Raw genomic sequence first — 50,678 nt, 5'->3', positions numbered from 1 at the left:
GTTGATACTTTTAATAACTTGTACTTTTACTTTAACAGGCTGTAGAAATCAAACAACAGATAGTGGTTTTAAAGGGAATGTAGAAATTGCTTGGGATGATGTAAAAGATGATTTTGATCAGATAGATCAAGATGTTGAAAATGATACCTCTAAACAAGATGTTAAAGCTTTAACACAAACAATTTTAGATGGTTATGATAAAATCAAAGAAGGAATTACTCAAGACAATCAAGAGGAAGCTAAAAAAGTTTATGAAGCTGCAAGTCGATTAGAGTATATAGAAAAAAATACAGATCAAAAGTTATCAAGTGAAGAAAAAGAAATTTTAGAATTAGGAAAGAAAACGAAAACATTGATGATGCATTATTATGGAAATGGGGAAGGTGTTTTTCAAGATGCTGTAGATGATGTAGAAAATGGGATTGATCGCGTAAAAAATTTTACTGAAGAAAAATGGAATGATTTTAAAGATAAATTAGAGTAGGGAATACTCTTTTTTTATTTTTTGCTTGTTTTATAATAAAGGTCTTGTTATAATAATAAGGCACACAAGCCCGAATGGCGAAATTGGTAGACGCAGCGGATTCAAAATCCGCCGCTAGCGATAGTGTGTGGGTTCGAGTCCCACCTTTGGCACCATCAGTTTTCCCCTTCTCAAAAAAATTCACCAAAATTTTTCAACAAAAATTCTTGAATTTCTGTTTTTGTATTTTTAATTTCGAGTTTCTAAAAAAAGCTTATCGCAATTTAACTGCTTGAATTTAAATATGTTTTACTTATGACAATAGTAATATTATCTTGTGTTTTCCCGCTTTCCTACTAAAAATAAAGCCCAGTTTACCTACTGAGCTTCATGAAAAAACACTAAATTTTTTAGCGTATTAAATAAACAATTAAAGCAAAAATAGCAATTACAACCACTGCTGTTAATGATATCGTCTTAATTTGGGTTTTCTTGGCTTTTGCCCTTAATTCAGCAATTCTTTGAGTAATATAAGCTGATCTTTTTTCCATACCTTCTTGTGTTTCCGCATCTTTGCCAAGAGGGATATTAAGATCCTGAGCTCTCTTTAATTCGCTGGCAAAAACCTGTGGCAGCATCATTTCATCAAACTTTTTTAAATTCTTAAGCTCGGTTTTATAGTTAACCGGATCAGGCGAAGATAACATCTTCGCGATTTCGTCATAATAATTGACCATATAAAAAACCTTTAAAAATTAAAAACAAAATAATATTTTACAAATCACTATGCATTAAACTTTACGTCTTAACAAAACTATAGCTAAAAACATAAAAGCTAAAGTAGGTAAACTCGCTCCTAAAATAGGAGGAATTCCATAAACTAAAGCAAACGGTGCACCAATCTGATTTGCCAAATAGAAACCGAAACCTAAAGCAATTCCAGCTAACACTCGAGCCCCCATAGTCATGGAACGCAATGGTCCGAATACCGTTGAAGCAGCCAAAAGCAGCATAACTATCATGGTAAGCGGAGACATAAACTTGTTATAAAGTTCTAAACGATAACTTGAAGCATCCTGATTATTCTCTTCAAGATAATTTATATAGTCAATAAGACCTCTTGCAGTCAAATTGTATCCTTTAACGCCAACTACCTCGACACGCTCGGGCGTTAAATTCAAACTCCATTTTTCCTCTGCTAAATTAGTTCTTATCACTTTGTTTTCAGTATATTCAGTTTTCCTTACGCCTCTCATTATCCATTTGCCATCCGAATAGACTCCGCTTTTAGCTCTTGAAAAAGCTTTAAGATTTTTTCCTTCCACTTCATAACGGACAATATCTAAAAGCGAGCCGTCTGACATGGTATATCTAATACCGATAAAACTTTGACCTTCTCTTAACCACAATCCGTCGTTGGTAACAGATAAATTTCCGTTTGACGAGGCAAAATTCAATCGATTTTCAGCATATTGCTCAACACGTGGAACAACAAACTCACCCAAACAAACTATCACTAAAATAAGCGGTATAACTGTTTTAAGAGCACTTAGAACAATACCGGTTCTGGAAATGCCGATAGACTGCATCACGATAAGCTCTGAGGTTCTTGCTAAATTACCAAGAGCAATAACACCGCCCAAAAGCACGGCTACAGGAAAGAACAGCACAACAATACCGGGGACTTCAAGTGCAACGTGAGATACCAAAAACAAAAAGTCTACACTGCCGCGACCAATATAGCGCATCTGATCGACAAACGTAATTAAAGTTGTCAGTAAAGTTAAACAAAATGTTACTAACAAAATGGTAAAAAACACATTTTTACCGATATATCTGTCAAGGATGCCGAATTTCATTATTTGGCCTCCTTTTTAGCACGCAAAAGTTTCCAAAAATTACGCGGTAAATTTAAAGGAAGACCGACAAACAAGAAAAATACTACCGGTACAACAAATAATCCCGGATATAAAGGCAGCGATCCGGAATTAATCATATTTCTGCAGGACAGTAAAAACATGTAATAAGACGCATAAATCAAAATTGCCGGCATTAAACGTGCAAATCTTCCCTGACGCGGATTAACCATAGATAAAGGAATTGCGACAAAAGTTAAGATAAACACGGCAAAAATCGGAGATAAACGCCACTGGGCTTCAACCACTGCTCGTGTTTCACCTGAATGCAAGAGCTCAAAAGTGTCTCTGCTTGAAATTGAATCATCTTCCTGCAATTCAGAATCACTTCCTGCAACCGGTGTCCTAAATTTATCAAAAATAGCTTTATTTGATGTTCCGTCTTCAGTCATAACTTCATAGCGACTGCCTTTATCAAGCTCAAGCCATAAAACGCCGTTTTCATCATGCACGAGATAGCCTTTGTCAGCTATTGTCATAGAATTTCCGACATTGGCAAACGGAGCTTCCATCACGAAGACATGAGCGATATTTTTTTCTCCGTCACTTTTTTCTTCAACGTTTTCTATGTAAATATTGTAGCCGCCCATTGAAGAAAACTTCCCGCTTTCAATAGGTAAAAACTGCGGATTGTTTTCCGTTTGCTTCATTAATGTCTCTTTGGCGCTTGATGCCCACGGGACAAGGTAAATACAATTAAATGCAGTAACTATTGAAGTAAAAAAGGCCAAAATCATGGCAATAGTCATCACGTTTGCCGGAGAAAAACCGATTGAACGCATGACAACCATTTCAGAATCTGAACAAATACGCCCAAGCGTTATAAGACAGGCTAAGAATAAAGTCAAAGGCAGCATAATCATAGCAATTTCAGGAACTGCGTACGCTGCAAGATTTGTAATGATATCAACGGGGACGCTGCCGACGGCGGCACGTGATATCAGTCTTATCATGCTCTGACTTAAAAAAACCACCAGCAAAACAATCAAAGTAATGATCTGGGTTTTTAAAATCTCTTTAAATATATATTTATATAAAATCAACTTACAACCTACTCTTTTAAAGCTCTAATCCAAGATCTGATAAGAGCTTTAGGTGCTCTTGGCGGAATTAAAGGATTCTCAGATTTTATATAGCGTAAATCATCCAAAGCCAAAAACAAATGATCTGCGCTTAATTGCGCTAATTTTTCACCATGAAAAATATTAATAAGCGGTAATTCGTCTTTATTAATATGCGCCTTATATTTTAAAACCTCACAGACCAATTCATACAAAATATTTCCCTGAGTTAAAGGATCAAGCGACAATAATGAATCTATTGCTCTTTCTTCGTTTTGTTGTCCGTTTAATGCGTCAATTAATTCCTTTAGCATATGGGAAATCTTAATGTCATCATCACTTTGAATCAACTTCAACGCACCGTAAGGTTTATATCCTGATAAAGCCAAAGCTATCTGTGCACGAGCATCCTCTGCAGAACACTGCCTTTTTATAAAATCAAGAGACTCAGGCAAAGAGGCCTTAGGCAAAACAATTTTATAAGCTCTTGACAAAATTGTCGGCAATAACGATTCAAGAGAACGGGCCGTCATAATAATCAAAGTATTCTGCGGCGGCTCTTCGAAGGTTTTTAAAATAGCATTTGCAGCCCCTTCGGGCATGGTATGCGCATCTGCAATTACGGCAACTTTTTTATTTCCGGCGCCTGCAGACTCTACCGCCCAAGAAGAAAGCTTGCGCATACTGTCAATACGTACACTTTTTCTTAACGCACTATCCTCTTCAACAGCTAAAAGAATCTTAGGATCCCGCTGCATATCAAGCCCGTTATCAGCTTCATCCTTTGTCGATCCTATAACAGCTATAAAATCAGGATGTGTTCCAGCATCGAACATACTGCAAGACTTGCAATGCCCACAAGGATGTCCGTTTTGCGGAGAAGAACATAAAAAAAGCTTAGCACTTTCACATGCTACATAATTAACACCGGACTCCCGATCTCCGGCAAACAGTACGGAACCGGGTAATCTTCCGCTTAAATATGCGTTTGAAAAATTTAAAAACGGCTTATTTAAAAAACTTTCTAAAATCACAACAAAGCCTCAAGTGCCGATATGGCATCTGCCCTTACTTCTTCAACGGTTTTGGACGCATCAATGACTTTAATATAAGGAAGATGCTTTGCTGCTTCCAAATAAGTATTACGAACTCTCTCAAAAAAAGACAGCTGCTCAAGCTCAAAGCGATCAAGAGCTCCACGGCTTCTGGCTCTTTGCATGCCAAGTTTAGGATCGATATCTAAAAGCAAGGTCAAATCAGGTCTGAATTTACCTAAGGCTACATTACGAACGGAATCTATTTCATCCATCGGTAAACCGCGGCCTCCGCCCTGATACGCCACCGTAGACAAATCATGACGGTCACAAATTACGCATTTACCTTCGGCAAGGGATGGCTTTATTAAAGTCTCGACAAGCTGAGCCCTTGCGGCATACATTAAAAGCAATTCACTTTTATCGCACAATTTTTCTTCAGGACACGGAGTTTTTAAAATTGCACGCATTTTCTCTGCAAGGACGGTTCCACCCGGCTCCCTTACGGACACAAAATCAATTCCTTTTTGTGTAAGCCACTTTTCAATTTCTTTTATCAACGTACTTTTTCCTGCACCCTCAGTGCCTTCAAAAGTAATAAATAAACCGCGCATTTTATTTATCCTGCAAAAATTCACGATACTCTTTTACCTTTTTACGATATTGAGAGACCGCTTTATTATGTTCTTGTAAAGAATTACTGAAAATATGTCCGTCTTTAGGATCATGGCTTTTTGCCACAAAATACAGTGCATCGCTTTTTTCCGGGTGCAACGCCGCTTGAATTGATTCGGCTCCCGGCATGGAAATCGGGGTCGGAGTAAGTCCTGTTCTGGTGTAAGTATTATAAGGAGTATCTTTTCTTAATTGAGAACGGGTAAGCGGACCTTTAAAATCAGGACTTACGCCATACATTACCGCCGGATCTGTCTGAAGCATCATTCCCCGCTTCAAACGGTTATAAAACACTGCTGCAATTTTATTGCGTTCAGCGCCGATAGAACTCTCTCTTTCAATAATAGAAGCTAAAATCAAAGCATCATACGGATCTTTTACCAAAATAGTCTTATCACGTTTCGGCCACTCTTTTTCCATATAAGACGCCATATGTTTAAGCGCTTTTTTTATCATGCTCAAATCCGTGTCTTTTTCAAAATAAGGATAAGTTGCCGGAAACAGCAAGCCCTCTAAAGAATCATGAATACCGCCAATCGCTTCAAGTTCTTTATCAGTTAAAGTATCGGCTAAAAACTTTTTAGGATCAGATATTTTCTTTTCAAACTCCGCGTCTGCAGGAAGATCTTCAACGCTTTCTACCCTCTTTAAAAAGGCACTTAAAGTCATTCCTTCAACTAAAGTTATAACAGGAGTCTTAGGCATAAAGACTTCACCTTTTTGCATGGAATGCAGAAAATCAGTTAAAGATTTACTGCCGTCTGCATAGTATTTTCCTTTCTGGATCCCGGAAAAATTCCTGCCGTAAACCGTACTCCATAATGAAAGCATGAAATCAGGGTAATCATCTTTTAGAAGATCTATAACAGTCTGCTTAACTGTTGCCCCGCCTTTTAACTCATATACCTTACCCTCAACGTAAATTTTATGATTGGAAATATCTTGAAAATATTTGTTTCCAATAAATACGGCAAAAGATCCCAAAACCGCAACAACAATAAATAAATATATATAGAATTTAACTCTTAATCCTTTTTTATTACCGGACTGTTTTACATTACTTTTCACAGTGCGTTTAGCCGTTGTTTTTGCCATTGACATACTCTTTAATTTGTATCACTCGGTAAAAGCAGAAACTAAATCCTTTCTAATTCATACTATTATAGCTAATTTCCCAACTTTACACTTTCTAAAAAACAATGACTCTGCCTTGCTTTGGATCCTTTGATTTTTTCGCGTGACTTCACAAAGACAAAAAGCTAAAATTGACATTTATTTTTAAGCAAGATTCACACTATTTTTAAGGCCTTGAATAATGGAAATGGACAAAACTTATCAACCTGAAAAATTCGAAAGTGAAATTTATACCAAATGGGAAAATAACGGCCTTTTCAAACCGTCAGGAAATACTGCGGCAAAAGCCTATTCCATCGCTTTACCGCCGCCGAACGTAACCGGCTCTTTACATATGGGACATGCCTTCCAGCAAACCATCATGGACAGTCTCATCCGTTTCCATCGCATGAAGGGAGATAATACCCTGTGGCAATGCGGTACCGATCATGCCGGCATCGCCACTCAGATGGTGGTAGAACGCAAGCTTGCAAAAGAAGAAAACCTTACCCGTCACGATTTGGGTCGCGAGAAATTCATTGAAAGAATTTGGAAATGGCGCCAAGAATCAGGCGGTACCATTACCCGTCAAATGCGCCGCTTGGGTGACTCCGTTGACTGGAGCCGCGAGCGCTTTACCATGGATGAAGGCTTATCAAATGCTGTTAAAGAAGTTTTCGTCCGCTTATATGATGAAGATTTAATTTATCGCGGCAAACGTCTTGTTAACTGGGATCCGAAACTTCGTACCGCAATTTCCGATTTGGAAGTTGAAAACAAAGAGGTTAAAGGCTACATGTGGTATATCCGTTATAAATTAGCTGACGGGCTTACCACCAATGAAGGCAAAGACTACCTTTTAATCGCCACTACACGTCCTGAGACACTGCTTGGTGATACCGCCGTTGCCGTAAACCCCAAGGACGAGCGTTTTAAAAACTTAGTCGGAAAAGATTTGATTCTGCCTTTAGTCAACCGCCGTATTCCAATCGTAGCCGATGAACATGCCGACATGGAAACCGGTACCGGATGTGTGAAGATTACTCCTGCTCATGACTTTAACGACTACGCCGTAGGCAAGCGTCACAAACTTGCCATGATTAACATCATGACCGAAGATGCCTGCATCCGTGAAGAAGGAGAAGTATTCAATACCGACGGCATGCCGTCTGATGAAGTATCAGGCTTCATCCCGGAAGCTTACAGAGGGCTTGATCGCTTCAAAGCCCGCGACCTGATTTTAGAAGATTTAAAAGCAGAAGGTCTCTTTGATCACACTGAAGATCATACCCTGTCCCAGCCTTTTGGTGATCGCGGCGGCGTTCCTATTGAACCTATGCTTACCGATCAATGGTATGTTCGTGCGTCAGTACTTGGAAAACCTGCTCTTGAAGCTGTTGAAGACGGCAGAATTAAATTCGTTCCAGCTCAATATACCAATATGTACTATTCTTGGATGCGCGATCTTCAAGATTGGTGTATTTCCCGTCAATTATGGTGGGGTCACCGCATTCCTGCATGGTACGATGAAAAAGGCAACATATATGTTGCAAGAAGCGAAGACGAAGTCCGCAGCAAATATAATCTTGATAAAGATTTAGTATTGACTCAAGATCCCGATGTCCTTGATACTTGGTTCTCGTCAGCTTTGTGGACATTCTCTACTTTAGGTTGGCCTGATAACACCAAAGAGCTTGAGACATTCCATCCTACATCGGTTCTTGTTACCGGCTTTGACATTATCTTCTTCTGGGTTGCCCGCATGATCATGATGACCATGCACTTTATGAAAAATCCTGACGGAACACCGCAAGTGCCTTTCCATACCGTATACGTCACCGGATTAATTCGCGACGAAGAAGGACAGAAGATGTCCAAATCCAAAGGTAACGTTCTCGATCCTTTGGATATGATTGACGGTATTGATATCGAAACACTCGTCAAAAAGCGTACTGCCAATATGATGCAGCCGCAAATTGCCGAAAAGATTGCAAAACGTACCCGTAAGCAATTCCCCGACGGCATTTCAGCTCATGGCACCGATGCTTTGCGCTTTACTCTCTGTGCTTTGGCCTCAAACGGTCGTGACATCAACTGGGATATGAAGCGCCTTGAAGGCTATCGTAATTTCTGCAACAAGATTTGGAACGCCAGCCGCTTTGTTCTAATGAATATCGACGGCATGACTTTATCTAAACCGCAGGCTTCAGATTTGTCTTTGGCTGATCGTTTTATTTACTCTAAGCTTGCTACCGCCATTAAAGACATCCGCGAATCTCTTGATTCCTACCGCTTTGATCAGGTTGCAACCATCCTTTATGAGTTTATTTGGAACGAATACTGTGACTGGTATCTGGAATTCACCAAGGCTATTTTAAAAGACGATACTTTAAGTGCCGCGCAGCATAACGCTACTGCATATACTTTGGTTGACGTTCTTGAAACCGTTTTAAGAATGGCTCATCCGGTGATTCCGTTTATTACCGAGACCATTTGGCAGCAATGTGCTCCTTTGCTAAATCGCATGAATAATGAGAAAACCATTATGGTTGCTCCTTATCCTAAAGCAGAGGATTATATTTTTGACGCTGAAGCCGAAAAAGATATTCTTTGGATTAAAGACTTCGTTACAGCCGTCCGCAATCTGCGTGCAGAAATGAAAGCAGGTCCTGCAGTTAAGCTTGCCCCGATTGTCCGCGGTGCTTCTGCAGACGAGCAGCGCTGTGCCAAAGAAAACAGCCGTTGCTTAACACTTGTAGCCAACATTGAGCCGATTGTCTTTGCAGGCAGTGATGAAAAACTTCCGCCTTGCGCATCTAAGCCTTTCGGCACTGCTGAAGTTCTTATTCCGATGAAAGATCTTATAAATAAAGATGCCGAGATTAAGCGCCTAAGCGATATGGCTAACAAGCTTAAAGGTTTAATCAAAGGCGGAGAAGCCAAGCTTAATAACGAAGCATTTACTTCAAAAGCTCCGGCTAAGATCATCGAAGGAGCAAAAGCCCAACTTGAACTTAATAAAGCTCAGTTAAGCAAGATTGAAAGTCAGATTGAAGAACTATCAAAACTTTAATCTTCTCTAAATTAAGAAAGGGCTTCAAAAGGAAGTCCTTTCTTTTCTAAAGATGTGCACCATCTTGTAGCTTCTTTAATAAAAAATGCACTATTTTAGTTACGTGTTTTGTTAAATGTTGCACAGAATGTATTAGAATCATAAGATTTGCTGAATCAAATTTTTAAAAAGAGAATGTTTTCCAATGGCTAATTTTCAATTAGATATAGCTAAATTCGGCGGCACTTCAGTTGCCGATTTTAAAGCAATGACCAGCAGTGTTCAGGTTTCAGCAAGTAATCCCAACACTCGTTTAGTAGTAGTCAGCGCCTGTGCAGGCGTTACCAATATTTTGGTAGAGTTAGCTTCAGGAGCCTGCTCCCGCGATAAAATCGAAGAACTTATCAAAAAGCTGTACGATATTCACTACGAAATCGCCTCTAAAGTCGCCACTACTGACATATGCCTTAAATTTATCAAAGAGCATTTAAATGAGATCCGCGATTTAGCCAATGAAGCCGCAATGGAGCGTTCCGATGCTCTGACCGATCGCATCGTTTCTCACGGCGAGCTGATGTCATCATTTTTAATCGTAGAAGTGTTCAAGCTTCACGGTTACAACGCCAAATGGTTTGACGTTCGCCAGGTTATGCGTACTGATTCTTGCTTCGGTCACGCTCAACCCTTAGTTGAAGTTGTAGAAAGTTTATGTAAAACCCATCTTGCTCCTTTACTGCAAGACGGAACTATTGTCGTAACCCAAGGGTTCATCGCCTCAAACAGCGAAGGAATGACCACTACCTTAGGTCGCGGCGGTTCAGACTACACTGCAGCCTTATTAGGTGAAGCATTAGCCGCTTCCACTATTTCAATCTGGACTGACGTTCCCGGTGTTTATACCACCGATCCGCGTTTGGTTCCTCACGCAAAACCGATTGATGAGTTAACCTATCTTGAAGCTGCCGAGATGGCAACATTCGGTGCCAAGATTTTGCACCCGTCAACCTTAATTCCGGCGGTTCGCCGCGGGATCCCGGTTTATGTCGGTTCAAGCAAAGAGCCGGAAAAAGGCGGCACCTGGGTAAAACCCGAAACCACAAGCCATCCTGCTTTTAGAGCTGTAGCATTACGTAAAAACCAGACTCTTATCGTCTTAGCCAGCCCTAAAATGGTAGGTGCATCAGGATTCTTAGCCAAAGTATTCAGCGTTTTTGCAAAATACAATCAATCAATTGATTTGGTATCAACATCAGAAGTATCAATTGCCGTTACTTTAGATGCAGGCAGCAATACCTCAGGTATTAATGAACTTAACGAAAATATGCTCAATGAGTTAAGACAATTCTGCCATGTTAAAGTTGAACACAAATTGTCATTAGTTGCCGTCATCGGCAATGAAATGTCTTCTATACCTGGAACTGCAACTCGTGCCTTTGACGCTATCGAAAATTATGCCGTCCGCATGATTTGCTACGGTGCATCAAATCACAATTTGTGCTTCCTAGTCGAGGAAGATAAAGCAGTTGAAGCATTAACGGCTTTACATAAACATTTACTTGAAGACTAATTCTTAGTTTTGTACTAGGACACGCCGCATTTAAATCGCGGCGTGTTTTTTATGCGCAAAAAATAACGGAGCTTAAGGCTCCGTTATTTTTTGAAATCGAATTTAAATTAAAGAGAATCGTAAGAGCCGAGTTCCTTAAAGGCCTCGATAACACGATTAACGATGCTCTCTTCACACTTACGCAACCATACACGCGGATCATAATACTTCTTATTAGGAGCATCAGGTCCGGTCGGATTACCAAGCTGAGCCTGAAGATATGCTTCATTGGCCTTATAGTAATCCATAATGCCCTTCCAGCCTGCCCACTGTGTATCGGTATCAATATTCATCTTAATGACACCATATGAAACAGCTTCGGCAATTTCCGCAGGAGAAGAGCCTGAACCGCCGTGGAATACGAGATTCATAGGCTTAGGACCGGTATGGAATTTTTCTTCAACAAACTTCTGAGAATCACGCAGAATAGTCGGCTTCAATTTAACGTTGCCGGGCTTGTAAACGCCGTGAACATTACCGAAAGAGGCTGCGATAGTGAAATTCGGGGAAATCTTCATGAGGCGCTCATAAGCATAAGCAACATCCTGCGGCTGGGTGTAAAGAGCTGACTCATCCTTACCTGAATTATCAACGCCGTCTTCCTCACCGCCGGTGCATCCGAGCTCAAGCTCAAGAGTCATACCCATCTTGGCCATACGCTCTAAATACTTGCTGCAAATATCAATATTCTCTTCAAGAGACTCTTCTGAAAGATCAAGCATGTGGGAAGAGAACAAAGGCTTGCCGTTTTTGGCAAAATACTCTTCACCGGCATCAAGCAAGCCGTCAACCCAAGGGATTAACTTCTTAGCGCAATGATCGGTATGAAGAATTACCGGTACGCCATATTCTTTGGCAACATTGTGAACGTGCAAAGCACCGGAAATAGCGCCGAGAATTGAATTGCCCTGAGGACGATCAACTTTAAGACCTTTTCCGGCAACGAATGCTGCACCGCCGTTTGAGAACTGTACGATAACGGCAGAACGAGCCTTAGCGGCAGCCTCTAAAACAGCGTTAATGGTATTCGTACCGACGCAGTTTACGGCAGGAAGCGCATAACCGTTTTCTTTAGCTACGGCAAATACTTTCTGAACGTCCTCTCCGACGAGAACTCCGGGTTTAACAACATCTAAAATTTTAGTCATTTTGGTGCCTTTATATAAATAAGGTGCCCTTTACGGGCACCGGTTAAATTATCTTACTTATTCAGCTGCTCTTTTTTCCAAAATTTCAACAGCAGGGAGCTTCTTGCCTTCTACGAACTCAAGGAAAGCACCGCCACCGGTTGAAATGTAAGAAATCTTGGAAGTTACACCGAACTTCTGAATAGCTGCGATAGTATCACCGCCGCCTGCTACTGAGAAAGCATCAGAATCAGCGATTGCATTTGCTAAAGCTTTAGAACCTTCAGCAAACTGATCGAACTCGAATACACCTACAGGACCGTTCCACAAAATAGTCTTGGCATTCTTGATAACTTCTTCGATATTAGCCATTGATTTAGGACCGAGGTCAAAAATCATATCGTCGTCTGCAACATCAGCAAGATCTTTGGTAACGGCAGGAGTGGTCTCAGAAAATTCTTTGCCGACAACAACATCAACAAACTCAGGAATATGAGTCTTCTCGGCCAACTCCTTAGCAGTCGGGATCAAATCTTCTTCACATAATGACTTACCGACTTTGTGACCTTCAGCAGCCATAAAGGTATTGGCAATACCGCCGCCGACAATTAACTGATCTGCAACTTTAAGCAGGCTATTTAAAACCGGCAGCTTGGTAGAAACTTTAGAACCGCCGACGATAGCAACCATCGGACGAGCAGGATTATCCATAGCCTTACCTAAAGCTTCGAGCTCAGCGGCAAGCAAAGGACCTGCACAGGCAACAGGAGCAAACTCGGCAACACCGTAAGTGGTAGCCTGAGCACGGTGAGCGGTACCGAAAGCGTCCATTACGAAAACATCGCACAAAGCGGCATATTTACGGGACAATTCTTCGTTATTCTTCTTTTCGCCTTTGTTGAAGCGGCAGTTTTCAAGAACAACTACCTCATTATCGTTTACTTCTACACCGTCAAGATAATCTTTAACTAAACGAACCGGGCACGGAAGCTTAGTTGCCATATAATCAGCAACCGGCTGTAAAGAGAATTCGTCACTATAGACGCCTTCCTCAGGACGGCCCAAGTGGGAGATAACCATAACCTTGGCGCCTTTTTCAAGTGCAAGCTTAATAGTCGGAAGGGTAGCCATAATACGCTTGTCTGATGCTACTTTACCGTCTTTAATAGGAACGTTTAAATCAGCACGAATCAAAACACGCTTGCCTTTAAGGTCGAGGTCGGCCATTTTCTTAATTGCCATAGTGAATTTTTCCTCTAAAAAAATCTGGTCTTAACTAGACTAATTATAGAGCCATAACAAGCTCTCTAATCACTCATTTTAACTAAATAACCTGCAAAATTCCATAGCGTAATTTTGCAAGTTTCAATAGCTTAATCTTTATTTAATCCAAATTAGGATTATGTAAAAAATAAGTAAAAAACTGCCACAAAAAACCCCCGATTGCACATCGAGGGTTCAAAGTTAAATCAAATTAAAATCGCATCCTATAAAACGGATTTTGCAACTTTAACAAGATTATCAACGGTAAAGCCGAACTTCTCAAACAGTAAACCTGCAGGAGCAGACTCACCGTAATGATCAAGTCCTAAAACCTTGCCGTCAAGACCTACATACTTGTACCAACCCTGAGTGCAGCCTGCTTCAACGGCAACGCGAGCGCGGCAGGCACAAGGCAGAACAGCTTCTTTATAAGCTGCATCCTGACGATCAAAGACTTCACAGCACGGCATTGAAACAACGCGAACTTTACGGCCTTCTTTTTCCAACTCTTCAGCGGCATGGAAAGCAAGAGCTACTTCGGAGCCTGTGGCAATAATGATAAGCTCGGGAGCGCCGTCACAATCACGAAGGATATAGCCGCCCTTGGCGATATCGGCAACCTGCTTATCATCACGCGGCATCTGCTCTAAATTCTGACGGGTTAAAACAATGTCAGAAGGACCGTCCTTACGCTCAATCATATGATCCCAGGCAACTGCGGTCTCAACCGGATCGCAAGGGCGCCAGGTATCAAGATTCGGAACCATGCGCAATGAAGCAGTCTGCTCAATAGGCTGATGAGTAGGACCGTCCTCACCGACGCCGATGGAATCATGGGTAAAGACATAAAGAGTAGGAATGCCCATCAATGCGGACATACGAATAGCATTACGTGCATACTCGGAGAAGATGAGGAAAGTACCGCCGTAAGGACGGAAGCCGCCGTGAAGCAGCATACCGTTCATGGCAACTGCCATAGCGAACTCGCGAACACCCCAATGGATATAATTACCCTTAATCATATGAGGAGCAACTGACTTAGAAGACTTAGTCATAGTCAGATTGGACGGAGCCAAGTCTGCAGAGCCGCCGACAAGTTCCGGCATGTTTGCAGCAAAGAAATCAAGAGCAATTTGGCTTGCTTTACGAGTTGCAATCTTCTGAGGATTTGCCTGCAATGATTTAATCCACTCTTGAGCTTTGGCATGCAAATCACATGGCAAATCGCCTTTCATGCGACGTTCAAACTCTGCTGCAAGCTCAGGATACGCTGCTTTGTATTTTGCAAAAAGCTCATTCCACTTAGCTTCATACTTAGCGCCTGACTCAACTGCGCTCCATTTATTGTAGATTTCCTCAGGGATCTCAAAAGGACCGTAGTTCCAGCCTAACTGCTTACGGGTCAAAGCAATTTCTTCATCACCTAAAGGTGCTCCGTGGCAAGATTCTTTACCGCCCTTATTCGGAGAGCCGAAACCGATGGTGGTATGGCAAACGATAAGAGACGGATGCTCTTTATCAGCCTGAGCCTCAGCTATGGCCTTACGAATTGCCTCGCCGTCATGACCGTCTACCTCAAGAACCTGCCAATGATAAGCGGCAAAACGCTGTTTGGTATCATCACCGAACCAGCCTTTTACTTCACCGTCAATGGAAATACCGTTTGAATCATATAAAGCAATAAGCTTGCCAAGTCCTAAAGTACCTGCTAAGGAGCATACTTCATGAGAAATACCTTCCATCAAGCAGCCGTCGCCCAAGAAAGCATAAGTATAGTGATCAACGATATCAAAGCCGTCACGATTGAACTCGCTTGCAAGCATTGCCTCAGCAAGAGCCATGCCAACGGCATTACCGATACCCTGACCTAAAGGACCGGTGGTGGTCTCAACACCGGGAACGATTCCGTATTCAGGATGACCCGGAGTCTTTGAATCCAACTGTCTGAACTGCTTTAAATCATCAATAGAAAGATCATAACCGGTTAAATGCAGCAATGAATAAAGCATCATTGAGGCATGGCCGTTTGACAATACGAAACGATCGCGATTAGGCCACTTCGGATTTTTAGGATTGTGACGTAAAAATCCGCGCCATAAAGCCTCTGCCATATCTGCCATACCCATAGGAGCACCAGGGTGGCCTGATTTAGCTTTCTGCACGCCATCCATACTTAAGGCACGAATAGCATTTGCCAACTCCCTATATTCAGACATGTTAAACTCCTTTCTTATTCAAAATTAAAACCTTTTCCCGTTTACCGTCATCCTTCCTGAAGAAAAAACGATTTTGCTATAAAAAGCATTATCTTTAGTGACGAAAAACGGTTTAAAAACTACGGACAACAATGCGTCATTAGGCATTTTATCGAGTTTAAACTCAAAATCGCCCTGACTTTTATCAATATCATCAAGATTAAAAACCATACTGCCCTTACCGTTAAGAACAGCAAAAGAATTCTTTTCTTGTGACGCATTATCAGGATCGCCGGTATCCATAACTACAGACAATCCGTCCAAAACTAAATTTAGTTTATTATCACAAAGGATTTTATAAAAATCCTCGATCGTTTGAGCATCTTGAAGAAAATTAAGCTTTAAAAGATCAACTTTTCCCAAAGAGCCGTGCATGCTTACATTTGATAACGGATAAGACAGCTTATCTGCTTCAAATTTATAGCTCACGTCTGCCTGTTTTTTATTGTCAGGCGCTCCTAATGTCATATCTAAGCTTATATTCTTGGCATAAATCAATTCTGCGTAATCAAAATCTTCTATAGCCCCGGAAAAAACGGCAGTGTTTTTGTACGCAAGAGGCTGTCTTGAAAACGAATTAAAGTACATATGACCGATTCGTTCACCATCTTTAGTCTCATAATTTTTAGCGTCAAAAGAAAAACTGGCCCTATCAAACATGTTAAGGCGAGCTGAGAAAAATAAAGAAAACGGATTTTCTTTTGGAGTGTAAGAATAACTTCCGCCAAGCTGTACTTTTAAATCATATACCTGCGGAAATACCGAATACTTAAAAGAAAACAAACTGCTTTCCAACGTAAAATCCGGTCTGAAATCAGCTGATAAAGACTTTTTTACCTTATCGGTAAGAAATACTTGAGCTTTTGCATTTAAAAAACCGTAATTGATAATAACCGGAAGTTTTTCAACGACAGTGGAAGCATTATTTAATAACAGCAACTCACCTTTTTCCGAAAAAAAGCTTCTGTCTTTGCGTTTATAACTTAAATAAGCAAAATTTTTATCTAGTACGGGGATTTCAGGATTTAATGAAGAAGAGAGCTGCTTATTTAGAATTGATACAGCCTCATCGATTTTAGTTGAAGCTAAAGTCGCAGTAATAAACGTCCCGCCTGCCCAAACGACAAACACAAAAGCGGCACCAATTACCCCGGCTTTAAGCAGTTTCATGAAATTTAAGCCATGAAAAAGCCGATCCCTTTACGGTATCGGCTTTTGCTTTAAAATTAACCGAAGACTTTCTTATAGTCAGCCTGGAATTTCTCAATACCCTGATCGGTAAGCGGGTGCTTGGTCATCTGCTCGATTACTTTATACGGAACAGTAGCGATATCGGCACCGGCCATAGCGCAATCGATTACATGAATCGGGTTGCGTACTGAAGCGCAAATGATCTGAGCATCGATATCACCAACCATAAACATATCGGAAATCTGACGAATCAAATCAATGCCGGGCATGGAGATATCATCAAGACGGCCAAGGAACGGAGAAACATAAGTTGCACCGGCGCGGGCAGCAAGCAAAGCCTGGTTTGCGGAGAAAATCAAAGTAAGATTGGTCTTAATGCCTTCAACCTTACACATATGGCAAGCTTTAAGACCCTCAACAGTCATAGGGATCTTAACTACCATGTTCTCGTGAATAGCTGCAATTTCACGGGCTTCTTTCATCATGGTCTCAGCATCTAAAGTAGTAGGCTTAACTTCACCGCTGATAGGGCCATCAACAATAGAAGTGATCTCTTTAATTACTTCTTTAAAATCACGACCTTCTTTGGCAATCAAAGTCGGGTTGGTAGTAACACCGCAAATTACGCCCATGTCATTGGCTTTACGAATATCCTCAACATTAGCGGTATCTAAGAAGAAACGCATGATAACTCCTAAATTTCATAACTGCTGTCTTGCAGTTTTTAGTTAATTTATAAACGAGTTTGCACCCTCAAATATTAATAGTACTTGATTTACGTGTTTTTTTATATCAAATCTCAAATTTATGTGACAAAAGTCTAAAATTGGATCTTTAAAAAACACACAACTTTGTACAAAAGAGCGCAAACAACAAAAAGCTCATTAGCTTAAATATAGCTTAAACAATGCTTGCGTACCCAAATCACCGTCACCTTGCTCAATAAGTTTTTCATAAAGCTTTAAGGCAAGTTCAAGTCCGGGCAATTTTAAATTGCACTCTTTTGCTACATCTATAGCTATCTTCATATCCTTAACAAAATGCTTAACATAAAAGCCGGGATTAAAATCACCTTTTAAAATACGCGGGCCATAACTTGACAAAGAAAAAGATCCTGCCGCACCGCCGGATAAAGTCTTAAGCACTAATTCTTCATCAAGACCGGTCTTACGTGCGGTAATAAGGGCCTCGCAAACTGACATCATTCCCGCGGCAATTGCGATTTGATTACATATTTTGGCGTATTGTCCGGATCCGCTCTCACCAAAGCGTACATAATTCTTGCCCATGGCTTTAAACACAGGTTCAAGATCTAAAAAAGCTTTGGCACTGCCGCCGAACAAAATAGTTAAAGTACCGTTTCTAGCTCCGACATCTCCGCCTGTTACCGGAGCATCGCATATGGTAACGCCGCGTTTTAATCCCTCCTTAGTCATTTCTTTTGCTAATGACGGGGTTGAGGTCGTCATATCAATGCCGATTGAACCTTGCTTCATTGACTGTAAAGCACCGTTCTCTCCAAGCCAGACTTCTTTAACATCCTGAGGATAACCGACAATGGAAATCACAAGATCAACATCATCTGCAGCTTCTTTTGGGGACGCTGCCCATACAGCTCCTTTATCAAGCAGACTTAACGCCTTTTCCTTAGTACGGTTATAGACCTTAAGCTTAAAACCGGCATCAATAAGATGTCCTGCCATAGAGCGTCCCATAACGCCGGTTCCGATAAATCCGATAGTTTTAATTTCCATAAAAATATCCTCATACAAAACTGTTTATATTTTGCCTTTAAACCGCACTAAAAACAAAATCGCCGCAAAATTTACTCACAAAAGCAAAAATGCGGCGATTTTTATTAGCTTTTTGTTAGGCTTTATGCCTGAGCTGCCTCAAGAGCCTGACGTAAATCATCAATAATGTCATCAACATTTTCAAGGCCTACTGACAGACGAATAAGGCCTGGAGTAATACCTGCTTCTTCAAGCTGATGATCGCTTAACTGACGATGGGTTGAACTGGCAGGATGCAGCACGCAGGTACGGATATCAGCGACATGCACTTCAAGAGAAATCATCTTAAGGCTATCAATAAACTTTGCACCCGCTTCACGTCCGCCTTTTATTTCAAAAGAAATCACGCCGCTACAGCCTTTCTTTAAATATTTCTTGGCCAGTTCATAATTTTTAGAACCTTCAAGTCCCGGATAGCGAACTTCAACAACGTTATTCTGACAGGCAAGGAACTTTGACACCTTCATGGCATTTTCACAATGTCTCTGCATACGTAAAGGCAAAGTCTCAATACCTAAATTGATATAAAAAGCACCTTGTGCCGTCTGACAGCAGCCTAAATCACGCATCATCTGCGCACGTGCTTTAACAATGTAAGCAGCCTTGCCGAAGGCTTTGGTATAAATAAGTCCGTGATAAGAATCATCAGGTGTCGTAAACTCGCTAAAGCGAGGAGATGCTTCCCAATTAAAATTACCGCTGTCAACAATCACGCCACCCACTTGCAAAGCGTGACCGTCAAGATATTTAGTAGTTGAGTGAACTACAATATCGGCACCGAAATCAAAAGGACGGCATAAGTACGGAGTGGCAAAAGTATTGTCAACGATTAGAGGCACACCGACTTTATGTGCAAGATTTGCCATTCTTTCGATATCAAGAACATCCATTGACGGGTTGGCTACAGTCTCACCGAAAAATGCTTTGGTATTGGAGCGCACCGATTTTAAAATCTCTTCATCACTGGCATTTTCATCGATAAAGGTAACTTCAATGCCCATGCGCTTTAAAGTAACGGCAAATAAATTAAAAGTTCCGCCGTAAATACTTGAAGCGCTGACCACATGATCACCTGCTTTTGCCAAAGTCAAAATAGAAATTAATGATGCAGCCTGACCTGAAGACGTACACATGGCACCTACACCGCCCTCTAATGCGGCTATTTTCTGCTCAACTGCATCAACTGTAGGATTTCCAAGACGTGAATAGAAAAAGCCCGGAACTTCAAGGTCAAAAAGCTTTGCTACATCGCGTGTCGTGTCATAAGTAAAAGTCGTGCTCTGACAGATGGGAAGAACTCGCGGCTCTCCGTTTTTGGGAGTATAACCGGCATGCAAACATAAAGTCTCTAATTTCATTTTACTACCCTTGCTGTTTTTATCGTAATTTCATATTTTCCTGAAACACAGAAAATGTTCTTAGTATGCTTCACAAAGAGCTAAAAAGAAACTCAATTAAAACGCAAACATTCTTTTTTTCACCAAATAAGTGCGTTTTTCACAAATATTCCACACCCCTCAGAGTTTTAAACATAGTTTCATGAAAAAATGAAAGGAAGCAATAAAGGTTTTTATGAACAAAATAACAGCTTTAGAACTTCACACTATCTTGGTGTTATATCAAACCCGTAGTTTTACTTTGTCAGGAAAAGTTCTGCACAAAGTGCCTACTGCCGTCAGTTATACTTTAAACACACTCGAAAAAAGACTGCAGATAAAATTATTTAACAAAAACAACAAAAAGCTTATTCCCACCATTGCGGGAAAATATCTTGCCGGTAAAGCTGCCCAAATACTTGATGAAATGGAAACGACTCTGCAAAACACAATCAGTCTTGCAGAAGATTTTGAGCCTGATTTAAAAATTGCAGTAAATAATATTATTTCACTTAAACCATTATATGACTTATGTAAATTAAGCACGAAACTATTCCCTAATACGCAAATCAACCTTTCCATAGAAGTTTATAACGGTGTGTGGGAATCATTATTTTCCGATCGTGCCGATATTGCCATCGGAGCCCCTCATTCTGCAGATTTAAACTCCGATCTTGAGACTTTTCGCCTCGGTGTTTGCAATTGGCTTTTCTGCGTAAGTCCAAAGCATCCATTAACTATGGAAATTTTGCCTTTATCAAATGATACCCTGCGACATTTCGCGGCTATTTGCGTTAAAGATACATCATCTATCCTTCCGGCAAAAAATGCATGGCTTTTAAAAGGACAGCAAGCAATCTTCGTCCCGGACTATTATTCTAAAATACGTATGCATGAAAACGGAGCCGGCATAGGATTTTTACCAGAGTATTTTGCAAAACCTTTTCTTGATTCTCAAAAACTCGTTGAGCTTCCCGTTAAAAATCCTAAAAAACCGACAACTTTATGGATTGCAGTAAAAGACAGACAAAATCGCGGTCCGGCTTTTAACTGGTGGATTGAACAATTAAATCTTGAAAATACTAAAAAAGCCATGCTCTCAAGCTTATGGTAAAAGCATCAGAAAAATAGTAATAATGGAGACAGACATGAAATCCGTCTCCATTAACGCTCTGAATTATTCTTAATAATTTACTTTTCGTCCTCACACACCGGTGCCCAAGACAACGGCTTTTCCTTTGCTTCTTTTATTGCCATAAGAATAAAAACGACTGCACTTACTGCATAACCGAAACTTACAGTCGGAGAGGCATTTATAGCCAAAGAAGTTCCATGAATAAAACCGAAGAACGATAAAGCGCATCCGGCTACAGCATAAACGGCAGCCCAATGAAAAGCTCTTTCAATAATAAACACGGCAATAGCAGCTAATATCATACCGGCTAAAATTCCGCCTCCGCCTGCAGTTACGATACCGTGATACAACACGCCTCCGGAATTCATACCTGCAATAACTTCTTCAGGAATGGCTACGGTATTTACCGATGCCGCGCTTAACGCGCCGTCAACCTGAGTTTTAAGCCACTCAGCTATATTCGGGATCAATGCCAAAATAATTGCAGGCGCATGACGTTTTGGAGATACCTGGAATGCCTGAGCACCGATAACCAAACCGATAAACAGCAAGATCGGAATAATAGCAACAAGAGGAATTACCGACAACAATAACGAGGTAAGGCCAAAGAAACACAGAATTGCCATTACAATTCCGGTAACCATTGAATAGCCTATTCGACCTCCCATTGCTTTCCATCCGGGATGACCGATATAAACGGCAGGAGGGAAGGGAGAGCCTAAGAAACCTCCCAAAATTGCACCAATACCGTCTGCTGCCATAATAAAACGCAAATTGTATTTATCTCCCGCTGCATTTGCCGACTCGACATTATTTAAAATTTCAGTAAAGTTTAAAATGCCAAGAGGAATTGCAGAAACCAGCAGAGGCCATACCAATTCAGACGGTACGCTTAAAACATCAAAAGAAAAAGAAGGGAAGTAAAGAGCAAAATTACTAAGCGAAGCGGTTACTTGTCCGGGATCCATAATATTGCTCATACCTAAGAAAGTAGCACCCCATGCAAGCACGGAACCTACAATAACAACTCCCAAACCTCCCGGGATATTAAACGGTAATCTGACTCCTCCCACCCAATTGAGCAAAATAATCATAAAGCAGATGATACCGATCCATGCCGCTTCATAAATTTGAAACACAGGACGCATCGCGATATATGTCAAAGCGACACCGGCAAGAGAGCCGAGCATTGCTGCTCTTGGAGTATATTTTCTTATAGTTGGTCCGATTAAAACACCCAGAAGTACTATTAATCCTATAAGTACGCACCATATAAGACCTAACTTCCAAGCCAGCACCCAATCCTTATAAAGCAAAACCGTTGGCAGCATAACCACAAAAACCACAATGAACATATGCGGCACCGACGGTCCGTAAGGAAGAGCCGTTACATCAGTTCTATTCTCTTTTTTTGCAAGCTTATAAGCCATTAGAGCATAAATAATATTACCAAAAGGCAATGCTATTCCTAATGCCGGAAGAACTCGTCCGAATACAGTTTCAGACGGGATCTGAACTACATACAGACACAATCCCGTTAGTACTATGGTATTTAACAGAACATTAGTGAATAAACCGAAAAACGCATTAAGATCACCTGCGACCCATAATTTTATCTTTTGATTCTCACTCATCCTAAACTCCTTTTAGGCATTACTTGCAATATAGTTACGCCAGCCGCGATATTGAGAAATATCTTTCATTCCTTCAACCACCCACGGCTCGGCAATAACGCCTAACACATAAGATCCGTCATTAAGCTGTACTTTACCGATGCAAAGACCCGGAGGTTCTTTTTGTAAAATATCTGCAAGTCCGGCTTTGGGAACCGACCAAACTTCAAGCAAAACACTTATACCGCCTTCTTTAACTTTAAGCATGGCTGGATTATTATCATTTACCGACCATAAGCGGTAACAAGGTGCAGTAGAATCCTCTTTAACAAATTTCGCGCCAGCATCTTCCATGTTTTTACATAGTTCAAGACCACGCATTAAAGTTCCGTTAACTGCCAACAATACACTCATAAAAACCCCTGTCTTACCTAAAAGCCAAACTACAGTATCTCTTGTGCCAAAAACCTTAATGCTTTAACAAAGCATTCTTCTGGAGCATTGGTAATTCCGGCGCCGATTTGTCCGATACCTGCCTTTTTATGTGCTATACCGGTATTAATAATAGGAAGAATATGTCTATCAAGTACTTTTAGTACATCAATACCGCACGCAGTCCCGTCAAAATCAAGAGAAGGCAGACAAAAAGACGGATGGCGACCTAACGTAATTTCACGCATCCTAAGAGAATTATTCAAAGCATCCTGCGAAGTCCCTCCGACAAACTTTACGATAGCTGGAGATGCTGCCATGGCAAAACCTCCGATACCGGCTGTTTCAGTGATAGCACTGTCGCCTAAATCAGGATTGGCATCTTTATCTCCATATCCCGGAAAATAAAGGCCTTTTATCAACAAAGAAGGAGCCTCAAACCATGTATCTCCTGCCCCCGAGACTCTGATACCGAAATTTACACCGTTACGTGACATAGCAACAACCATAGAGCTGTATTTCACTCCTGATGCCGCATCTAGCATACATTTACAGGCTGCCATAGATAAATTTAAAAAGAAATGATCATTGGACGCAATAAAGCGTAAAGCATCAGCACCACCTTCAATACCTGCAAGAACCGGAGACAAAAGCTTAATAAGCTGCCCCGTACTGGCACTATTACGATTATGACACTCATCTCCCATCTGCAAACCTTGGGAAATAAGAGGTTTTACTTCTATCGGTCCAGTAAGCTCAATAGCTTTTGCCAGTACCGGAGCTAATCTCTCTTTCATAAATTTGAGACGATCCAATACTTCTTTACCGTTAGCACCGAAACGTAAAACCTTTCCTAAGCCTTCATTTAAATTTGAATAAGATTCATTTCCGTCAACTGTATTTTTAACCACAAATACCGGCATGCTAGGGCTGATTACACCAGACATCGGTCCTACCGCATGGTGATGATGACAAGGAGATAATTTTATTTGTCCGCTTATAACTAAATTACGTGCACTTTCAATGTTTTCTGCCCATCCTTCATACACAATAGCGCCGCAAACCGCTCCTTGCATCGGTCCACACATGTGCTCAAAATCAATCGGAGGTCCAGAATGTAAAAGCTGACGACCTGAAAAATCAGGAATAACCTCGCTTGCCAAACAAATCTTCGTAAGCACCGGCTGTGAATTTAAATATTTATTAAGCGCAATTTCATTTGCCTTTTTTATCTTTTCATTATCAATAAGTTTTGCAAGTATCATTGCGTCTTCAGGCTCGGCAAAGCACGGCGGCTGCCATTTGAGATCTACAACACTGCCGCCACAGGCATGAATATTGTCAGAGAAACTTTTGACACCCAATGCTACCGTGTTTAACTTTTTAGTAAAAATATCATTCATGATTTTTATCCTTACAGTAAGGAAAGCGCGCAAAGAGTGGCTTCATAGTTACTTTTGGCAACCTTTACACCAAGATTTTGAAGCTCACATACCGTGTTTTTAAGAGATTGAGGATCTTCATCGGTACCGCACACATGGCAAACCAAATGTAAATCAGAACGCGTATTTTTCTTTATAAGAAGTTTAAGACCATCAAGCGGAGTAAGGCTTGCTCCGTATCCTAAAACAACATCAAATAAAATTACTTTAATCTTATGATCGCCCATACTCTTTGCAAAATACTCGTCACGCAATGAGGGATCGATCATCGGATGAGGCCTGCAGTTAGTAAACTCATCATCGCCCATATCAATAAAAATATTGGTCAAGCCGCAAGAATTTAAAGACTTTGCTCCATCAATAGGAACATTCGAAGCAACCTCAAAACCGCATGCAAGAGCTATACTTTGAGCCTCCGCACAAAATGTTCCGCCGCAAAAAATACCGCAAATCTTACCAAGTCTTTGTTCTTTTACCTTAGGCAAAGAAATTTTACTAACGCCAATTTCCTTATTTTCAAGTACTTTGCAGGCGATTTCGGCACACTCGACTAAAGAAGACGCATATATAATGTTTTCATCTTGCTGTTTAGAGTTTTTATCTCCGACAAAATGTACGACAACAGGCTTTTTAATTTCTTTTAATTTAGCAATAATTTTTTCTTTAACGTCGGCAGCTGGAGGCTTGCTAATAACTCCTATAACCTTGGTATTGACATCTTTAGACAGTAGATCAAGAGAATATAAGGTCATTAAACCGCCGATATTTTCATGTAGATCGCGACCTCCTGTGCCAATAACCTGAGATAAACCGCAGCCTAAATTTGAAATGGCACAAGATACTTCCTGCAGACCGGTACCGGATGCTCCGACCAATCCGATATTGCCTTTCCTTAAAACGTTTGCAAAACCTAAAGGCAAACCGTTTATTACGGCAGTACCGCAATCAGGACCCATCATCAATAAATCACGCTCTACCGCCTCTTTCTTTAACATCAGCTCATCTTTTTCACTGACATTATCAGAAAAGAGCATTACATTAAGTCCGGATTTAAGTGCTTTTAATGCCTCTGCAGCCGCATAAGATCCTGGTACAGAAATCAAAGCAAAATTTAGGTTTTCTTGATGATCCTTTGCTTGCCGAATACTTACAGTTATCTGCTCTTTTGTTTCTGTTTTGCGTGTTTCATTTGAAGTTAAAGATTTTTCTATAAAATTAAATATTTTTAATGCTTCATCTTCATTTTGCGCTTCAAATACCGCCATTAAATCGTTTGGACTTGGTTCTAACTCAAAATTAAGTCCCAACACTTTGGCCCTTTGCAAATTAGCTTTAGTCTGCATCGCTACCGATAACTTTTCAATACCGGTTTCTGAGATGACTTTCGCAGTGATCTGCATCAGGCTCACCGAATCTTTATACAGATTCTTAAAACTTTTAAAAAATACCGGCATATCTTAGCCCCCAAGAGCACTTATCACAGATGCAGAATCAGATATCCAGCCCACTATTGCTCCTTGAGCTGCTATCATATCCAGCGTGGTTTTATGAAACTCAGGGAAATAAGAAGCACAGCAATCTTCAGGAATAACAAGTTCAAACCCGCGATCATTGGCAGCTCTTGCCGTGGTTTGTACACAAACTTCTGTTGTTACTCCGCAAATGATCAAACTCTTAATACCGCGATTTAATAAAATCTGATATAAGTCAGTTGAGAAAAAGGCATCTTTCCCCGGCTTATCAATAATCACTTCTCCATCTTTAGGATAAAGCTCAGGAATAATGTCATGACCGTATTCACCGCGAACCAAAATTCTGCCCATCGGTCCGTCAGTACCTATGAAAGTTTTTCCGCCACGAGTAAGTTTAGCCGGAGGACAATCAGTTAAATCAGGGCGATGTCCCTCTCTGGTATGAATAATCAGCATATGCTGAGCTCTACAACACTCTAAAACCTTCGAAATAGGAGCTATGGCTTTTTGCATAGGACTTACATCATTACCCAAAGCCTCGCCGAAACCTCCTTTTTGCACAAAATCCCTTTGCATATCAATAACTATCAATGCCGTAGTTTTAGGATCAAAAGTAAAATCAAACGGTCTTGCTTTTATCTGCTTAATCATATTTATCCCCTATAAACTTATCTAAATTGAGTATAGAAGCTAAAAAGTAAAAGCAAATTGCAATCTTTTGTACAAGATCCTCAAAAAATTTGAGGATCTTCAAATAACCATTGTTTTTTATGGTTTTTATGAAATGTATCCAAAAAAACACATTCTGGTGTCATTGTTACATTGTGATCATGACCTTAAAAATTAAGTTACGATAAATTTAATTTTTCTGACAGTTACAGTATGATGAAAATAGATAGTGCAAGGATCTCTTTTATGCGAATATGCCGTGATCTTTTCTATAATCTTTACGAAAAATTAAAAGATGCTGATTGCATTAACTTACAAGAACATTCATCTTTTACACAAGCGTTGAATCTAAAATTAGATGACAAATTAATCTCAATTCTAAATGAAGATAAAGTATTAGCGCCCTACTCTTTAACTTTACCCATAGATTTCTTTACCAAATATTCTCCACATAATCATTTATTCTTAAAAAAAGGGAAAAACGACTCTATCGTTCTTTTTTTACCAGACAATTTAAAACAATACATCTTCACATCAGAAAACTGCGAGGATCTTAAATTAAATTTGCAGTTAAAAATAAATGTCAAAGACGATTTTTTTAAAATCTTTTTTACTTATCTAAATAAAAATAAGCGTCAAAATTCATTGTTTGAATTAATTTTTGACAAAAGAGATCCTTTTTGCCAAGAAAAATATGAAAAACTTAAAATAAATTCTCAATCTGCAAACAATCTTAACATTCAATCTTTAAGCCGCGATTTATCCGATTTTTTAGGTCTCGGATCAGGTCTTACCCCATCAGGAGATGATTTCATCTTAGGTTTTTTATTTATTTTTACGCTTTGTAACGCAAAGTCTTTATCTTATATATCAGAAGAGATAAAAAAACAGCTGACTCTTACAAATGATATTAGCGCAACGATGTTAAAACATGCTTTATCAAAACGATTTAATCTTAACCTTATAAAAACAGCTAACTATTTACAAAAAATAAATCCCGCCAATTTTAACGACTGCATTGACGGGATCTTCTCATTAAAAAATTACGGACATTCTTCGTGGCAGGATTGCCTTTTAGGAATTTATACGGCGTTACTGCTGCTTAAAGCCTAAATTCCAGACGGTAAAGCAAATGTTCGCTTTACAGGAGCTTCTCCCACTTCCTCAACATCACAATGTCCCTTCTCTTTTAAAAAGGCTAAAATTCCGTCCACTACATATTCAGGAACTGAAGCTCCTGCGGTAAGACCTACAGCCTTTATGCCTTCAAACCATTGAGGCTGAAGCTCCGTGTGATCTTCCACCAAATAAGCTTTAGCTCCGCAGCTTGCAGCAACTTCACGCAGACGATTTGAATTTGATGAATTCTTAGATCCAGCCACCAACACCACGTCGCAAATTTCAGCTAAGTTCTTAACCGCACCTTGACGATGCTGTGTGGCAAAACACGTATCATCCGTCTTAGGACCTTCAATTTGCGGAAAACGCTCTTTTAACGCAGCAACGGTTTTAGCTGTTTCATCAACGGATAAAGTGGTCTGAGTTGCAAAAATTGCTTTATCTCCCGATAACTCCAAAGCAGCAACATCTTCAGGAGTCAAAACAACATGAACCTTTTTCGGATCACCCATGTACTGTCCGATAGTTCCCGTTACTTCCTGATGCCCGGCATGACCGATAACCACGGCATCTTTGCCTTCGATTCCTGCGCGATTCATTTTTCGGTGAATACGGCTAACCAAAGGACAGGTTGCATCTATAACGGTTAATTTGCGAGCTTTAGCTTCTTCAAAAGTGGCAATACCTACGCCGTGCGCTGAAAAAATAACCACGCTTCCATCAGGGATCTCAGATAAAGATTCGACGAAAATAGCACCTTTATTTTTAAGCTCTTGCACTACATGATGATTGTGCACCACTTCATGCAAAACCCATACTTTCAACGCACCGTATCGCTCAAGAGCCAGATTTACTACCCTAATTGCACGGTCGACACCAGCGCACATTCCTCGAGTTTTAGCCAAATAAATTTTAAAACTCATTTTTCGCTCTTGCCCTTAACTGTTTTTTTAGCGCTAAAAGATACGATAACCAATAAAAACGCACCGACGCAAACTGCAATGTCAGCAACATTAAAAGCGGGATAAGCTAAAATTCCCGAGTCGGTCTTGATATAAAAAAGTAAAAAATCCACTACGTAACCTAAAAACAGACGATCAATCAGATTGCCGACAGCTCCGCCGATAAATAAGGCATAAGCAAGGCACGTCCATTTATGAGTTTTCGGCGTCTTTTTTAAGATATAGACAAAACCGACGGCAATAACAATCGCCAGTACCGCAAAGAACCAGCGCTGCCATCCACTTTTATCAGCTAAAAAACTGAAGGCTGCCCCGAAATTATAGACATGGACCAAATTAAAAAACGGCAATACGTTTATACCCGCAGTGCCGTATTCAATCAAATTCACGCAAAGATATTTAGTCACCTGATCAAGAATAATGACCAGGAGACTAATCCATAAAAAGGGCAAGCCGTTAGGCTTAGTTTGCGTCATTAAGCAAAGTGCCTCTTTTCACCTGAGCCCTTAATATTCTCAATGCAGCGCGGACATAATCCCGGATACTCAGGATCTGCAGAGACCTCAGCCTCATAATGCCAGCAGCGTTCACATTTAGGAGCAGCGGATTTCTTGATAACAAAAGAGCAATCACAGACTTCTGACTTAAATGCACCTTCAGGGGCATCCTCTTCATGGATATCAGCACGAGAAGTAATAAGGACAAAGCGCAGCTCATCACCTAATTTCTTTAAATCACAAGCTAAATCACCCTTAACATAGACACTCAAGTCAGCCTCTAATGAGCCGCCGATAATACCGGAGGCGCGAGCCTCTTCAATAGCGCGATTAGCCTCGGAACGGAATTTTAAGATGCGATCCCAATAGGCATGACCGAACTCGGCATTTTCATCAAGTTCACGCAATCCGTCAAACCAAGTGGCAGTAAATACGAACTCATCACGCTTACCCGGCATTGCTTCCCAAGCCTCTTGGGCAGTAAATGACAAAACAGGAGCAATCCAGCGGATTAAAGCTTCAGCGATAAGATACAGAGCGCTTTGGCAGGAACGGCGAGCGAGACTGTCGGCTTTTGCCGTATATTGACGGTCTTTGATGATATCAAGATAGAATGAACCAAGCTCAATTGAACAGAAGTGCATCAAGTCCTGAACAACCATATGGAAATCATAGTTGTCATAATAAGACTTAATTTCCTTTTGTACCTTAGCAGCCTGCGATACGGCCCATTTATCAAGTTCAATCATCTTGTCAAATTCAACCAGATCTTTTTGCGGATCAAAACCTGACAAATTGGCAAGCAGGAAACGGATAGTATTACGGACGCGGCGATAAGAATCGGATGAACGCTTGAAAATCTCATCGGATACGGCGATCTCACCGGTATAGTCGGTTGATGCGACCCATAAACGCAGAACATCGGCGCCAAGCTTATCCATAACAGACTGCGGAGCGATAACATTACCCAATGATTTTGACATCTTGCGGCCGTTACCGTCAACGGTAAAGCCATGAGTTAAAACCTGACGGTAAGGAGCTTTATCCTTCATGGCAACAGAAAGCATCAAGGATGACATGAACCAGCCGCGATGCTGATCGGATCCTTCAAGATACATATCAGCCGTATGGCCTTTAAACTCAGGGCGCTGATCGACAACGCTAAACTGGGTAGAACCGGAATCAAACCATACATCAAGAGTATTAGGATCTTTATAATATAAAGAAGCTTCTTCAGGTCCGATTAAATCTTCGACCTTAAGATCCCACCAAGCCTGAATACCTTCTTTTTCGACGGCCTTAGCGACTTTCTCAATGATTTCGGGAGTGCGCGGATGGATTTCACCGGTTTCTTTATTAATTAAAATTGCACACGGCATGCCCCAGGTACGCTGACGGGAAATACACCAATCAGTACGTTGGCTGACCATGGCCTCAATACGATTTTGTCCCCAAGACGGGATCCAACGAACGCCTTTGATTTCCTCCAAAGCACGCTTTCTTAAATTATTGCCGTCCATGGTAATAAACCACTGAGCGGTAGCACGGAAAATAACCGGAGTCTTATGACGCCAGCAATGAGGATAGCTGTGAGTTATTTTCTTAGAACAAAGCAAAGCGCCTTTTTCACTTAAAAGCTTAATGACTTCAGGATTTGCCTTGAAAACATTAAGACCTGCAAAGAACTTGGTATCTTTTAAGAAACAGCCGTCAGGCCCCACCGGGTTAAATACCTCAATTCCGTATTTCTGACCTACCACATAGTCATCAAGACCGTGACCAGGTGCAGTATGAACACAGCCGGTACCTGCATCAAGAGTAACGTGGGCGCCTAAAATAGCCGGGACGTCAAAATCATAAAAAGGATGGCTAAAGCGCAATAACTCCAAATCCTTTCCGCGGCATAAAGCTAAGATTTCATAATCTGAAATCTCACAGCGCTGCATGACCGACTCAACTAATTCACGAGCTAAAATCAAACGTTCAGGATTTGCACCTTTGATTTGAACCAATGCATACTCAAAAGCTTCGTTTAAGCAGATTGCGCGATTGGCAGGCAATGTCCAAGGAGTAGTGGTCCAAATTACACATGAAATAGGACCTTCGCCTTTATCGGTATTAAAGGCTTTTAAAACTGCGCTTTCATCAACGGCTTTAAATCTTACGTCTATGGCATCTGAAGTTACGTCATAGTATTCGACTTCAGCTTCAGCCAAAGCTGACTGACAATCAAGGCACCAGTAAACGGGCTTTGAACCGCGGACAAAATGTCCGTTCTCAATAACCTTACCTAAAGCACGAATTGTATCCGCTTCAGTCTTATAATCCATGGTGATATAAGGATGATCCCAATCACCTAAAACACCCAGGCGCTTAAAGTCCTTTTTCTGACCTTCAATCTGCTTATAGGCATATTTGCGGCATTCTTTACGGAAAGTCGCAGCATCAACTTTATCACCGGGTTTTCCTACAAGACCTTCAACCTTAAGTTCAATAGGCAAACCATGGCAATCCCATCCCGGAATATACGGTGAGTCAAAACCGGACATGGTTTTAGACTTGACGATAATATCTTTTAAAATCTTGTTAATGGAGTGACCGATATGTATGCTGCCGTTAGCATACGGAGGACCGTCATGTAAAATGAACATATCGCGGCCTTCACGTGAAGCGCGGACTTTCTTATATAACTCACGCTCTTCCCAATCTTTAAGCATCTTCGGCTCGCGCTTGGCTAAATCGCCACGCATCGGGAAAGAGGTAACCGGAAGATTTAAAGTACTTTTATAATCTGCCATGAATATACCTACTCATTAACAATATTTAAGTTATTATCACTATTTTCCAAAAGAGTCATTGCCGTCTTTCTGTCGGCATGAAGCTGCTCTTTAAGAGAATTTAAATCATCAAATTTTTTCTCGTCTCGGATCTTCTTAACGAAAAAAACTTCAATTTCCTGACCGTATAAATCGGCGTTAAAGTTAAATAAATTCACCTCCAGGAGATTTTTAAGTCTGCCCTTTTCAACGGTGGGTCTGGTTCCGACATTGGCCATACCTTTAAACATACCGTACGAGGTTTTAACTTTAACAGCGTAAACGCCGACTAACGGACATACTATTCTGTTTAAATTGATGTTTGCCGTCGGAAAACCTAAAGTTCTGCCCAAAGCGTTGCCGTGCAAAACTTTACCTGAAATCGAATACGGTCTGCCGATTTCATTTTTTGCCGTCGTAAAATCACCTGATTGAATCAAAGCTCTTATCATGGTGCTTGAAACCCGCGTTCCCGACGGAGCCACGCCTGAAATAGCGCCGGCTTCTATTCCTGCTTCCTTTGCCAAAGCTTTTAATTCTTCAATTCCGGAAACTCCGCCTTTGCCGAAAGTAAAAAGCGATCCGACGGTAATACTTTTTACGCCGAGTTGTTTAACCAGCAAATCAAGCACGAACTCTCTATCGCTCATCTGACAAAAAGATTTTTTAAAAGGCATGCAGAAAACGATATCAACGCCTGCCTCTTTAAATGCCTTTAATTTATCGCGAATAGAATAAAGTCTTGCGGGTACGGCTTTGGCAAAAAACTCCAAAGGCTGCGGTTCAAAAATCATTACTGCGCTTTTTAAACCGAACTTTAAAGCTTTTTCACGCATGGCAGCAATAACGGCCTGATGCCCTTTATGGAAGCCGTCAAAATTCCCGATAGCCAAAGCGACACCGCTTTTGGGACGTTTATAATCGGATAAATGTCGATATAGCTTCATGCGTAAAACCGTTCATCAATTTATTATTAAAATCGTTATTATAACGACTAAAACAAAATATGCCTATCATCTCATCCGCGCCTTAAGCAAAACGCTTCAGAATTAAGCACATATGAAGGACAAAGCCTCTTTGGCTGAAACCTCAGAGGCTTTATGAAAGATTAAAATAACACTTTATTCTTTAGGACCAAGGCCTTTAGCGATTAAAGCGTCAAGCTTCATGCTTTCTGACAGCAAACTGTCAAAGATAAAGTGAATTTCGGGCATATACCTTAGCTTTAAGCGTGAAGCAAGTTCCGAACGGATAAAGCCTTTTGCTTTATTCAATCCTTCCATAGCTTCTTTTACCGCTTTTTCATCATTGGTCAAAAATGACACGAAAATACGCGCGTCACGTAAATCGGAATTTACCGATACTTCAGTGACGGTTGCAGATTTCACGCGCGGATCTTTGACAGAATGATGTAAAACATCTGCCGCCTCACGCAAAATAGCAGAGGCGACGCGTTCGTTTCTTCCAAAACTTTTCGGCATATCGTGTCCTATAAAGAGCGCTTAACTTCGACGTTTTCAAACACTTCGATTTGATCGCCTACGCGTACGTCCTGATAGTTCTTAACGCAAATACCGCACTCGGTTCCTGACTTAACCTCAGAAACGTCATCTTTAAAGCGGCGCAATGAATCAAGCTCACCTTCAAAGATAACAACGTTATCACGTAATACGCGGATAGGAGCTGAGCGCTTAACAAGGCCTTCAACCACCATACAGCCGGCAATCGCGCCGTATTTAGGATGACGGAAGACATCACGTACCTCGGCCATGCCGATAATTTCCTGACGTACTTCAGCTTTAAGCATACCGCTCATTGCTTTCTTAACGTCATCAAGCAAATCATAAATAACGCTGTAATAGTGTAAATCAACGCCTTCAGATTCAATAACGCGGCGAGCAGGTCCGTCGGCACGAACGTTAAATCCGACGATAATCGCATTGGAAGCGGCTGCCAAAGTAGAATCGGTTTCGGTGATACCGCCGACTCCAGAGCCTACGATATTAACCTTAACTTCATCAGTTGCAAGCTTGTTAAGAGCATCGGAAATAGCCTCAACAGAACCTTGAGTGTCGGCTTTGAGCACGACATTAAGTTCAGAGGCGGTATTATCCTTAAACATATTCTCAAGCTTGGCCTTCTGCTGCTTGGCAATCTTAAGCTCACGGTATTTGCCCTGACGGAATAATGCAACTTCACGAGCTTTCTTTTCATCACGGACAACGGTTACTTCATCACCTGCAACCGGGACGCCTGACAGGCCGTAAATCTCAACCGGGATTGACGGACCGGCACTCTCTAAATTCTGGCCTTTTTCATTACGCAAAGCGCGGACGCGTCCATACTCAAGACCGCACAAGACGACATCGCCTTTATGCAATGTGCCTTCGCGTACCAAAACGGTTGCAACCGGACCACGGCCTTTGTCAAGACGAGACTCAATAACAACGCCTGCGGCCATGCCGTCGGCAACGGCTTTTAACTCAAGCATTTCTGCCTGAAGCAAAATTGCCTCAAGTAAAGAATCCACTCCCATACCGGTCTTTGCCGACACCTCGACAAACTGAGTCTCACCGCCCATGCTTTCAGGAATAACCGAATGCTGAATTAACTCATTGACAACACGGGTAGGATCGGCACCGGGTTTATCCATCTTGTTGATCGCAACGATAAGAGGAACCTTGGCAGCCTGAGCATGCTGAATTGCCTCAACGGTCTGCGGCATAACACCGTCATCTGCTGCTACAACCAAAACTACGATATCGGTTACCTGGGCACCGCGCGCACGCATTGCGGTAAAAGCGGCATGACCCGGGGTATCAAGGAAAGTAATGCCTGAACCGCGGGTTTTAACATGATAAGCACCGATACGCTGAGTAATACCGCCGGCCTCACCTGCTGCGACTTTTGACTTACGGATATAGTCAAGAAGGGAAGTCTTACCGTGGTCAACGTGACCCATGATGGTAACCACAGGGGCTCGTGTGACGGCATTTTCCGAAGTCTTGCGCTCTGCAAGAACTTCCTCTTCAATCTCGTTTTCACGGCGCAAAATAACTTTGTGCCCCATTTCTTCAGCGACAATCTGAGCTGTAGCCTGATCGATAACCTGGTTAATAGTTACCATTTCACCGAGCTTCATCAAAGTCTTAATAACTTCTGCGCTCTTAACTGCCATTTTCTGGGCAAGCTCAGCGACCGTAATGGTCTCGCCGATTACGACATCACGAGATACCGGAGCTGCCGGACGATTAAATCCGTGCTGCTGCTGATTAAGCTTAGCAACGCTCTTTTGAGCTTTACCGCCGCGACGGCTGTTGCGTTTTTGATTGGTATTCTGATTTTCAGTCTCTTCACGCTTTTTGGTGGACTGACGACGCTCATTGTTGCCGCCGCGATGACGACCGCGATTTTCCGCTTCGCGTTCCTGAATAGCTTCAGCTTCGCGTACATATTTTGATGTACTGGTATCTAAATCGCTTTCAGAAGCTTTACGACGTTCTTCCTCTTCGGCAGCCCAGCGAGCTTCGTTTTCTTCAGCCAAACGACGGGCTTCTTCTGCCTGACGGGCTGCTTCTTCTTCAATCTTACGCTTTTGCTGCACATCCTGCTGGCGACGCAATGCTTCTTCAGCAGCCTTGTCTTCATCATTTTCCTTACGAGAAGGCTTATGCTCTTCAGCGGCTTTCTTTTCTGCAGCTTTACGTTTTGCCTCTTCGGCTTTACGTTTTTCTTCTGCAGCCTTGCGAGCCTCTTCGGCTTTTTTAGCTTCTTCTGCTTTCTTTGCAGCTTCAGCCTGACGTTTTTCCTCGGCAAGTCTCTTGGCTTCTGCCTGACGAGCTTCCTCAGCTTTACGTGCTTCTTCAGCCTTACGGGCCTCAATCTCTTTAGGATCAATAACTACTTTTTTCTTACGGAACTCAACTTGTACTACTTTGGCACGTCCGGTAGAACCCTGAACGGTCAAAGTACTGTGAGTCCTCTTATTTAATGACATACGTTTAGGGGCATTATCATTTTTATTAAATTTATCGTTCATATTATCACTGCCTCCTACTGCTCATCTTTAAACCAGCACTCGTTACGAGCCGCCATAATGATTTGACCGGCTTTTTCCTCAGTCATGCCTTCAATATCAAGCAAATCGTCAACTGCCTGCTCGGCAAGTTCTTCAGGATCCTTAATTCCGGCAGCAACCAGTTTCATGGCAAGCTCACTGTCAATCCCTTCAAGCTTAGTCAAAGCGTCGCTTCCTGACTCTTTAAGCTTCTCTTCACGCTCAGCAAGAGCTCTGCGGGCATTTTCCTGAAGAATGGTTGCAGTCTCTCTGTCAATGCCTTCAATAGACTCAAATTCCTCAATAGGAACGTAAGCGATTTCCTCTAAAGTAGTAAAGCCTACGCTTGATAAAGCTTCTGCAAACTCATCATCAATATTTAAAGCGTCAACGAAAGTCTTGATTACTTTTCCTTCCTCAGCCTTTAAGCCTTCTTCCATTTCGCTTTCGGTCATAACCTTAAGATTCCAGCCTAAAATCTGAGAAGCAAGACGAACGTTCTGACCGTTGCGTCCGATAGCCAGAGCTAAATTTTCATCAGCTACGGCAACATCGATAGTATGGCTGTCTTCGTTAATAATGATCTTGGAAACTTCTGCAGGCTCCATAGCGTTATTCACGTATTGGGCCAGATTCTCATCCCAAAGAACAACGTCAATCTTTTCACCAGCAAGTTCATTTGATACGGCCATGACGCGAGCTCCGCGCATACCGATACATGCACCGCGAGGATCAATACGGCGATCCTTGCTGCGTACTGAAATCTTGGCACGGGAACCAGGATCACGGGCTACGCTCATGATCTCGATAATATCTTCACCGATTTCAGGAACTTCAATTCTAAAGAGCTCACTTAAAAACTCATTTGCAGTACGTGAGCAAATAATCTGCGGACCTTTACCGTCAGCACGAATTTCAGAAAGTAAAACCTTGATTCTGTCACCGCGGCCGAAAGTCTCATGCGGAATAATCTGATCGCGGCGTAAAACAGCTTCAGCGTTATTACCGAGATCCAAAATAAGGAAGTCACGCCCCTGCTTTTTAACAGTGGCATTAACTACATGCCCTAAATGTTCACGCTGCTCGGCAATTATTTGCTCACGCTCGGCATCTTTAACCTTCTGTGACAAAACCTGCTTTGCGGTTTGGATGGTAATGCGATCAAACTTAACTGAAGGGATTTCTTCTTCTACGACATCACCTGCCTGAATACCTTGATGATCTTCTTTTGCAGCAGCAAGAGAAACTTCAGAAGCTGGGTTCTCAAGAGGTCCGTCAGTATCAACAACGGTCCAACGACGATAAGTACGATACGAACCGTCCTTTCTGTCAATAGCTACGCGAACGGCAATTTCTACAGGATATTTTTTCTTGGTCGCAGTAGCCAATGCGGTTTCAAGAGCTTCAAAAATCTTATCTCTAGGAATTGCTCTCTCGTTTGAAAGTGCCTCGGCAATCGCAATGATTTCCTTACCCATTTTTTAAAACACCTCTTAATTTACTACTGCGGCTTTTTGCCGGTCTGTGGAAATTCCGGGACAAGTCTTGCAACGGAAACATTTGAAAACGCAATTTCCATTGATCCTGAGATCTTGTCATTTATCTTAAGTGAATTATCCTCGGTAACTTCTTCAAGGACGCCTTCAAACTTACGGCGACCGCCTACCGGAATACGCACTTCAGCTTTAATCTTTTTCCCGATATAAGCTTTTGCCTGATCGAGAGTAAATAAAATTCTGTCAAAACCAGGAGATGAAACTTCAAGAATATAAGCCGGAGCAATAATATCGGCAGCATCCAAAGCAGGTGACAGCATGTTGGTAATATCTCCGCAAGTATCAGCGCTTACCCCGTCTTTTGAATCAATAAAAATCTGCAAAAGAGCACTGTCGCGTCCGCCTCTGTATCTGACGCCCCACAAAATAAGATCGCTAGCTTCAATAAGCGGTCTTACGAGTTCATCAATTTTTTCTTCAATGGTTCCTGCCATTAAAACTCCGTGTTTTACCAAAAAAAAAGCCCCTTTCTACATGGGGCCTTCTTTATTAAGTTCCACCTGTTTAGATCTCAACAAGGTTACGCCTTGCCAAAACCGCTTTTAATCTATGGAATAAAAGCGCTGTATTTATACCAAAAAAACAAGAAAAAAACAAGATAGAAAAGCCGTTTTAAGCGTCTAATATTCCAAGTTTATCCTTCCTAACCTCAAAATCGACTCACCAAAACAAATTCAAATACTTTTTTAGTTAAAAAAAGAACAATGAAATTTTTTAAACGCTGTTTTAGTGGTGCGGGAGAAGAGACTCGAACTCTTACACCGAAGGCGCCAGAACCTAAATCTGGTGCGTCTACCAATTTCGCCACTCCCGCAAGAAGTGTGATGGATTTCGTTAGGATGGGGTGGCTAGTGGGGCTCGAACCCACGACAACTGGAATCACAATCCAGGACTCTGCCAACTGAGCTACAGCCACCGTAACAGAAATGCGTGATGCTAAATTCAAGACACTGGCGTGCCCTGAAGGAGTCGAACCTTCGACCCACAGCTTAGAAGGCTGTTGCTCTATCCAACTGAGCTAAGGGCACTTCTTATTGCCATGGTCGGTGATACAGGACTTGAACCTGTGACCCCTTCGTCCCGAACGAAGTGCGCTACCAGACTGCGCTAATCACCGATGTTTATTAGCAATCAACGGGGGCAAATTCTACAGGCCTTTATTTTGCAAGTCAACAATTTTTTGAACTTTTTTTCTTTAGCTTAACAATTCATCTGTAAAGCTTTAAACAAGAGGTTATTTTTCACGAGACAAATTACAAAAAAGTATGCCGAAAAAAGAATTTTTCGCTAAAATTCCATGGCTGTGATCACAGTATAAGAAAGGATGCATATATGCTAGGTTTGGATGTAAGTGAATTAATTTTTACCGTAGGCGTTTTGGCTGTCTGCGGTTCAATTGCCGGATTTTTGGCCGGACTTCTCGGCATCGGCGGCGGAGTTATTTTTGTCCCAGCTTTATATTTCGTCTTTATAAGCGTACTTAAAGTAGATCCTAATCTTGCCATGGTACTAGCCACCGGCACCTCTTTGATGTGCATGATCCCCACCTCAATTTCAGCGGCAATTTCGCAGTATCGACGGGGCAATACCGACATGCATATAATAAAGCGCTGGTCTTTAGGTATGTTATGCGGTGTTGTCGTCGGCTCTGTGATTTCCGCATTCTACGGCGGGCAATGGCTTGCCATTCTTTTTGGCAGCGTAATGATTTTAAACAGCATCAACACATTATTCCGCGCCAATGCAAAACCTGCATTCAAATCTTTACCGCGCCAATTTTTCCAAAACATCATAGCCTTCTGTATATCCTGCTTCTCCGTAATGCTCGGAATCGGCGGCGGTACTCTTACCGTACCAATTTTAAATGCCTGCTCGGTAGAACCTCACAAGGCAATCGGTACATCTTCTGCCGTTTCTTTGTTTGTCTGCGTACCCGGCGCTATTATTCTTATTCTGTCAGGTCATACTCCGCCAAACGCTCCGATTGGAACCTTCGGCTTAGTCAATATGTTAGGAGCTTTATGCGTTATTCCTTTATCCGTACTTGCCGCCCCTTACGGAGTACGCTTTGGTAAAAACATCAAACCTGCCACTTTAAAAAGAATTTTTGCCGTGGCACTTTTTATCGTCAGTGTAAGAATGCTTTTAAGCGCTATATAATACACATGCTTATATTTATGTAGGAGATCTAACAACATGCCAGCTAAGCTTATTGACGGCAAACAAATTGCTAAAAACTTGCGTTTATCTTTAAAAGATAAAGTAGACGCAAGTATTGCAAACGGCAACAGAAAACCGGGTCTTGCCGTAATCTTAGTCGGAAACAATCCCGCTTCGGAAGTCTATGTCCGCAACAAGAGAAAAGCCTGCGAAGAAATAGGAATTGAATCTTTCCCTTTTGATCTCCCTGATACCACCACTCAAGAAGAGCTTGAAAAAATTATTGAAAAGTGTAATCAGGATGAACGAATTGACGGCATTCTCGTACAATTTCCGCTTCCTGACGGACTTGATGAAAGACGCGTTATTGAAAAAATTCTGCCGGAAAAAGACGTTGACGGTTTCCATCCCTACAACGTAGGACGCCTTACTCAGCGCATTCCTGCACTTCGCGCCTGCACTCCAAAGGGAGTCATCACAATGCTAAAAAGCATTAATTGTGAGTTAAAAGGCATGAACGCTGTTATAGTCGGCGCTTCAAATATTGTCGGCCGCCCTATGGCGCTTGAGCTCTTATATGCCGGCAGTACTGTAACCGTAACTCACCGCTTTACTAAAAATCTGCGTCATTTCGTTGAAGATGCGGATCTGTTAATCGTCGCCGTCGGAAAACCCCACTTTATTCCCGGTGATTGGATTAAAGAAAACGCAATCGTAATTGATGTCGGCATTAACCGTCTTGAAAACGGTAAATTATGCGGTGATGTTGATTTTGACAATGCCAAGGAACGAGCATCATACATAACCCCGGTTCCGGGCGGAGTCGGTCCTATGACTGTTGCTACATTGATGGAAAATACGGTTCAAGCATATTTTGAACACATCAAATAACAAAAAATCCTGCTAACGTTAAAGTTAAGCAGGATCTTTACAGTTAACTAAAAGGCGCGGCGACTTCCGCGCTTTTTGTTAAATCATATTTACAACATCAAAATCCACTACCGGGCTTACATCCTTAGAATAGTCAACACCGTCAATCTCAAAGCCAAACAACTCCAAGAACTGATGCTTATAATCCTCATAATCAGTAAGCTGTTTTAAGTTTTCAGTAGTAATGGTCGGCCACAATTCTTTACACTTGTCCTGAATCTTAGGATCAAGCTCCCAAGAATCCATACGTACGCGGCCTTCGTTATCAAGCTCAGCGTCTTTACCGTATAAAGATTTTGCAAACATACGATAAATATGAGCAATCACGGATTCATAAGTTCCGGCGTCTCTCATTACTCTAAAGCAAATAGCAATATATAAAGGCATAACCGGAATAGCCGAAGAAGCCTGGGTTACAACTGACTTTAATACGGCCACACGGGCATCACCGTTAACCTTGGCTAAAACCTGACGATTTGCAGCAGCTGCTCTATCCAAATCTTCTTTAGCTTTGCCTAAAGCGCCGTGCCAGTAAATCGGCCATGTAATTTCAGTTCCGATATAGCTGTAAGCTACGGTCTTGCAGCCTTCAGCTAAAACGCCGGCACCAGCTAAAGCCTTAATCCATAATTCCCAGTCCTGTCCGCCCATAACCTTAACGGTATTTTCAATTTCTTCAGGAGTAGCAGGCTCGACAGTTGACTCAATAATGGTATCGCGATTGGTATCAATGGCAGTTGAGGTATATGCCTTGCCGATAGGCTTTAATGAAGAACGGACAACCTCGCCGGTATCGGGCATCTTGCGAACCGGTGCTGCAAGAGAGTAAACGACCATATCAACCTGGCCCAAATCGGCTTTAATGATTTCAATGGCCTTTTCTCGGCAAGCATCGGAGAAAGCATCACCGTTTATGTTTTTAGCATATAAGCCTTCTTCTTTTGCAAACTTGGTAAATGCTGCAGTGTTATACCAGCCTGCAGATCCGGGACGCTTTTCAGTTCCCGGTTTTTCAAAGAACACACCTAAAGTAGCAGCTCCGGCACCAAATGCCGCACTGATACGTGAGGCTAAGCCGTAACCGGTAGATGCACCGATTACTAAAACTTTTTTAGGACCGTTTTCAATTTTGCCCTGAGATTTTACATAATCAATCTGCTGTTTAACATTGGCTTCACAACCTGTAGGATGAGTGGTTACGCAAATAAAACCGCGTACTTTAGGTTCAATAATCATTAAAAAAATCTCCAAAACGCTTTAAGGTTTTGACGCAATTATACAAAATTACAAAGCTCGAGGCTTAATTTCTCTTAATGAGATACGACACAAAATGAAAATATTCCCCATATTTGTTGTAAGCTTGCACATTAATTAAAAAATATTAATTAGGACTAACATCTTGAAAAAATATAAATTATTTTTTGCAGCGCTCATTAGTGCTTTATGCATAAGCACAGGCGTTAAAGCGCATGCGGCCAAACCGCTTGAAGGATCGTCGGTAAGCGTTATCTATTCATTAAATAACAAAATTCACGGTATAAATTACAATGCTTACATGCATCCAGCTTCCACCCAAAAACTGCTTACGGCTCTTGCGTCTCTTTTATATTTAGGTCCTGACTATACTTTCAAAACAGCTCTTTATATAAGTAAACAAAGTCATGCCAACGGTAAACTTAAAATTTCAGCAAACGGAACATTAGTCGGGGACATCAAAATAAAGTTTACGGGCGATCCATTTTTTACTTCAGAAAATCTTTCTTCTTTATTTAAGAGTCTCAAAGATCAGGGAGTAAAGCACATCAAAGGCAAAGTTCTTTTAGACATAAGCCGCTTTACCGGAAAAGATCGTGCCGACGGCTGGTCGGCAAGTGATCTGCCGGTATGTTTTACCGCTCCGTCATCTGCGCTTATCATAAATCACAACTGCGCAGGCTGCAGACTTAAGCCTTCATCTGTAGGCAACCGTGCTAAAGTTGAAATTTTAAACCGCAATCCTATCAATGTATCTTCAGAAGCCATTACGGTAAAAGCTGGTGATTTTAGAGATAAATGCACTCTTGAGGCCGATATTCTAGGATCTAATTCTTACCATTTAAGCGGCTGTATCCCTAAGCTTAAAAAAGATACCCCCTATCCGCTACTCTTTGCAGTAAACGATCCGAAATCCTGGGGAATAGATTGGACAGCAAAAATTTTAAAAAATCTTAATTTAAGCGTATCCGGCGGGATCAGCGTCACAAAGCAAAATAAAGCAGGCTTTACTCCTTATGCTGTGATAAATTCCCCGCGGCTTTACAATCTTGTAAAAGTAATGCTGCAAAAATCCGATAACCTTTATGCCGACTCCATAGCCAAAACCGTCGGTTTTGAATATTTCAAACGCGCAGGATCTTATCAGGATGCAGTTACCGCAATTCGATCAATATTAAAAGAAAAAGCAGGAATCAATCTTAAAAACGCATATATGGTAGACGGTTCCGGACTTTCATCCCATAACCTTTTATCTGCCAAAAATCTTTTTGATGTCTTAACTTATATTAAAGATCATGATTCAACCTTAAATCTCATCGCTATATTACCCAAATCCGGTATAAGCGGTACTTTAAAATACCGTCCGTCGGTTAAAGGAAGTCAGTTAAAAGGCGCAGTCATAGCAAAAACCGGTTCATTACAGAATGTCTCTAATCTTGCCGGATTTATCAAAAGCAAAAACAATAAATTGATCCCTTTTGTAATTTTGGAAAACTCCCTCACCTATCCCCAGGATTTGCGTGAGGAAATAAATCAGCTAAAGAAAAAGTCACCGCATTATGAGTTTGAAAAGTCTGTAATAACAGATATTTATAATGAAAAAATATTATCATTTAAATAAATTAGTATAAAAAAAACATAAGGATTAGATAATGATAAATAAAATTATTGATATTCACTCTCACTTCACGACACCTGAGTATTTAAAGCTGATTGAACGCCACGGAGCTTCTTTAGAAGACGGTTTTCCCTTACCTACGTGGAAAGTGCAAGAACATCTTGCACTTATGGATGAATGCAATATTGAATGGACTTTACTTTCCGTTTCCTCTCCACAGCCGTATTTTGCAGGTTTTGATGAAGAAGCGGTAAAAATGTGCCGTCATTTAAACGAAAGCATGGCTGAAGTTAAAACCAAATATCCCAAGCGTTTTAAATTTCAAGCTTGTCTGCCGCTTCCTAATATTGAAGCTGCAATTGATGAAGCTATTTATGCACTTGATGTTTTAAAAGCCGACGGCGTTAAGTTTGCAAGCAACAGCAGAGGTTTATATTTGGGAGCTAAAGAACTTAACCCTTTAATGGCAGAGCTTAATCAAAGATGCACAATCTGCAATATTCATCCACACCGTCCCGAGCCGATAAAAGAAGGAATTTTCACCTCAGGTCCCGTTCCTTTGTACGAGTTTTTAGCCGATACTACCCGCGCGATCTTAAATTTGATAAGCAACGGGGTAATTCTGCGCTATCCTAAAATTTCCTGGATCATTCCTCACTGCGGATCGTTTCTCCCCAATATCTATGATCGCTTTGACGGTCTTTCAAAAATTCTGATCCCTAAAGGACTGATGCAGGATGTTGATATCAAAAAAAGCGTAGCAAAGCTGTATTTTGACTTATCCGGAAATCCCGCTCCTCATCTTCTAGATTGGCTTTTAACCATAACCGCACCTGACAAAATCATGTACGGAGCCGATTTCCCTTTTACACCGGCAGCACTTGTAAAAAGCAATTTAAACAAACTGCTTATCATGCTTGATAGAAAAGATTTAGCGCCATACAAAGAACAAATTTTGTACAAAAACGCTGAAAAATTATTTTCATCTCATTAAATAAGCTTTTTCATGTAATCTTTACAAAAACGCTTTATTAGAAAAATGATAATCAACACTCTTTTTGAGTGCTACAATGGATAGCACTCATTCTGAACTTAGAGCCGATTAATTATGAAACTTATTGAAAAATCACATAAGCTTGACAATGTTTGCTATGACATCCGCGGAAAAATCCATCAAGAAGCTTGCCGCATGGAAGACGAAGGCGTTCGTATTCTGAAACTTAATATCGGCAACATGGCTGCATTCGGCTTTGAAGCCCCTGAAGAGGTTATTCGCGACGTTATAAGAAATATTCCGGTAAGCCAAGGATATTGTGAGTCAAACGGAATTTTCTCCGCCCGTAAAGCCATTGCTCAATACTATCAGCAAAAAGGCTTAAAGCACGTAGACGTTGAAGACGTTTTTATCGGTAACGGAGTTTCCGAACTCATCACCATGACCATGACCGCATTACTTAATAACGGTGATGAAATCTTAGTACCCGCACCTGACTATCCGTTGTGGACAGCCGCCGTGTCATTGGCCGGAGGAAAACCGGTACATTACATGTGTGACGAACAAGCCGACTGGTTCCCTGATTTACAGGATATTGAAAAGAAAATCACCCCGAGAACCCGCGGAATCGTGATCATCAATCCGAACAATCCTACAGGTGCCGTATACAGTACTGAGCTTTTACAAGGTTTAATTGATATCGCCCGCCGTCACGATCTAATCATCATGGCTGACGAAATTTACGACAAAATTCTTTATGATGATGTCGCTCATCGCAGTATTTGCACTTTATGCGACGATGTCACCATCATTACCTATAACGGCTTATCCAAAGTCTACCGTGCCTGCGGCTTCAGACAGGGATGGATGATGATTACAGGACCAAAAGCCCGCGCCAAAGGTTTTATCGACGGCATCAAAATGATGATGGCCATGCGTCTTTGCGCTAACGTTCCGCTACAGCATGCCATTCAAACGGCGCTTGGCGGCTACCAGAGCATTAATGAACTCATCGTTCCGGGCGGCAGACTGCATCGGCAGAGAGAGGCTCTGTATAACCGCTTAAATGCCATAGAAGGTATTTCAGTAGTTAAGCCTCACGGCGCTTTATATATGTTCCCTAAAATTGATATCAAGCGCTATAACATAAAAGATGATCAAAAATTCTGTCTTGACTTGTTGCGTCAGGAAAAGATGCTTATCGTTCAAGGAACCGGCTTTAATTGGCCTGCTCCCGATCATTTCCGCATCGTATTCCTGCCCACGGTCGAAGTAATTAACGATGCCTGCGATCGATTAGAGCGCTTCCTCAAGAATTATCATCAATAATAAGCACTGCGGGGGAAACCAAGACTTCCCCGCAATCTATTTACCCTTTACGGGTATTTTTATTACGGCATTTTGATAAAATATCAAAATAACAAGATATTTTGCTTGTATTCCCAAACTAAGACTGCTAAGCTTGCCGAGCTTTAAAAACAATAACAAAAATCATGAATAGCAAAGATATTTATTTTTTATATGACCGTAACGGCATAAAGACTCATGCGGTGATCCCTATTGATACGTACGAGGCTTTCGTCGGACTAAAGAGCATGGTGAAAAATACCGCCTCTCTATCCGGTCATGAAATTTACACCATGACGGCAAAGCACATAACCGCTCAAGGCTATCCTAGCGGACGCCGTTTTAAACCGAGTTTCGTCATATTAAAAGGCTCAAAAGCAGCGCTTATCTGCGTCAAATCATTGCCTTCTAATATCACTGAATTAAGAGAGCAGTTAAAAGATAACGGCAAACTTGAACTTGATAGAGAAAACAATTGTTTCGTGTTTACCTCCGATGTGGAGTTTTCAAGTGCCAGCAGCGCCGCTGCCGTGGTTGCGGGAAATGTCAGAAACGGTCTTGACGTGTGGATAAATCGTGAAGGATTTTCGTTAAAACATTCAGGATTCGGTACCGTAGCCCGTAAAAATAAAAAAGGATTAAAAAATGGAAAAGCGTGATTTTAATAAGAGATCAGCTCCGCGCATTAACAGTAAAGCAAATGCCGGTAAAACTGCGAACAAACCGCGTCAGCGTTTTTTCAATAAAAACGGTGATAAGAAAACCATGCATGATCGCCCTTTTAAGGATACGACCGTAAAGCGTCTTGGTTTTTCACCTTTTCAGATCCGTCTTATTCAAAGTATTCTAAGTTCTGTCTTAGTTGACGGGAAACCTCTTGATAAAGCTTATGCCTATTGGTTTGCCAAGGTTAAAATTCAAGCTCTTGAACAGGGATTTTTAATTAAGCAGATAAACGCCATGTTCAGACGTTTATCTTTTTATGCCATAGTTTGCTGCCTAAAGCGTCCATCCGATTTATCAAGACATATAAATTGGTTAATTCTTGCGTATTGCGCCGAACAGGAATGGCCATTACCCGACATTGACGCAGAAGGTTTTGATAGAGCCGGGCTTAAAGAGCGTATAAAAATTGCCAAAGAAGACGAACTTTTAAATGAAGGCTGCCCGATTTGGCTTAACGAATTATGCTCAAAAGAGCTTGGCGATAAATGGCCTCAAGAGCGCAAAGCTTTAGCAAAAGAGCCGTCACGTTACATCCGCGCTAACGCACTTAAAACAACTCGTGAAAATTTAGGTCACGTTTTATCGGAAGAAGGGGTTGTTACCCGTCCCGTCAAAGGCGTGTACTCAGCGTTAGAAGTCACCTCAAATGCCGCATTATTCAGAACCTCGGCATTTAAAGAAGGTCTTTTTGAACAACAGGACGCAGGATCTCAATTAATTCCTCCTTTCCTTGATGCAAAACCCGGTATGCGCGTAATCGACGCTTGTGCAGGCTCAGGCGGTAAAACCCTGCAGCTTGCCGCAATAATGGAAAATAAAGGCGTTATTATCGCTTTAGATACCGAAGGATGGAAACTTGACGATCTTAAAAAGCGTTCCCGCCGCGCCGGTGCTTTTAACATTGAAACCCGCGTTATTGACTCAACTAAAGTTATAAAGCGTCTTTACGATCATGCCGATCGCGTACTTATTGACGCCCCTTGTTCAGGTCTTGGCGTACTGCGCCGCACCCCAGACTCAAAATGGCGCGATTTACGACCAAGAATTATTGAACTGAAAAAAATTCAGCAGGATATTTTAAGCCGCTATGCACAAATGGTTAAAGTCGGAGGTATCGTAGTTTATTCTACCTGCTCGATTCTACCGTCAGAAAACGAGCTGCAAGTCAAAGAGTTCATTGCAAAAAGCAACGGAGCTTTTGAACTTTTGGAGGATAAAACTTTGTATCCGTCAGAGGGATTTGACGGCTTTTATATGGCAAAGATTATAAGAAAAGCTTAACTCTTGCCGATAAGCACCGTATTTACGTACCAATTTATTAGGTGTAAGAGTTCGAGTCCCTTCTCCAGCAGCGATCTCGATCATCATTAAATTAAGGGATACGGCAGGTCATCCACCCTGCCGTTTCATTTTCCTAAAAAGTAAAATAAGCTTTAAAACAAAGAAAAATCCCGAATCTTATTTTCAAGATCCGGGATTGTTTTTACAAATTTTACTTACTTTAATCCTTTAACGCTTAAAAGCCGTCGCGGCGGAAACCGTTGCGGCGCATACCGCCGTTACGACGCGGGCGATTAAAGTCAAGATTGAATGAAGAACGGCGATCATAGTCATTACGACGCGGACGGAAATCACGACGTGAGCGGCGCGGATCATAATCAATGCTATTACCGTTAATATCACCGGGCTCATGACGATATTCGCCTTCATCAGCAAAATCCTCACGACGCGGAGCATCAAAGTGACGCGGCGGGCGACGACGAGGCGGCTCGGCAGTATACTCTCTTAAATCAAGAGCACGTCCGCAGACTCTTGCAGCTGCCAATACGCGTTTAGTTTCCTCAGGCATTCCCTCAGGCAAATCAACGGTTGAGAATGAATCAAAAATTGAAATCTCACCGATATATTTGCTGTCCATATCCGCTTCGTTAGCAATAGCTCCGACGATCTGACCTGGCTTAACTCCGTCACGATGACCTACAGCCAAACGATAGCGCACCATCTTCATATCCGGGAAATCGCGAAGAGGTACAGGCTCTGCTGACGGCAAACGACGCTCTCTTCTTTCATGACGATCATCAAAAGTACGCATCTCAGGCTCAGGACCGGTTTCATCAAGCAGCAATGCGTTGCCGCGCTGTGCCATCTTGGCAAGAGCAGCCGCAAGCATTTCAGGCTCAATTGAATCATCAGAAAGAATATCGGAAACGACTTCAAGGTACATTCCGAGTTCGCCGGCCTCAATAGTCTCAAGGATCTGATTGCGGAAATTCTCAAGACGACGCTTATTGACATCGGCAACGGTAGGCATACGCATCGGCTCAATACGCTGACGGGTTACACGTTCAATCTGACGTAATGCACGGCGTTCGCGAGGCGAAACAAATAAAATAGCCTCACCCTGACGACCGGCACGACCGGTACGGCCGATACGATGGACATAAGATTCGGCATCATAAGGAATGTCGTAGTTGAAAACATGGGTAATGCGATCAACGTCCAAACCGCGAGCTGCGACATCAGTTGCGATAATGATATCAAGAGATCCGTTCTTCAAGCGTTCGATGATCTTCTCGCGCTGACGCTGCGGAATATCACCGTGCAAAGCAGCACAAGCCATACCACGGGCCATAAGCTTATTGGCAACATCTTCGGCATCGGTTTTAGTTCTTACGAAAACCAGCACGGCATCATACGGCTCTACTTCAAGAATACGGGTCATAGCGTCAATCTTATGTACACCTGAAACAACCCAGTAACGTTGATGAACGGTAGTTGCAGTGGTGGTCTTTGATTCGATGCGTACTTCAACCGGAGTATTTAAATGATCGCGAGCGATGCGGCGAATTGCTTCAGGCATAGTTGCAGAGAACAATGCAGTATGGCGCTCGGCCGGAGTATGATTCAAAATCCAATCGACGTCATCGATAAAGCCCATGCGCAACATTTCATCAGCTTCATCGATAACCATATAAGAAACACTTGATAAATCGATTTTACCGCGTTCGATTAAATCGATAAGACGACCGGGAGTTGCAACTACAACCTGTGCTCCATGACGAATCGATCTTATTTGATTGTCATATGATGCGCCGCCGTAAATAGGAACGACGTGGAAATCCTCGATGTGGCGGGCAAAAGCTTGGAAAGATTCAGCTACCTGCAAAGCAAGCTCGCGAGTAGGTTCCAATACCAAGGCAAAAATATTCTTATTTTCAGGTTCAAGTTTTGAAAGGATCGGCAAGGCGAAAGCTGCGGTTTTTCCGGTACCGGTCTGTGCCTGACCTATCATGTCATCACCTGACATCATTACCGGAATAGCACGTTCCTGAATAGGAGTCGGACTTTCAAAGCCTAAATCTTTAATTGCCTGTAAAACTAATGGGCTTAACTGTAAAGAATCAAAAGAGATTAACTCAGGCTCTTTTTCTTCTTCAACAGCAACTTGTTCATCATTTTGTTCTTCACTTTCTTTAAGCAGCAAGCTCTCATCAGCCCCAACGGAAACAGTGATACCCTCACTGTTCTCTACTTCTTTGATTTCATCATTATTGACGATTTCAGTCATTAATTTCTCCTAAAAGATACAAAGCGGCATCCCCCACACCTAACTTTCCTACGCCCTATCTGTCTACTTATCCGTTTATACAGATTAAATTCGCGCAAAAAACTCTTACCAAAAGATACTCTCGGAACGGCCCGCAACCCCTGCGCACCCGGACACCGCATAAAAACGCACATATTATACATGCAAAACTTGATTCTTCTCACACTTTTTACGGACTTTACCCAAAAGCCTAAATCATTTTTTGCCAACAACTTACGTAATTTTTGCAAATCATGATGCTTTTACAAAAATCATTTTTTACAAAAACATATAATTTTGCAAAAAATCATATGCACCAAAATCATTCAAAAATATTTTATTTTGAAAAAATATATTCATTAAATTCA

Annotated in this window: 40 protein-coding genes and 5 tRNA genes; 13 read left to right on the top strand and 32 right to left on the bottom strand. The window is 41.6% G+C overall.

The window, feature by feature from the left end; genetic code table 11:
• Both QZ019_RS01435 and QZ019_RS01430 read left to right on the top strand, forming a co-directional pair.
• The coding region (locus QZ019_RS01435) for a hypothetical protein (RefSeq protein ID WP_295481814.1) at window positions 1-484 on the top strand (484 nt) is incomplete at its 5' end.
• 68 nt (window positions 485-552) lie between these two features.
• Window positions 553-639: transfer RNA gene (locus QZ019_RS01430), tRNA-Leu, on the top strand.
• A gap of 234 nt (window positions 640-873) precedes the next feature.
• Here QZ019_RS01430 and QZ019_RS01425 read toward each other — a convergent pair.
• The 6 genes from QZ019_RS01425 to mltG are packed head-to-tail and all read right to left on the bottom strand — an operon-like array spanning window position 874 to window position 6,217.
• Entirely contained in the window at window positions 874-1,200 is a 327-nt protein-coding gene (locus tag QZ019_RS01425; protein ID WP_294568054.1) for a hypothetical protein, read from the bottom strand.
• 54 nt (window positions 1,201-1,254) lie between these two features.
• Window positions 1,255-2,322 (bottom strand): LPS export ABC transporter permease LptG, encoded by a 1,068-nt coding sequence (gene lptG, locus QZ019_RS01420; protein WP_294568056.1) that lies wholly within the window; start codon window positions 2,320-2,322, stop codon window positions 1,255-1,257.
• The gene (lptF, locus tag QZ019_RS01415) at window positions 2,322-3,422 is read right to left on the bottom strand and encodes an LPS export ABC transporter permease LptF (protein ID WP_295481811.1); all 1,101 of its coding nucleotides are present in this window, start codon (window positions 3,420-3,422) and stop codon (window positions 2,322-2,324) included. Before lptF ends, lptG begins: the two co-directional genes overlap by 1 nt.
• 8 nt (window positions 3,423-3,430) lie before the next feature.
• Window positions 3,431-4,474, bottom strand: a complete 1,044-nt coding sequence (locus tag QZ019_RS01410) for a DNA polymerase III subunit delta' (RefSeq protein WP_295481809.1) — start codon at window positions 4,472-4,474, stop codon at window positions 3,431-3,433.
• Window positions 4,471-5,088, bottom strand: coding sequence for a dTMP kinase (gene tmk / locus QZ019_RS01405; RefSeq protein ID WP_294568062.1), 618 nt, complete (start codon window positions 5,086-5,088; stop codon window positions 4,471-4,473). Before tmk ends, QZ019_RS01410 begins: the two co-directional genes overlap by 4 nt.
• Before the next feature lies 1 nt (window position 5,089).
• Window positions 5,090-6,217, bottom strand: a complete 1,128-nt coding sequence (mltG, locus tag QZ019_RS01400; RefSeq protein WP_295481807.1) for an endolytic transglycosylase MltG — start codon at window positions 6,215-6,217, stop codon at window positions 5,090-5,092.
• Between the two features lie 253 nt (window positions 6,218-6,470).
• Between mltG and QZ019_RS01395 the strand changes: the two genes are divergently transcribed.
• A complete protein-coding gene (locus tag QZ019_RS01395) occupies window positions 6,471-9,335 on the top strand; it encodes a valine--tRNA ligase (protein WP_294568067.1) in 2,865 nt (954 codons plus the stop codon).
• 184 nt (window positions 9,336-9,519) lie between these two features.
• Window positions 9,520-10,881 carry a lysine-sensitive aspartokinase 3 gene (gene lysC / locus QZ019_RS01390; protein WP_295481804.1) on the top strand — a complete coding sequence of 454 codons (1,362 nt, stop codon included), beginning with the start codon at window positions 9,520-9,522 and terminating at the stop codon, window positions 10,879-10,881.
• Window positions 10,882-10,988: 107 nt separating this feature from the next.
• On the opposite strand, the gene fbaA is transcribed toward lysC, so the two are convergent.
• From fbaA to QZ019_RS01355, 7 genes are all read right to left on the bottom strand, one after another.
• The gene (fbaA, locus tag QZ019_RS01385) at window positions 10,989-12,068 is read right to left on the bottom strand and encodes a class II fructose-bisphosphate aldolase (RefSeq protein WP_294567488.1); all 1,080 of its coding nucleotides are present in this window, start codon (window positions 12,066-12,068) and stop codon (window positions 10,989-10,991) included.
• A 57-nt stretch (window positions 12,069-12,125) separates the two neighbouring features.
• A complete protein-coding gene (locus QZ019_RS01380) occupies window positions 12,126-13,289 on the bottom strand; it encodes a phosphoglycerate kinase (protein ID WP_295481802.1) in 1,164 nt (387 codons plus the stop codon).
• Between the two features lie 245 nt (window positions 13,290-13,534).
• Window positions 13,535-15,526 (bottom strand): transketolase, encoded by a 1,992-nt coding sequence (tkt, locus tag QZ019_RS01375; protein WP_295481800.1) that lies wholly within the window; start codon window positions 15,524-15,526, stop codon window positions 13,535-13,537.
• A 24-nt stretch (window positions 15,527-15,550) separates the two neighbouring features.
• The gene (locus QZ019_RS01370; RefSeq protein ID WP_295481798.1) at window positions 15,551-16,735 is read right to left on the bottom strand and encodes a hypothetical protein; all 1,185 of its coding nucleotides are present in this window, start codon (window positions 16,733-16,735) and stop codon (window positions 15,551-15,553) included.
• 56 nt (window positions 16,736-16,791) lie between these two features.
• Window positions 16,792-17,442, bottom strand: a complete 651-nt coding sequence (gene fsa, locus QZ019_RS01365) for a fructose-6-phosphate aldolase (RefSeq protein WP_295481796.1) — start codon at window positions 17,440-17,442, stop codon at window positions 16,792-16,794.
• Window positions 17,443-17,640: 198 nt separating this feature from the next.
• Window positions 17,641-18,510, bottom strand: a complete 870-nt coding sequence (locus QZ019_RS01360; protein WP_294567480.1) for an NAD(P)-dependent oxidoreductase — start codon at window positions 18,508-18,510, stop codon at window positions 17,641-17,643.
• 122 nt (window positions 18,511-18,632) lie between these two features.
• Window positions 18,633-19,907 (bottom strand): O-acetylhomoserine aminocarboxypropyltransferase/cysteine synthase family protein, encoded by a 1,275-nt coding sequence (locus tag QZ019_RS01355; protein ID WP_294567479.1) that lies wholly within the window; start codon window positions 19,905-19,907, stop codon window positions 18,633-18,635.
• Between the two features lie 214 nt (window positions 19,908-20,121).
• On the opposite strand from QZ019_RS01355, the gene QZ019_RS01350 reads away from it, so the two are divergent.
• Window positions 20,122-21,039, top strand: a complete 918-nt coding sequence (locus QZ019_RS01350; RefSeq protein ID WP_295481794.1) for a LysR substrate-binding domain-containing protein — start codon at window positions 20,122-20,124, stop codon at window positions 21,037-21,039.
• A 77-nt stretch (window positions 21,040-21,116) separates the two neighbouring features.
• On the opposite strand, the gene QZ019_RS01345 is transcribed toward QZ019_RS01350, so the two are convergent.
• From QZ019_RS01345 to QZ019_RS01325, 5 genes are read right to left on the bottom strand one after another with little or no spacing between them, the layout of a single operon-like run.
• On the bottom strand, window positions 21,117-22,694 hold the full coding sequence (locus QZ019_RS01345) for a regulator (RefSeq protein WP_295481793.1): 1,578 nt from the start codon (window positions 22,692-22,694) through the stop codon (window positions 21,117-21,119).
• Window positions 22,695-22,706: 12 nt separating this feature from the next.
• Window positions 22,707-23,087 carry a glutamyl-tRNA amidotransferase gene (locus QZ019_RS01340; protein WP_294567473.1) on the bottom strand — a complete coding sequence of 127 codons (381 nt, stop codon included), beginning with the start codon at window positions 23,085-23,087 and terminating at the stop codon, window positions 22,707-22,709.
• A gap of 29 nt (window positions 23,088-23,116) precedes the next feature.
• The gene (locus QZ019_RS01335) at window positions 23,117-24,508 is read right to left on the bottom strand and encodes a DUF1116 domain-containing protein (RefSeq protein WP_295481792.1); all 1,392 of its coding nucleotides are present in this window, start codon (window positions 24,506-24,508) and stop codon (window positions 23,117-23,119) included.
• A gap of 11 nt (window positions 24,509-24,519) precedes the next feature.
• The gene (gene fdrA, locus QZ019_RS01330; protein ID WP_295481791.1) at window positions 24,520-25,947 is read right to left on the bottom strand and encodes an acyl-CoA synthetase FdrA; all 1,428 of its coding nucleotides are present in this window, start codon (window positions 25,945-25,947) and stop codon (window positions 24,520-24,522) included.
• A gap of 57 nt (window positions 25,948-26,004) precedes the next feature.
• On the bottom strand, window positions 26,005-26,670 hold the full coding sequence (locus tag QZ019_RS01325; RefSeq protein WP_295481790.1) for a cysteine hydrolase family protein: 666 nt from the start codon (window positions 26,668-26,670) through the stop codon (window positions 26,005-26,007).
• Window positions 26,671-27,333: 663 nt separating this feature from the next.
• Here QZ019_RS01325 and QZ019_RS01320 point away from each other — a divergent pair.
• Window positions 27,334-27,801 (top strand): DUF2877 domain-containing protein, encoded by a 468-nt coding sequence (locus QZ019_RS01320; protein WP_294567466.1) that lies wholly within the window; start codon window positions 27,334-27,336, stop codon window positions 27,799-27,801.
• Here QZ019_RS01320 and ispH read toward each other — a convergent pair.
• From ispH to QZ019_RS01260, 12 genes are all read right to left on the bottom strand, one after another.
• Window positions 27,798-28,730, bottom strand: coding sequence for a 4-hydroxy-3-methylbut-2-enyl diphosphate reductase (ispH, locus tag QZ019_RS01315; protein ID WP_294567464.1), 933 nt, complete (start codon window positions 28,728-28,730; stop codon window positions 27,798-27,800). The genes QZ019_RS01320 and ispH overlap by 4 nt on opposite strands.
• Window positions 28,727-29,245, bottom strand: coding sequence for a signal peptidase II (gene lspA, locus QZ019_RS01310; protein ID WP_294567462.1), 519 nt, complete (start codon window positions 29,243-29,245; stop codon window positions 28,727-28,729). Before lspA ends, ispH begins: the two co-directional genes overlap by 4 nt.
• Complete coding sequence (gene ileS, locus QZ019_RS01305; protein ID WP_294567460.1) at window positions 29,245-32,064, bottom strand: isoleucine--tRNA ligase; 2,820 nt, start codon at window positions 32,062-32,064, stop codon at window positions 29,245-29,247. Before ileS ends, lspA begins: the two co-directional genes overlap by 1 nt.
• An 8-nt stretch (window positions 32,065-32,072) precedes the next feature.
• Entirely contained in the window at window positions 32,073-33,029 is a 957-nt protein-coding gene (gene ribF, locus QZ019_RS01300) for a bifunctional riboflavin kinase/FAD synthetase (protein WP_295481786.1), read from the bottom strand.
• A 174-nt stretch (window positions 33,030-33,203) separates the two neighbouring features.
• The gene (gene rbfA, locus QZ019_RS01295; protein ID WP_294567456.1) at window positions 33,204-33,563 is read right to left on the bottom strand and encodes a 30S ribosome-binding factor RbfA; all 360 of its coding nucleotides are present in this window, start codon (window positions 33,561-33,563) and stop codon (window positions 33,204-33,206) included.
• 8 nt (window positions 33,564-33,571) lie between these two features.
• Window positions 33,572-36,121: a translation initiation factor IF-2 gene (gene infB, locus QZ019_RS01290; RefSeq protein WP_295481785.1), complete on the bottom strand. Its 2,550-nt coding sequence runs from the start codon at window positions 36,119-36,121 to the stop codon at window positions 33,572-33,574.
• A 14-nt stretch (window positions 36,122-36,135) separates the two neighbouring features.
• Window positions 36,136-37,617 (bottom strand): transcription termination factor NusA, encoded by a 1,482-nt coding sequence (gene nusA / locus QZ019_RS01285; protein WP_295481783.1) that lies wholly within the window; start codon window positions 37,615-37,617, stop codon window positions 36,136-36,138.
• 23 nt (window positions 37,618-37,640) lie between these two features.
• Window positions 37,641-38,129, bottom strand: a complete 489-nt coding sequence (gene rimP, locus QZ019_RS01280; protein ID WP_294567451.1) for a ribosome maturation factor RimP — start codon at window positions 38,127-38,129, stop codon at window positions 37,641-37,643.
• 296 nt (window positions 38,130-38,425) lie between these two features.
• Window positions 38,426-38,509 (bottom strand) — tRNA-Leu (locus tag QZ019_RS01275).
• Window positions 38,510-38,535: 26 nt separating this feature from the next.
• Window positions 38,536-38,611: transfer RNA gene (locus QZ019_RS01270), tRNA-His, on the bottom strand.
• Window positions 38,612-38,646: 35 nt separating this feature from the next.
• Window positions 38,647-38,723 (bottom strand) — tRNA-Arg (locus tag QZ019_RS01265).
• A gap of 12 nt (window positions 38,724-38,735) precedes the next feature.
• Window positions 38,736-38,812: transfer RNA gene (locus tag QZ019_RS01260), tRNA-Pro, on the bottom strand.
• 215 nt (window positions 38,813-39,027) lie between these two features.
• Between QZ019_RS01260 and QZ019_RS01255 the strand changes: the two genes are divergently transcribed.
• Together QZ019_RS01255 and folD are read left to right on the top strand one after the other, a co-directional pair.
• Window positions 39,028-39,855 (top strand): sulfite exporter TauE/SafE family protein, encoded by an 828-nt coding sequence (locus QZ019_RS01255; RefSeq protein WP_294567449.1) that lies wholly within the window; start codon window positions 39,028-39,030, stop codon window positions 39,853-39,855.
• Window positions 39,856-39,891: 36 nt separating this feature from the next.
• Window positions 39,892-40,746 (top strand): bifunctional methylenetetrahydrofolate dehydrogenase/methenyltetrahydrofolate cyclohydrolase FolD, encoded by an 855-nt coding sequence (gene folD, locus QZ019_RS01250; protein WP_294567447.1) that lies wholly within the window; start codon window positions 39,892-39,894, stop codon window positions 40,744-40,746.
• Between the two features lie 78 nt (window positions 40,747-40,824).
• Here the strand turns inward: folD and fabV are convergent, their stop codons facing one another.
• A complete protein-coding gene (fabV, locus tag QZ019_RS01245; RefSeq protein ID WP_295481781.1) occupies window positions 40,825-42,021 on the bottom strand; it encodes an enoyl-ACP reductase FabV in 1,197 nt (398 codons plus the stop codon).
• A 163-nt stretch (window positions 42,022-42,184) separates the two neighbouring features.
• Between fabV and dacB the strand changes: the two genes are divergently transcribed.
• The 5 genes from dacB to QZ019_RS01220 all read left to right on the top strand — a co-directional run bounded on the left by dacB (window position 42,185) and on the right by QZ019_RS01220 (window position 48,005).
• On the top strand, window positions 42,185-43,660 hold the full coding sequence (gene dacB / locus QZ019_RS01240; RefSeq protein ID WP_295481779.1) for a D-alanyl-D-alanine carboxypeptidase/D-alanyl-D-alanine-endopeptidase: 1,476 nt from the start codon (window positions 42,185-42,187) through the stop codon (window positions 43,658-43,660).
• Window positions 43,661-43,691: 31 nt separating this feature from the next.
• Window positions 43,692-44,651: an amidohydrolase family protein gene (locus QZ019_RS01235; RefSeq protein WP_295481778.1), complete on the top strand. Its 960-nt coding sequence runs from the start codon at window positions 43,692-43,694 to the stop codon at window positions 44,649-44,651.
• A gap of 114 nt (window positions 44,652-44,765) precedes the next feature.
• A complete protein-coding gene (locus QZ019_RS01230; RefSeq protein WP_294567439.1) occupies window positions 44,766-45,980 on the top strand; it encodes a pyridoxal phosphate-dependent aminotransferase in 1,215 nt (404 codons plus the stop codon).
• A gap of 164 nt (window positions 45,981-46,144) precedes the next feature.
• Window positions 46,145-46,657, top strand: a complete 513-nt coding sequence (locus tag QZ019_RS01225; RefSeq protein ID WP_294567437.1) for a DUF4357 domain-containing protein — start codon at window positions 46,145-46,147, stop codon at window positions 46,655-46,657.
• Window positions 46,644-48,005 (top strand): RsmB/NOP family class I SAM-dependent RNA methyltransferase, encoded by a 1,362-nt coding sequence (locus tag QZ019_RS01220; RefSeq protein ID WP_294567435.1) that lies wholly within the window; start codon window positions 46,644-46,646, stop codon window positions 48,003-48,005. Before QZ019_RS01225 ends, QZ019_RS01220 begins: the two co-directional genes overlap by 14 nt.
• 235 nt (window positions 48,006-48,240) lie before the next feature.
• On the opposite strand, the gene QZ019_RS01215 is transcribed toward QZ019_RS01220, so the two are convergent.
• On the bottom strand, window positions 48,241-50,292 hold the full coding sequence (locus tag QZ019_RS01215) for a DEAD/DEAH box helicase (RefSeq protein WP_294567433.1): 2,052 nt from the start codon (window positions 50,290-50,292) through the stop codon (window positions 48,241-48,243).
• Window positions 50,293-50,678: the final 386 nt, after the last annotated feature.

This window comes from uncultured Succinatimonas sp., from assembly GCF_905203285.1.
Classification (GTDB): Bacteria; Pseudomonadota; Gammaproteobacteria; order Enterobacterales; family Succinivibrionaceae; genus Succinatimonas.
Note: the sequence above shows the minus strand (reverse complement) of the source record. Positions and strands in the feature narration are given on the sequence as shown.

What these genes read in the sequence shown, in the direction of transcription:
- QZ019_RS01255 (WP_294567449.1), top strand. Translation starts at nt 39,028, where the DNA reads ATGCTAGGTTTGGATGTAAGTGAATTAATTTTTACCGTAGGCGTTTTG.
- QZ019_RS01340 (WP_294567473.1), bottom strand. Translation starts at nt 23,087, where the DNA reads ATGAGTGTATTGTTGGCAGTTAACGGAACTTTAATGCGTGGTCTTGAA.
- nusA (WP_295481783.1), bottom strand. Translation starts at nt 37,617, where the DNA reads ATGGGTAAGGAAATCATTGCGATTGCCGAGGCACTTTCAAACGAGAGA.
- lysC (WP_295481804.1), top strand. Translation starts at nt 9,520, where the DNA reads ATGGCTAATTTTCAATTAGATATAGCTAAATTCGGCGGCACTTCAGTT.
- rbfA (WP_294567456.1), bottom strand. Translation starts at nt 33,563, where the DNA reads ATGCCGAAAAGTTTTGGAAGAAACGAACGCGTCGCCTCTGCTATTTTG.
- fdrA (WP_295481791.1), bottom strand. Translation starts at nt 25,947, where the DNA reads ATGCAGATCACTGCGAAAGTCATCTCAGAAACCGGTATTGAAAAGTTA.
- lptG (WP_294568056.1), bottom strand. Translation starts at nt 2,322, where the DNA reads ATGAAATTCGGCATCCTTGACAGATATATCGGTAAAAATGTGTTTTTT.
- QZ019_RS01395 (WP_294568067.1), top strand. Translation starts at nt 6,471, where the DNA reads ATGGACAAAACTTATCAACCTGAAAAATTCGAAAGTGAAATTTATACC.
- QZ019_RS01225 (WP_294567437.1), top strand. Translation starts at nt 46,145, where the DNA reads ATGAATAGCAAAGATATTTATTTTTTATATGACCGTAACGGCATAAAG.
- lspA (WP_294567462.1), bottom strand. Translation starts at nt 29,245, where the DNA reads ATGACGCAAACTAAGCCTAACGGCTTGCCCTTTTTATGGATTAGTCTC.
- infB (WP_295481785.1), bottom strand. Translation starts at nt 36,121, where the DNA reads ATGAACGATAAATTTAATAAAAATGATAATGCCCCTAAACGTATGTCA.
- QZ019_RS01370 (WP_295481798.1), bottom strand. Translation starts at nt 16,735, where the DNA reads ATGAAACTGCTTAAAGCCGGGGTAATTGGTGCCGCTTTTGTGTTTGTC.
- QZ019_RS01325 (WP_295481790.1), bottom strand. Translation starts at nt 26,670, where the DNA reads ATGATTAAGCAGATAAAAGCAAGACCGTTTGATTTTACTTTTGATCCT.
- QZ019_RS01220 (WP_294567435.1), top strand. Translation starts at nt 46,644, where the DNA reads ATGGAAAAGCGTGATTTTAATAAGAGATCAGCTCCGCGCATTAACAGT.
- QZ019_RS01230 (WP_294567439.1), top strand. Translation starts at nt 44,766, where the DNA reads ATGAAACTTATTGAAAAATCACATAAGCTTGACAATGTTTGCTATGAC.
- ileS (WP_294567460.1), bottom strand. Translation starts at nt 32,064, where the DNA reads ATGGCAGATTATAAAAGTACTTTAAATCTTCCGGTTACCTCTTTCCCG.
- QZ019_RS01355 (WP_294567479.1), bottom strand. Translation starts at nt 19,907, where the DNA reads ATGAAATTAGAGACTTTATGTTTGCATGCCGGTTATACTCCCAAAAAC.
- QZ019_RS01215 (WP_294567433.1), bottom strand. Translation starts at nt 50,292, where the DNA reads ATGACTGAAATCGTCAATAATGATGAAATCAAAGAAGTAGAGAACAGT.
- QZ019_RS01425 (WP_294568054.1), bottom strand. Translation starts at nt 1,200, where the DNA reads ATGGTCAATTATTATGACGAAATCGCGAAGATGTTATCTTCGCCTGAT.
- ispH (WP_294567464.1), bottom strand. Translation starts at nt 28,730, where the DNA reads ATGAGTTTTAAAATTTATTTGGCTAAAACTCGAGGAATGTGCGCTGGT.
- fbaA (WP_294567488.1), bottom strand. Translation starts at nt 12,068, where the DNA reads ATGACTAAAATTTTAGATGTTGTTAAACCCGGAGTTCTCGTCGGAGAG.
- QZ019_RS01235 (WP_295481778.1), top strand. Translation starts at nt 43,692, where the DNA reads ATGATAAATAAAATTATTGATATTCACTCTCACTTCACGACACCTGAG.
- rimP (WP_294567451.1), bottom strand. Translation starts at nt 38,129, where the DNA reads ATGGCAGGAACCATTGAAGAAAAAATTGATGAACTCGTAAGACCGCTT.
- tmk (WP_294568062.1), bottom strand. Translation starts at nt 5,088, where the DNA reads ATGCGCGGTTTATTTATTACTTTTGAAGGCACTGAGGGTGCAGGAAAA.
- QZ019_RS01360 (WP_294567480.1), bottom strand. Translation starts at nt 18,510, where the DNA reads ATGGAAATTAAAACTATCGGATTTATCGGAACCGGCGTTATGGGACGC.
- ribF (WP_295481786.1), bottom strand. Translation starts at nt 33,029, where the DNA reads ATGAAGCTATATCGACATTTATCCGATTATAAACGTCCCAAAAGCGGT.
- QZ019_RS01345 (WP_295481793.1), bottom strand. Translation starts at nt 22,694, where the DNA reads ATGAGTGAGAATCAAAAGATAAAATTATGGGTCGCAGGTGATCTTAAT.
- fsa (WP_295481796.1), bottom strand. Translation starts at nt 17,442, where the DNA reads ATGCGTTTCTTCTTAGATACCGCTAATGTTGAGGATATTCGTAAAGCC.
- tkt (WP_295481800.1), bottom strand. Translation starts at nt 15,526, where the DNA reads ATGTCTGAATATAGGGAGTTGGCAAATGCTATTCGTGCCTTAAGTATG.
- QZ019_RS01350 (WP_295481794.1), top strand. Translation starts at nt 20,122, where the DNA reads ATGAACAAAATAACAGCTTTAGAACTTCACACTATCTTGGTGTTATAT.
- QZ019_RS01380 (WP_295481802.1), bottom strand. Translation starts at nt 13,289, where the DNA reads ATGGCAATTAAGAAAATGGCCGACCTCGACCTTAAAGGCAAGCGTGTT.
- QZ019_RS01335 (WP_295481792.1), bottom strand. Translation starts at nt 24,508, where the DNA reads ATGAATGATATTTTTACTAAAAAGTTAAACACGGTAGCATTGGGTGTC.
- fabV (WP_295481781.1), bottom strand. Translation starts at nt 42,021, where the DNA reads ATGATTATTGAACCTAAAGTACGCGGTTTTATTTGCGTAACCACTCAT.
- folD (WP_294567447.1), top strand. Translation starts at nt 39,892, where the DNA reads ATGCCAGCTAAGCTTATTGACGGCAAACAAATTGCTAAAAACTTGCGT.